Origin of the sequence: Nocardia vinacea NBRC 16497, assembly GCF_000308835.1 — a bacterium.
In the GTDB taxonomy this organism is placed as follows: Bacteria; Actinomycetota; Actinomycetes; order Mycobacteriales; family Mycobacteriaceae; genus Nocardia; species Nocardia vinacea.
In genome coordinates, this window is record NZ_BAGN01000422.1 from 1 (window position 1) to 57,671 (window position 57,671).

Annotated in this window: 49 protein-coding genes (1 of these 49 running past the window's edge); 35 read left to right on the plus strand and 14 right to left on the minus strand. The window is 65.7% G+C overall.

Annotation, left to right across the window (positions count from 1 at the left end; all coding sequences use genetic code 11):
- Positions 1–151 precede the first annotated feature (151 nt).
- From ON44_RS43090 to ON44_RS43105, 4 genes are all read right to left on the minus strand, one after another.
- Positions 152–454 (minus strand): putative quinol monooxygenase, encoded by a 303-nt coding sequence (locus ON44_RS43090; RefSeq protein WP_040700936.1) that lies wholly within the window; start codon positions 452–454, stop codon positions 152–154.
- A gap of 31 nt (positions 455–485) precedes the next feature.
- Positions 486–1,181: an SDR family oxidoreductase gene (locus ON44_RS43095; protein ID WP_040700938.1), complete on the minus strand. Its 696-nt coding sequence runs from the start codon at positions 1,179–1,181 to the stop codon at positions 486–488.
- A 44-nt stretch (positions 1,182–1,225) separates the two neighbouring features.
- A complete protein-coding gene (locus ON44_RS43100; RefSeq protein ID WP_051183317.1) occupies positions 1,226–1,726 on the minus strand; it encodes a DUF2599 domain-containing protein in 501 nt (166 codons plus the stop codon).
- Between the two features lie 131 nt (positions 1,727–1,857).
- Positions 1,858–2,124, minus strand: a complete 267-nt coding sequence (locus ON44_RS43105; protein WP_245567552.1) for a hypothetical protein — start codon at positions 2,122–2,124, stop codon at positions 1,858–1,860.
- Between the two features lie 322 nt (positions 2,125–2,446).
- On the opposite strand from ON44_RS43105, the gene ON44_RS43110 reads away from it, so the two are divergent.
- The 7 genes from ON44_RS43110 (at position 2,447) to ON44_RS43140 (ending at position 9,803) form a co-directional block, all read left to right on the plus strand.
- Entirely contained in the window at positions 2,447–3,658 is a 1,212-nt protein-coding gene (locus ON44_RS43110) for a lipase family protein (RefSeq protein ID WP_444543902.1), read from the plus strand.
- 262 nt (positions 3,659–3,920) lie between these two features.
- Complete coding sequence (locus tag ON44_RS43115; RefSeq protein WP_040700939.1) at positions 3,921–5,339, plus strand: lipase family protein; 1,419 nt, start codon at positions 3,921–3,923, stop codon at positions 5,337–5,339.
- A gap of 97 nt (positions 5,340–5,436) precedes the next feature.
- Positions 5,437–6,462 carry a fused (3R)-hydroxyacyl-ACP dehydratase subunits HadA/HadB gene (locus ON44_RS43120; protein ID WP_051183318.1) on the plus strand — a complete coding sequence of 342 codons (1,026 nt, stop codon included), beginning with the start codon at positions 5,437–5,439 and terminating at the stop codon, positions 6,460–6,462.
- Between the two features lie 113 nt (positions 6,463–6,575).
- Positions 6,576–7,517, plus strand: coding sequence for a Sco1979 family transcriptional regulator (locus tag ON44_RS43125; protein ID WP_040700941.1), 942 nt, complete (start codon positions 6,576–6,578; stop codon positions 7,515–7,517).
- 135 nt (positions 7,518–7,652) lie between these two features.
- Positions 7,653–8,495, plus strand: coding sequence for an SAM-dependent methyltransferase (locus tag ON44_RS43130; RefSeq protein WP_040701011.1), 843 nt, complete (start codon positions 7,653–7,655; stop codon positions 8,493–8,495).
- A gap of 55 nt (positions 8,496–8,550) precedes the next feature.
- Positions 8,551–9,198: a TetR/AcrR family transcriptional regulator gene (locus tag ON44_RS43135; protein WP_063721725.1), complete on the plus strand. Its 648-nt coding sequence runs from the start codon at positions 8,551–8,553 to the stop codon at positions 9,196–9,198.
- Positions 9,195–9,803, plus strand: a complete 609-nt coding sequence (locus ON44_RS43140) for an Rv1733c family protein (RefSeq protein ID WP_040700942.1) — start codon at positions 9,195–9,197, stop codon at positions 9,801–9,803. The genes ON44_RS43135 and ON44_RS43140 overlap by 4 nt, the downstream gene beginning before the upstream one ends.
- Positions 9,804–10,032: 229 nt before the next feature.
- On the opposite strand, the gene ON44_RS43145 is transcribed toward ON44_RS43140, so the two are convergent.
- A complete protein-coding gene (locus ON44_RS43145; protein WP_040700944.1) occupies positions 10,033–11,583 on the minus strand; it encodes an acyl-CoA carboxylase subunit beta in 1,551 nt (516 codons plus the stop codon).
- Positions 11,584–11,982: 399 nt separating this feature from the next.
- On the opposite strand from ON44_RS43145, the gene ON44_RS43150 reads away from it, so the two are divergent.
- From ON44_RS43150 to ON44_RS43160, 3 genes are read left to right on the plus strand one after another with little or no spacing between them, the layout of a single operon-like run.
- A complete protein-coding gene (locus ON44_RS43150) occupies positions 11,983–12,954 on the plus strand; it encodes an RsbRD N-terminal domain-containing protein (RefSeq protein ID WP_040700945.1) in 972 nt (323 codons plus the stop codon).
- Positions 12,955–12,999: 45 nt separating this feature from the next.
- Positions 13,000–13,950, plus strand: a complete 951-nt coding sequence (locus tag ON44_RS43155; RefSeq protein ID WP_040700947.1) for an acyl-ACP desaturase — start codon at positions 13,000–13,002, stop codon at positions 13,948–13,950.
- Positions 13,947–14,957, plus strand: coding sequence for an alpha/beta hydrolase (locus tag ON44_RS43160; RefSeq protein WP_040700948.1), 1,011 nt, complete (start codon positions 13,947–13,949; stop codon positions 14,955–14,957). The genes ON44_RS43155 and ON44_RS43160 overlap by 4 nt, the downstream gene beginning before the upstream one ends.
- Positions 14,958–15,012: 55 nt before the next feature.
- Here the strand turns inward: ON44_RS43160 and ON44_RS49735 are convergent, their stop codons facing one another.
- Together ON44_RS49735 and ON44_RS43170 are read right to left on the minus strand one after the other, a co-directional pair.
- Positions 15,013–15,258, minus strand: coding sequence for a hypothetical protein (locus tag ON44_RS49735; RefSeq protein ID WP_169338168.1), 246 nt, complete (start codon positions 15,256–15,258; stop codon positions 15,013–15,015).
- A complete protein-coding gene (locus ON44_RS43170) occupies positions 15,255–18,269 on the minus strand; it encodes a glycosyl hydrolase family 65 domain-containing protein (RefSeq protein ID WP_157187618.1) in 3,015 nt (1,004 codons plus the stop codon). The genes ON44_RS49735 and ON44_RS43170 overlap by 4 nt, the downstream gene beginning before the upstream one ends.
- Positions 18,270–18,456: 187 nt before the next feature.
- On the opposite strand from ON44_RS43170, the gene ON44_RS43175 reads away from it, so the two are divergent.
- Positions 18,457–19,521 carry an LLM class flavin-dependent oxidoreductase gene (locus ON44_RS43175; RefSeq protein WP_051183331.1) on the plus strand — a complete coding sequence of 355 codons (1,065 nt, stop codon included), beginning with the start codon at positions 18,457–18,459 and terminating at the stop codon, positions 19,519–19,521.
- Here ON44_RS43175 and ON44_RS43180 read toward each other — a convergent pair.
- Both ON44_RS43180 and ON44_RS43185 read right to left on the minus strand, forming a co-directional pair.
- The gene (locus ON44_RS43180) at positions 19,482–20,531 is read right to left on the minus strand and encodes a fused (3R)-hydroxyacyl-ACP dehydratase subunits HadA/HadB (protein ID WP_040700950.1); all 1,050 of its coding nucleotides are present in this window, start codon (positions 20,529–20,531) and stop codon (positions 19,482–19,484) included. The two genes, ON44_RS43175 and ON44_RS43180, sit on opposite strands and share 40 nt — an antisense overlap.
- 32 nt (positions 20,532–20,563) lie before the next feature.
- Positions 20,564–21,214, minus strand: coding sequence for a YdcF family protein (locus ON44_RS43185; RefSeq protein ID WP_040700951.1), 651 nt, complete (start codon positions 21,212–21,214; stop codon positions 20,564–20,566).
- A gap of 337 nt (positions 21,215–21,551) precedes the next feature.
- Between ON44_RS43185 and ON44_RS43190 the strand changes: the two genes are divergently transcribed.
- Both ON44_RS43190 and ON44_RS43195 read left to right on the plus strand, forming a co-directional pair.
- Positions 21,552–22,763 carry an esterase/lipase family protein gene (locus tag ON44_RS43190; protein ID WP_051183321.1) on the plus strand — a complete coding sequence of 404 codons (1,212 nt, stop codon included), beginning with the start codon at positions 21,552–21,554 and terminating at the stop codon, positions 22,761–22,763.
- Between the two features lie 356 nt (positions 22,764–23,119).
- Positions 23,120–23,920, plus strand: coding sequence for a VOC family protein (locus ON44_RS43195; RefSeq protein WP_040700954.1), 801 nt, complete (start codon positions 23,120–23,122; stop codon positions 23,918–23,920).
- Between the two features lie 19 nt (positions 23,921–23,939).
- Here the strand turns inward: ON44_RS43195 and ON44_RS43200 are convergent, their stop codons facing one another.
- On the minus strand, positions 23,940–24,893 hold the full coding sequence (locus ON44_RS43200; protein ID WP_040700956.1) for an Lrp/AsnC family transcriptional regulator: 954 nt from the start codon (positions 24,891–24,893) through the stop codon (positions 23,940–23,942).
- 216 nt (positions 24,894–25,109) lie between these two features.
- On the opposite strand from ON44_RS43200, the gene ON44_RS43205 reads away from it, so the two are divergent.
- The 6 genes from ON44_RS43205 to ON44_RS43230 all read left to right on the plus strand — a co-directional run bounded on the left by ON44_RS43205 (position 25,110) and on the right by ON44_RS43230 (position 30,338).
- Entirely contained in the window at positions 25,110–25,859 is a 750-nt protein-coding gene (locus ON44_RS43205) for a VOC family protein (RefSeq protein ID WP_218007772.1), read from the plus strand.
- Positions 25,856–27,070, plus strand: a complete 1,215-nt coding sequence (locus tag ON44_RS43210; protein ID WP_040700957.1) for a carboxylesterase/lipase family protein — start codon at positions 25,856–25,858, stop codon at positions 27,068–27,070. Before ON44_RS43205 ends, ON44_RS43210 begins: the two co-directional genes overlap by 4 nt.
- A 24-nt stretch (positions 27,071–27,094) precedes the next feature.
- Complete coding sequence (locus ON44_RS43215) at positions 27,095–28,051, plus strand: hypothetical protein (RefSeq protein ID WP_085998731.1); 957 nt, start codon at positions 27,095–27,097, stop codon at positions 28,049–28,051.
- Positions 28,048–28,500: an ABA4-like family protein gene (locus ON44_RS43220; RefSeq protein WP_040700959.1), complete on the plus strand. Its 453-nt coding sequence runs from the start codon at positions 28,048–28,050 to the stop codon at positions 28,498–28,500. The genes ON44_RS43215 and ON44_RS43220 overlap by 4 nt, the downstream gene beginning before the upstream one ends.
- Positions 28,501–29,013, plus strand: coding sequence for a DoxX family protein (locus ON44_RS43225; RefSeq protein ID WP_040700961.1), 513 nt, complete (start codon positions 28,501–28,503; stop codon positions 29,011–29,013).
- A 362-nt stretch (positions 29,014–29,375) separates the two neighbouring features.
- On the plus strand, positions 29,376–30,338 hold the full coding sequence (locus ON44_RS43230; protein WP_051183333.1) for an alpha/beta hydrolase: 963 nt from the start codon (positions 29,376–29,378) through the stop codon (positions 30,336–30,338).
- 11 nt (positions 30,339–30,349) lie between these two features.
- Here ON44_RS43230 and ON44_RS43235 read toward each other — a convergent pair whose 3' ends face one another.
- Positions 30,350–31,567 (minus strand): PucR family transcriptional regulator, encoded by a 1,218-nt coding sequence (locus tag ON44_RS43235; RefSeq protein WP_040700963.1) that lies wholly within the window; start codon positions 31,565–31,567, stop codon positions 30,350–30,352.
- 828 nt (positions 31,568–32,395) lie between these two features.
- On the opposite strand from ON44_RS43235, the gene ON44_RS43240 reads away from it, so the two are divergent.
- The 13 genes from ON44_RS43240 to ON44_RS43300 all read left to right on the plus strand — a co-directional run bounded on the left by ON44_RS43240 (position 32,396) and on the right by ON44_RS43300 (position 51,341).
- On the plus strand, positions 32,396–32,659 hold the full coding sequence (locus tag ON44_RS43240; protein WP_040700965.1) for an acyl carrier protein: 264 nt from the start codon (positions 32,396–32,398) through the stop codon (positions 32,657–32,659).
- Positions 32,660–32,662: 3 nt separating this feature from the next.
- The gene (locus ON44_RS43245; RefSeq protein ID WP_040700966.1) at positions 32,663–38,650 is read left to right on the plus strand and encodes an aminotransferase class III-fold pyridoxal phosphate-dependent enzyme; all 5,988 of its coding nucleotides are present in this window, start codon (positions 32,663–32,665) and stop codon (positions 38,648–38,650) included.
- Positions 38,647–39,486, plus strand: a complete 840-nt coding sequence (locus ON44_RS51165) for a nucleoside/nucleotide kinase family protein (protein WP_040700968.1) — start codon at positions 38,647–38,649, stop codon at positions 39,484–39,486. The genes ON44_RS43245 and ON44_RS51165 overlap by 4 nt, the downstream gene beginning before the upstream one ends.
- On the plus strand, positions 39,483–39,737 hold the full coding sequence (locus ON44_RS49275) for an acyl carrier protein (protein WP_051183322.1): 255 nt from the start codon (positions 39,483–39,485) through the stop codon (positions 39,735–39,737). Before ON44_RS51165 ends, ON44_RS49275 begins: the two co-directional genes overlap by 4 nt.
- The gene (locus ON44_RS43260) at positions 39,734–41,449 is read left to right on the plus strand and encodes a fatty acyl-AMP ligase (RefSeq protein ID WP_051183323.1); all 1,716 of its coding nucleotides are present in this window, start codon (positions 39,734–39,736) and stop codon (positions 41,447–41,449) included. The genes ON44_RS49275 and ON44_RS43260 overlap by 4 nt, the downstream gene beginning before the upstream one ends.
- Positions 41,446–42,849, plus strand: a complete 1,404-nt coding sequence (locus ON44_RS43265; RefSeq protein ID WP_040700969.1) for a cytochrome P450 — start codon at positions 41,446–41,448, stop codon at positions 42,847–42,849. The genes ON44_RS43260 and ON44_RS43265 overlap by 4 nt, the downstream gene beginning before the upstream one ends.
- Positions 42,846–45,569, plus strand: a complete 2,724-nt coding sequence (locus tag ON44_RS43270) for a PEP/pyruvate-binding domain-containing protein (protein WP_040700971.1) — start codon at positions 42,846–42,848, stop codon at positions 45,567–45,569. Before ON44_RS43265 ends, ON44_RS43270 begins: the two co-directional genes overlap by 4 nt.
- Positions 45,566–46,888, plus strand: a complete 1,323-nt coding sequence (locus ON44_RS43275; RefSeq protein WP_051183324.1) for an aminotransferase class I/II-fold pyridoxal phosphate-dependent enzyme — start codon at positions 45,566–45,568, stop codon at positions 46,886–46,888. Before ON44_RS43270 ends, ON44_RS43275 begins: the two co-directional genes overlap by 4 nt.
- A 1-nt stretch (position 46,889) precedes the next feature.
- Entirely contained in the window at positions 46,890–48,293 is a 1,404-nt protein-coding gene (locus ON44_RS43280; protein WP_040700972.1) for a nucleotidyltransferase domain-containing protein, read from the plus strand.
- The gene (locus tag ON44_RS47575; RefSeq protein ID WP_051183325.1) at positions 48,290–49,012 is read left to right on the plus strand and encodes an HAD family hydrolase; all 723 of its coding nucleotides are present in this window, start codon (positions 48,290–48,292) and stop codon (positions 49,010–49,012) included. The genes ON44_RS43280 and ON44_RS47575 overlap by 4 nt, the downstream gene beginning before the upstream one ends.
- Positions 48,997–49,929 (plus strand): diacylglycerol/lipid kinase family protein, encoded by a 933-nt coding sequence (locus ON44_RS43290; protein WP_040700974.1) that lies wholly within the window; start codon positions 48,997–48,999, stop codon positions 49,927–49,929. The genes ON44_RS47575 and ON44_RS43290 overlap by 16 nt, the downstream gene beginning before the upstream one ends.
- A complete protein-coding gene (locus tag ON44_RS43295) occupies positions 49,926–50,702 on the plus strand; it encodes an SDR family NAD(P)-dependent oxidoreductase (protein WP_051183326.1) in 777 nt (258 codons plus the stop codon). Before ON44_RS43290 ends, ON44_RS43295 begins: the two co-directional genes overlap by 4 nt.
- 165 nt (positions 50,703–50,867) lie before the next feature.
- Positions 50,868–51,341, plus strand: coding sequence for an HAD-IIIC family phosphatase (locus ON44_RS43300; protein ID WP_040700976.1), 474 nt, complete (start codon positions 50,868–50,870; stop codon positions 51,339–51,341).
- A gap of 7 nt (positions 51,342–51,348) precedes the next feature.
- Here ON44_RS43300 and ON44_RS43305 read toward each other — a convergent pair whose 3' ends face one another.
- On the minus strand, positions 51,349–52,176 hold the full coding sequence (locus ON44_RS43305; RefSeq protein ID WP_063721726.1) for an alpha/beta fold hydrolase: 828 nt from the start codon (positions 52,174–52,176) through the stop codon (positions 51,349–51,351).
- 73 nt (positions 52,177–52,249) lie between these two features.
- Between ON44_RS43305 and ON44_RS43310 the strand changes: the two genes are divergently transcribed.
- Positions 52,250–52,663, plus strand: coding sequence for a MarR family winged helix-turn-helix transcriptional regulator (locus ON44_RS43310; RefSeq protein WP_040701035.1), 414 nt, complete (start codon positions 52,250–52,252; stop codon positions 52,661–52,663).
- A gap of 60 nt (positions 52,664–52,723) precedes the next feature.
- Complete coding sequence (ilvD, locus tag ON44_RS43315) at positions 52,724–54,430, plus strand: dihydroxy-acid dehydratase (RefSeq protein WP_040701036.1); 1,707 nt, start codon at positions 52,724–52,726, stop codon at positions 54,428–54,430.
- Positions 54,431–54,596: 166 nt separating this feature from the next.
- Here the strand turns inward: ilvD and ON44_RS43320 are convergent, their stop codons facing one another.
- Positions 54,597–55,481: a sigma-70 family RNA polymerase sigma factor gene (locus ON44_RS43320; RefSeq protein ID WP_040700978.1), complete on the minus strand. Its 885-nt coding sequence runs from the start codon at positions 55,479–55,481 to the stop codon at positions 54,597–54,599.
- 103 nt (positions 55,482–55,584) lie between these two features.
- Between ON44_RS43320 and ON44_RS43325 the strand changes: the two genes are divergently transcribed.
- Positions 55,585–55,932, plus strand: coding sequence for a DoxX family protein (locus ON44_RS43325; protein WP_040700980.1), 348 nt, complete (start codon positions 55,585–55,587; stop codon positions 55,930–55,932).
- Positions 55,933–56,408: 476 nt separating this feature from the next.
- Here the strand turns inward: ON44_RS43325 and ON44_RS43330 are convergent, their stop codons facing one another.
- Positions 56,409–57,671 carry the 3' portion of a GMC family oxidoreductase gene (locus ON44_RS43330; protein ID WP_040700981.1) on the minus strand. Its footprint extends 333 nt past the window's final position, so the window shows 1,263 of its 1,596 coding nt (coding positions 334–1,596); its start codon lies beyond the right edge, outside the window — the gene reads right to left on this strand; its stop codon occupies positions 56,409–56,411.

Sequence of the window (57,671 nt, forward strand, 5' to 3'; positions counted from 1 at the left end):
TATCCCCTGTGTGCCTTGCGGGACTGAGTTTAGGTCGGTGTGCCTTTCATATGCAAGCACATCTGCACGATCGATTGTGCGTTCGCAGTTGGGTTTTCGCGCCTGCTAATCATCCGCGAACCGGTGCGGACGCGGGGCTAATTCGGCGCGATCATTTCGCATTGATCACGACATCGGTGCTGTAGTGAACTTGAGTGCCGGGCTCCACATATCGGTCGGCCGCGCAGCGCCAGGCCAGGAAATGCTCGGTGAAACGGTGTGCTTCGGCGGCCTCCTCGTCGATATAGACCTGGTAGAGGAAAAACCGGTGCGGATCAACCCGGTCGGCGCACACATCGAATCGCAGGCAACCGGGTTCCTCGCGCACCGATGCGGCGGCGCTGCGACTGACCACATCGAGGAATTCACCGCGGGATCCGGGTCGCAGCTTCAGGGAAGTGATACGGCTGAACACGGCATGTTCTCCAATCTAGCGGCGAAAAATATCAATCGGTAAGTGCGGCACCGCCTTCGGCGACCGACTGGCTACCGATATCGGAGACCGCGCGCGTTACCGAAATGTCGCCTGCGACGAGCTCCAAAGTGGTGTGCGTGGCCTGTGCCGCATGCAGAATTTCGGCGAGGACGGCGGCGACATCGGCCCGGGAGATGCTGCCGTAGGGCAGTGGTGGCGTGCTCAGCAAGACGCGGTCGGTCGCGGCGGTATCGAGCAGCCGGCCGGGGCGCAGGATCGTCCACTCGAGATCGCGGGCGCGCAGATCGTCCTCGGCCTGGGTCTTGGCGTCGATATAGGCGGCCCAGACCTCATCGGTGCCGGGGGCGGGCGGCTTACCCGCGCCCATCGTGGAGATCTGCACGAACCGCCGGACACCGGCCGCCTCGGCGGCATCGGCCAATAGCACCGAACCGCCCTTGTCCACCGTGTACTTGCGGGCCGTTCCGCTGCCCGCACCGGCGCCCGCGGCGAAAATCACCGCATCGGACCCCTTTACGACGGCGGCGAGTTCGGCCACCGTGCTGTGTTCGAGATCGAAGACGACCGGTCGTGCGCCGGTGGCCGCGACCTCGTCCGCATGGTCGGCATTGCGGATCAGGCTCTCGACCTCGTCGCCGCGCCTGGTGAGTATTTCGCCGAGCAGTAGCGCGATCTTCCCGTGTCCACCTGCGATGACGACGCGCATATGGGGTCCTTTCAGAGTAGCGATCGCTTGCAGATCGCCGATGGTCAGCGTTCGGGTCCTCCGGGATTACACGATGCCTGGACGGTGGCCTGATAGCCCACGGCCGGACGCCAGGGTTCCAGATTCCAGCTCTCCTTGTTCGGCTGCACCATGCGGGCCCAGGCCCAGTGACAGACGAACTGGTCGCGCATACCGGGCGTATCGGCGTCGGGGGAGTCCGTGAGCACCTCCTGCCACGCCCGTTCCTCGGTACCGGGGAAGGCCTCGCGCCGCCCGGCCTCGGTGGGGTAGACCAGCAGGCGAGCACCGTCGACGCCCTCGGTCCAGCTGGTGTGGTCGATCAGCGGCATACCTGCGTAGGGGTCGACGCTCGGCAGCGCGGCAAGGGGGGTGGTGGATACGGGCGCGGCCGTGGGCGTCGTGGTGGTTGTCGCTACGGCCGACGGTGTCTCGTCGGTGCCGCACGCCGCGACGGCCGGGACCAGCGCGCCGCAGCACAGCAGCGCGGCACCCCATCGTGCCCATTCGGTATTCCGCTGGGTCAACGTCGATCCTCCCGCATGGTGTCCACCATCCGAGAGTAGTCATCGTGCGGCGGCGCAACAGCCATACCGGGATGTGGCAGCCCAGTGTTTTACAGCAATGACGGTTTATGGCAGTGACGCCGCAGCCACGGTCAGTGCCACAGCGAGCGGCACGGCAGTCGGCGCAATCCCGGTCGCACCTTGCTGTCGACCGTCACGGTGAGTCCGGCGTTGACCGCTGCTGAGGTGAATTCCCACGCCTCGGTTCGGGTGGCGGCGTATTCGAGAACGAGTGCGTCCTCGGGGGTCGGACCGTCGAAGTAGACGGTGACCCTTCGCGTCGGTGGATCTTGGATATCCATCGGATACACCGAGTTTCGCTCGGTGGAATCCACTCCGGTTTTCACAGTGCCGTCCATGCCACCGTCTCCTTCCGACCCGACTCGCCGCGTCGATAGGTGTGACGGTAAGTCGCGCACCATGGTGTCGAACATGGTCCGGTCGATCGGCTGGACATGTCACAGACGCGACACCTCGCGATCAGAGACAGTCACGAAGGCGCCGGACCGCCGACCACTGTTCGCGCATCCGAGAGTTGTGATTTCTCAAAACATTTCGCCTGCCCTTTGCCTTCGCGGCCATCGCAGTCGACTATGTTCGCAACGTTGGACCAAACTCTCTCCCGGAGGCAATACGTCGATGAGACAGGCCCTGCGTAGACCGATTTACGCACTCCGCGGCATGATTCGAGCGACCGGAAAACAGTCGCTGGCCATGACGATCGGTCTGCTGATGGTGCTGACGGCGACGGCAGGCGCCGCCCACACCACACCCCTGTATCCCGCCCCTGATCCCGACCCCTTCTATGCGACCCCGCCCGATCTGGCGGATAAGAAACCCGGTGATGTGATCGCGACACGGGTGATGCCCCCGCTGGCGATCTTCCCGGATACCACCGTCACCGTCGTGCGCTTCCGTTCCACCAGCTCCGAAGGTCAGCCGATCGCGGCGACCACAACGGTGCTCACTCCGAAGGCACACGCTCCTGACGGCCCCTTGCTCTCCTATCAGCACATCATCAATGGCCTCGGCGCCGAGTGCTCGGTATCGCGGGTGCTCTACACCGGCGATCCGAACCTCATCGTCCGAGAGGCGCCGGGCTGGAATGTGCTGCTCTCGCGTGGCTGGAGCGTCGCGCTGCCGGACCACCTCGGTCCGAATTTCGCCTACGGCGCGGCCAAATTGGGCGGCATGATCACCCTCGACGGCATCCGGGCGGTGAAGCAGGTCGCCGAATTGCAGGTGCACAAGAGCCCGGTCTCGATGGTCGGGTACTCCGGCGGCGGCATGGCTACCGCATGGGCGGCCGCGCTGGCGCCCGAGTACGCGCCGGACGTGGAGATCGCCGGGGCTGCGATGGGCGGTGTGCCGATGAATCTGGTGACCATGCTGGAGACGCTCGGCCTCAACTCGCATCCGGTCTTCGGGCTCGCGCTGGCGGCCGGACTCGGCCTGGAGCGGGAGTATCCCGACCGCTTCCCGCTCAGCGACCAACTCAACGAGCGCGGCCTCCTCGCACGGACTGCGATCGCCAATAGCTGCACCAATGACATCCTGGCCGCGGGCGCGGGGCGCGGGGCACTGGACTTCGCGAAGTCGACCTCGATGATCAACGATGCCACCGCACGCGCGGTGGTCGAGGAGAACAGCCTCGAACTCTACGACGGCGTGCCGAAAACGCCGATCTTCGAATGGCATTCGCCGATCGACGGACTCATTCCCGTCGATGCGGTGGTGAATACCGATAAGCGCTGGTGCGCGGCCGGGGCGCGGGTGCAGTCCGAGCAGATCCCGGTACCCGACCATCTCACTGCCGCGGTCCTGGGCATTCCGGCGGCGCTGAATTGGTTGGACGCGCGATTCCGAGGGGAGGTAGCGCCGAGCAACTGTTGAGAATGAGCACGAACAAACTGGTGCGATCCGGCGGATGCCGGAGCACGACCGAGCCGGATCCGTGTTGCTGGACAAGCGGATTCGGCTCGGATTGTTGCGATTCGGCGACGTGACACACACAACTCGGGCACGGCGGGGTATCCGCGCGAGTTCCCTCGGTTAGCCTGACTTTCTGGCCTCGGCACTCAGGGGCATTTCGGGGGTCGAAGGCACCAACCCGGGCGCCAGGGAAACCCGACGTCGCACCCTGGGGCGTGTGCCAATGAAGTGCCTGCGTGTCATCGTTTTCGTGCTGTTGCTGGTGTGTCCGGTCGCGATAGGGGAGGCGTCGGCCGAACCGCCGCCCGCACCGGCGCCGCCCGCTATTCCCGGCCTGCCCGCATTGCCGATCCCGACCGATACCGGTTCGATATTGCCGGATCTGCAGCAGTTGATCGATCGCGTCATCCCGCCGCCACCGATCGCTGTCGGGCCGCACCTGTCCGGTCCGATGCAGGAGGCCACCACCCTGTCCCCAGCGCTGGCCGCCCTGCGCCAGGCCTCGGCGCCGAGCGCCATCGGCGATCCGATCTTCGACGCGTGGCCGGCGAATCTGGACGATTACGCGCCCGGCGAGCTCGTGGAGGTGCGCGATGTCAGCGCGACGGCCGCGCCGCTGGTGTTGGTGCCGACGCGGCAGGCGCTGCTACTGAAATACCGCACCACCGATTCGCGCGGCGCGGCCTCGTATGCCACTGCGACATTGATCATTCCGGCCACCGCATGGCCAGGTCCGGGCGGCCGACCGGTCGTGGTGAACAACCTCCCGATCGATGCGCTGGGTCGGGACTGCACCCCTGGCTACACCTTCTCGCACGGTTGGTCACGCAATACCAGCATCACCGACTTCCTTCCGCCCACAACGCAATTGGCGGCATTGCGCGGATACGCGGTGCTGATTCCGGATCACGAGGGACCGTGGATGGCCTACGCGGAGCCCTACGTCGCCGGACATGCGGTGCTCGATGCCATCCGCGCGGTGCGCGGATGGCGCCCAGATGAATTCGGCGACAGCCGATTCGGTATGACCGGCTACTCCGGTGGCGCCATCGCCACCAAGGGGGCGGTGAAGCTGATCGACAGCTACGCCCCGGAATTGGCCGGATCGATCGTCGGTGCCGCGCTCGGCGGTGTGCCCGCCGACTACGAAATCCTCGGGCGCAGCATGAACGGCAACCTCGCCTCGGGGGTCTTCCTGGCCGCGACCTTCGGCGTCGGCCGGGAGCGCCCGGAGATCCTGGCCAGTATGAACAACCTGGCGCAGTGGGCGGCGACGTCACCGCTGAAAGACTTGTGCGGCAGTGTATTCGGTGCGGTCGGGTTGCTGATGCTGCCCATCGATATCGCCGCCAAGATCCCGGATCCGCTGCATTCCGAGGTCGCCACCGAGATATACGACGTGACGCGCATGACGGGCATGAAGTCCGCGACACCGCTCTACATCTACAACGGTGAGCAGGAATTCTGGATTCCGGCCGAGGGTGCGCGCAACCTCTACCAGGAGCAGTGCGGCCTCGGTGTCTCGGCGGTGTATCGCAGCGTCCTCGGTGAACACATCATCGCAGGCGGGCTCGGCTATCCGGACGCGATGATCTGGCTGGATCAGCGCCTGCAGGGGGTGCCGGCGCCCGATGAATGTTGAGAGATCTATGGCGATCAGCTATTAGTGTTGCAACTGGCACTCGGGTCGCGATTTATGACACGTGACGGTTTTGAGTGGATCTGAACAAGCTAGAGCGATGGTGGGGCGCCACTATCGGATGTCCGACCATTACGAGGTCGGTCGGGAGAAGGTCCGCGAATTCGCCCGTGCGGTTCGCGGCGTCCATCCTGCGCACTATTACGAAGAGGCGGCGTGGGAGCTCGGCTACGACGGGCTCGTCGCACCACCCACCTTCTCCTCGATCATCTGGCTGCTGCTCCAGCGCAAGATGTTCGATTCGGTGCTGACCGGCTACGACATCAGCCAGGTGCTGCATACCGAGCAGAGTATCCGGGCGCACCGGCCGCTCGTCGCCGGTGATCAACTGCGCTGCGACACCTTTGTCGAATCGTTCCGGCAGTTCGGCGACATGGACTTCATGGTCATCCGGAGTCTGCTCACCAACCAGTACAAGGAATTGCTGCAGACCGCGCACACCACCGTGGTCGCCCACACCGGCGCCGACGTCGCCACCGAACTGGTCACTGCGGTCGACGGCGTCATCATGAGCGGTGAGGCGCTGAGCCAACGTCAGGGCGCGACCCGGCGGCCGGAGCACGCGTTGGATGGCGGCATCGTCGAATGCTTCGACGAGGTGTTGCCCGAGGGCGGTGTGGACGAGCCTCCGGTGCGGGTGCCGTGCGGCATCGAGTTCGACGAGCTGCAGGTCGGTACCGAACTGCCCACCCGCGTCGTCCCGCTCTCACGCGGTGATCTGGTGAATTACGCTGGGGTATCCGGTGATTCGAATCCGATCCACTTCAGCGAGCATGTTGCGATCGCCGCGGGACTGCCCGGTGTGGTCTCGCACGGCCTGCTGACCATGGGTCTCGGCGCGAGCTATCTCACCGACTGGCTCGGCGATCCGGCCGCGATCACCGAATACGGTGTGCGGTTCGCCGGATTCGCCCCGGTCTCGGCCACCCGGCAGTGCGAGATCGAATTCCACGGCCGGGTCAAGTCGCTGGATCCGGATCGCCGCGCGGCGACCGTCGCGCTCACCGCGGTCTCCGACGGTCGCAAGCTGTTCGGTCGGGCCAGCGCGGAGGTGCTGCTGCGCTGAACCGAAGCTGGGCCGCAGATATTGGGGAATGTACTTGCAGATGTACGAATACTTGTGGAAATAGGGCATTTTGGTTCTAGAGAGTTGCGGCTATTTCATGGCAGACTCATCGAATGCGTGCTTCGGAAGTGCGACATTCATTTTCCGGCAAGAACCCTGCCGCCGACGGTGGACCGACCGTGCTGCGGATGATGCTCGGCAGCCGGATGCGACGGTTGCGCGAGACCTGTGACATCTCCCGCGAAGATGCGGGCGAGGCGATCCGCGGTTCGCATTCCAAGATCAGCCGGCTCGAATTGGGGCGCACCGGTTTCCGGGAACGCGATCTACTCGATCTGCTTACGCTCTACGGGGTCACCGACCCGGAGGAGCGCGAGGAGTTCAAGGAGCTCGCTCGCCAAGCCAACGCCTCGGGCTGGTGGCATCGCGACAGTGATTGGCTACCGAAGTGGTTCGACACCTATCTCGGACTCGAGCAGGCCGCCAAGCTGATCCGCGGCTACGAGCCGAGGGCGATACCCGAGCTGCTGCAGACCGCCGACTATGCACGGGTATTGCTGGCCCTGGCGCATCCGGCCGAATCGGCGGAGGCGATCGCGCGGCGGGTCGCGCTGCGGTTGCGCCGTCAAGAGATCTTGCGCCGCCCGCATCCACCGCAGCTGTGGCTGATCGTCGAGGAGGCGGCGTTGCGTCGGCCGATCGGCGGGTCGAGGGTGTGGCGGGCTCAGCTCGAGTATTTGCGGCGCATCACCGAGGAGCCGCACATCACCGTGCAGGTGCTGCCGGATCATGTCGGCGGTCCGGCGTTGGCCGATGGTGCGTTCACCATGCTGCGCTTCGCCGAAGCCGATCTCCCCGACATCGTTTATCTGCAGCAACTCACCAGTGCGCTGTATCTGGACAAGACCGCCGACCTCGACGCGTATCGCGCGGTGGCCAATCAACTATCGGTGCACGCCGCGCCACCGGAGTACACCCCGGGATTGCTGCGCGCCCTGTACGAACGGCATCCGGAGACGCTCGATCACCCGGCCGCGCTGGGCGATTCGCGGTGATGCGCCGAAAACAATAAGCGGGACAATCGAACTCGGCGCGGTGCGGTGCCACGTCGGGTTCGTCAAGTGCGTACGGTGTGATGCCGGATCTCATACGATAGGAACCGCACAGGTCCCGTGGACGAAGGTATTGACATGACCGACGATGCTGCGCCCCCGACTCGGCTCGACCGGGAGATCGATCAGAGCAAACCGAGTATCGCCAGGGTCTATGACTATCTGCTCGGCGGTAAGGACAACTACCTCGTCGACCAGGAGATCGGTGATCACTTCAAGGTGAACCTGCCTGGTTCGGTGGCGATCGCCTTCACCAGCAGGCAGGCGCTGATCCGCGGGGTGCGCGATATGGCCCGTGCGGGCATGTGGCAGTTCATCGACTTCGGCAGCGGCTTGCCGACGGCCGACAATGTGCATCAGGTCGCGAAGCGGCACGCCGCCGACGCTCGGGTGGTCTACGTCGACAATGATCCGATCGTGCTCGCACACGGTCGCGCGCTGCTGGCCACCGATAAGAACACCACGGTGATCCAGGCCGACGCTCGCGATCCCAAATCGATCCGCGACCATCCGGATGTTGTGCGGCTGATCGATTTCGACCAGCCCGTCGGCGTCATCTTCAGTTCGATCCTGCACCACTTCAACGACGACGAGGATCCGGCTGCTGTGGTGCGCTTCTGGAACGACCAGATTCCTGCCGGCAGTCACGTATTGATCACGCACTTCCGATCCGGGCACAATCCGGAGACCAATGCGGCCGAACAGAAGCTGCAGGCCACCTTCGGCCGCGGCCGCTGGCGCGATACCGAGGAGATTCGCGTCCTCTTCGGCGACCTCGAAGTCCTCGAACCCGATATCGTCCCGTCGGCGCAGTGGCGACCGGACGTGGCGGCCGATGACGCAGCGTCGGTCGGCAGCTCCGGGCGCGAGCTCACCGTCTGGGAGCAGCTCATCGTCACCGGGCTGGCACGAAAGCCCTGATACGAATCACACCGAACTAATGTCCCGGTGGGACAATAGGGCGTAGACTGCCGATATGGGTATCGACGACGAGGTCGACCTCGACGGACGTCGGCTGCGTACACTCCGCAGTCGCGCGGCAATGTCGCGCGCCGCATTCGACCTGCTCAACGAGCGTGGGTTGGGTTCGGTGGCCGTCGAGGACATCGCGGAACGCGCCGGGGTCACCCGGCGGACCTTCAGTCGTCATTTCTCCTCCATCGAGGATGCCGTACTCGGTGAAATCGATCAGGACGTGCACCTGTTCAACGAGGCGCTGTGCCGTCGCCCCCTGAGCGAGCCGCCGCTGGTCGCCTACCGCAATGCCTTGCACGACTGGCTGGCCACCGAACACACCGGTGCGAAGGCAGCGCGCCTGGCCCGGCGCTGGGCGCTGTTCCAACTCTTCGAGGCGGAACCGACGCTGGCCGCGGGCTATCAGCGCATCCGACTCGAGGGGCAGCGCGAATCCGTGCGGATCATCGCCGCCAGACTCGATGTCGATCCCGCGGTGGACCACCGTCCGGAGGCAGCCGTCGCGGCCGGGACCGGACTGCTCATCGCTGCACTACAGGTCTGGGGCGCGGGTTCGGACACCGATGGACTCCCCGATCTCATCGACACATTCTTCGACACCCTTAACGGGCTGACAGCTGAATTCCAGAGCGAGGTGTCATCGTCATGACCGCAGCAACCGGGTCGCCGAGCGTTGTCCGCCGCACCTGCCGCCGGGTCGGCCTGGATCGAAATCCGATGCGCCGCCGCGAGGACCGCCTGCAACTGGTGGTCGCCGCGGTGCTCACGCTGTTGTTCCTGATCATCGCCCCGCTGCTGTCGATGGCGGTCGGCGGCCGGATCTACCAGACCGAAGACCGCATCGCGCGGGCCGAAGCGGCGCAGTTACACGAGGTCGACGCGACCGTGCTCGAGGTCGGCAAAGCGCCGCTCTACGCGCCCATCACCCCGGCTCGGGTGCAATGGCGCGACGCCGACGGTGTCACGCATACCAGCGACTACCAGGCCACCGGAGTGATGAAAGTCGGTGCCACGGTGAAGATTTGGCTCGACGGCTCGGGCAAGGTCACCGAGCCGCCGTCGGACACCCGGGCACTGAGCAAGGCATTGCTGATCACCACCGGCATGGTCTTCGGGATCGCGGTCTGCTTCGGCTGCGGATACGCACTGCTGCGCCGCGCGCTCGATCGGCGCAGGGCCCGGTTGTGGGAGACCGAATGGGCCACGGTGGAACGCATTTGGGGCAACCACGGGACGCGTCCGGATCAAGCCTAGTTCGTGCCGAGGTGCGGCGCGCCCACTCGGAGTGGGTAGGGACACTCAGGGTGGGCACGCCGCGTGCCCAGCTGACGTGCGGCGAACACGGGTCGGGCACCGATGACGTTAGGGCACAGCGGTATCGGGTCGCGCGGCGAGCGAGCGATCATCGGATATCGCACGACCGACACCCATTTGCGCTGTGACACAACACAAACCGGGACACAGCACAAACGGGCCGGCGACTCTAGACCGGGAAGAGGCTGTGCTTGCGCGGGTTGTGCTTCTGCACCGCGCCCTTCTCCCGCAGCAGGCGCAGCGCCCTGCGGATCTCCAGACGGGTCTGCGACGGTTCGACGACGGCATCGATGTAGCCGCGTTCGGCCGCGGTCCACGGAGTGGCCACGGTGGCGTTGTAGAAGTCGATCATCTGCTGGCGCACGGTGGCGCGCTGGTCGGGCGGGGTCGCCTCCAGCTGCCTGCGGCCGATGATGCCGACCATGCTCTCGGCGCCCATGACCGCGATCTGTGCCGTCGGCCAAGCCAGCGCCAGGTCCGCGCCCAGCGGTTTGCAGCCCATCACCGCATAGCCGCCGCCGTAGGCCTTGCGTGTCACGATCGAGACGATCGGCACCGTGGCCTCGATGACCGCGCGGAAGAACCGGCCGCCGCGCTTGATGACGCCGTTGCGCTCCTCTTCGAGACCGGGCAGCACACCCGGGGTGTCGACGACGAAGATCAGCGGCAGGCCGAAGGCGTCGCACAGCCGTATGAAATATGCCGCCTTATCCGAGCACAGTCCGTCCAGCGCGCCGCCGAGCACCTGCGGCTGATTGGCGATCACGCCCACACTGCGACCGTCGACCCTGGCGAATCCGGTGATCAGGTTCTGGGCGGTACCAGCGCTGATCTCGTGGAAATCGCCGTCGTCGAAGATGCGCAGCAGCACCTCGTGCATGTCGTAACCGGACCGGTCGGAATCCGGAATGATCGAGTTCAGCTCGAGGTCGTGTGCCGTGGTTTCGGGCTCCAGTCCCGGATTCACCACCGGAGCCTGTTCGAGGCAGCTCGACGGCAGGTAGCTCAGATAGTTGCGGACCCAGTCGAAGGCGGCCTGCTCGTCCGCCGCGACATGGTGCACCGTGCCATTGGCCTGCAGGGCGGCGGCGCCACCGAGATCGTCGGCGCTGACCACCTCGCCCGTCACGCCCTTGATCACCTCCGGACCGGTGACGAACATGTACGACTTCTCGGTCGCGACCAGCACATCCATATTGACCGGGCCGTAGACCGAACCGGCCGCGCATTTGCCGAGCATGACCGCGACCATCGGCACGAAGCCGGACAGATCCTCCTGGCGTCGGCACATCAGTGCGTACCAGGCCAGCGAGGTCACCGCCTCCTGGATGCGGGCGCCGCCGGAATCGTTGATCGACACCACCGGGCAGGCGTTCTCCTGCGCGAATTCCATTGCGGCGGCGACCTTTCGGCCGAACATCTCGCCGACCGATCCGCCGTGCACGGTCTGGTCGTGGGCGATGACGACGACCGGCCGGCCGTCGATGTAGCCGCGGCCGGTCACCACACCGTCGCCGTACATGCCGTCGGTGCTGCCCGGCTGTCGCACCAGCGCGCCCATTTCCACGAAGGAGCCCTGGTCCAGCAGCATGCGCACGCGCTCGCGCGCACTCGGTATGCCCTTGTTCTTGCGTTTCGCGATGCCGGTCTCGCCGGCGGGTTCCTCGGCGAGCTCCAGGATGTCCCGGAGTTCCTCGAGTTTTTCTCGCGTGCCGCTCATATGGGGTGCCATCCTTCGAACTAGTCGCCTTGTACTGTCCGGATTCACCGAACGGTACAAGGCGCTCGATGCTATCGGGTGTAGGACCCGCAGCACAGGGACTCAACTTTAGCCATGGGGCGGCTCACCGGTCCGCTGGGTGTGCCGTCCCCGGTGCCGTCGGTGGATCGTCGCCGGGCGTTACAGCCGTCGCACCGGATGGCGCACCCGCGTCAGTGTCCCGGGGAGCACCCGGTCTCGCCGACTATATCCGGTCATCCGAATGACCGGAAATATTGGACCGAGAATCGCTCCGCTGCTTGTGATTTCGCCCAAGCTGGTCGGCACGGTGTGATGACTTTCCTAATTACCGGACCGGATATGCGATTTTGGTCCGAACGCCACTAGCCTTTCACAGTCATGGTGGGCAAACAGGCTGGTTCGGGCAGCAAGAGCCTGGAATCGAAACTGGTCGAACATTTGACTTTTCAGGCCCGGCGCACGCAGCGCGGAGATCTCGGTACTATCACGCGCACCTGTTTGGCGGAAGCTGCGCAAGTGCTGGAACCGCGGTTGGATCCGGCTGCCGAGCAGCCCGGGGTGATCACCGGATCGGCCGCGCGGTGGGCCCGCGAGGGCGTGGCGCTGGAAACTGTGCTGGACGCCTATCACGACGGTGTGCGCGCCGGGCTGGAATTCCTCGCCGAACAGGCAGCGGACGAGGATGCCGATCAGGTGGCGGCCGCGGCCGGGTTGATCGTGCGCGTGCTGGAAATGGTGACGACGGCGACGTCCACGGCCTATCTGGACGAACATCGCCAGGTCGCCCGGGAACAGCAGACTGCCGCGCAGACTCTGGTATCGGCGCTGCTCAGCGGACACGGCGTCGCACGGCTGGCCGGGCGCGCCGGTATCAGCGTCGCCGCGTCTTATCAGGTCGTCGCCCTCGCGATTCCCGCACATCCGGACGAGCGAAGACCCGGTCTGGGCGCGCCGTCCGCGGCCCGCCGGAAGTTGCGCCGGGTCCAGGCGGCGCTGGCGATGCCGCTCGGTTCCCGGGCACTGTCGCTGCTGTCCGATGAGGGCGGCACGGTCCTGGTGCCGATCGACGAGGTATCCGCCATGGCACCGCTCGCGCTCACTCCGGAGGTGCTCGACCTGGTCAGCGAGGCTGCCGAGGTACCGCTGACCGCGGTGGTGGCCTCCGGTGAGACCGCTCGGATTCCCGAACTGGCCGGCTCGGCACAGGAACGGCTCGCCCGACTCCTCGCCGACGGCCGGGCGCCGGGGCTCTATCGGATCGCCGATCTGCCGGCTTGTGACGGTTTCCAGTCAGGTCGTCGAGCTGTCGTCACCTCGCCCAACGATCGACGAATCACCCGTTCGGCCTGAACAACCCCGCTTATCGTCGATTCAGGGGAGAACAAAGGAGCACGTGTGACGACCGCGTTGACCGATCTCGACATTTTGCGCGAACTGGAGCCCGTCGCCGAACGTCATCTCGACGAGCATCTGCGCAAGGCCAAGGCGTGGCACCCGCACGATTATGTGCCGTGGGACGACGGCCGGAATTTCGCCGCGATGGGCGGCATCGATTGGGATCCGGAACAATCTCGGCTGTCGGAGGTCGCGTGCACCGCCATGGTGACCAACCTGCTCACCGAGGACAATCTGCCGTCCTATCACCGGGAGATCTCGGAGTCGTTCTCACTGGACGGTGTCTGGGGCACCTGGGTCGGGCGCTGGACCGCGGAGGAAAACCGCCACGCGATCGTCATGCGCGATTATCTGGTGGTCACTCGCGCGGTGGATCCGGTCGTACTGGAACAGGCCAGAATGGCGCATATGACGACGGGGGTCGCGAAGCCGGAGAAGGGGCCGCAGTTCCTGCGTTCGGTCGCATATGTAACATTGCAGGAACTGGCGACCAGAATAAGTCACAGAAATACCGGCGCCGCCTGTAATGAGCCCATCGCCGAGCGTATGCTGCAACGGATTGCCGCCGACGAGAACCTGCATATGATCTTCTACCGCAACCTCAGTGCCGCCGCCCTCGACCTCGCACCCGACGAGGCCATGCGTGCGGTCACCGATATCGTCACGCGGTTCCAGATGCCCGGACTCACCCAGCCCAACTTCCGGCGAAATGCGGTGGTACTGGCCAAGAACGGCATCTACGACTTGCGCCAGCATCTGGATGTCGTGTTGCGGCCGGTGCTGCGCGCCTGGAATGTCTTCGAGCGCACCGATCTGTCCGACGACGGCGAACGCGCCCGCGACCAGCTCGGCGCATACCTCGATGAATTGGCCGTCAAGGCAACACGTTTCGAGGAGCAGCGCGACCGGGCCGCAGCCAGACAGGCGGAGCGAGCCGCCGTCGTACCATGAGTCGTCGAGCACCGATCACCGCGGCGGCGATGGCCCTCATCGCCGCGCTGGCGGCCGTGCCCGCACTCGCGGATCCGCCCGCCGTCGATCCGGCCATGACGCGGACCGGAACGATCAGCATCGAGACGGTCGGGCCGCGGCACGAACGTTTCGCCATCGCCTCGGCCGCCATGCGTCGGGTCATTACGGTGGATGTGTTGCGCGGCAGCGGTTCCGGACCGCATCCGTTGCTGTATCTGCTCGATGGCGTCGACGGCGAGGCGGTCTCGGGGTGGCTGACCAAGGGGCGTGCGGCGGAGTTCTTCGCGGATAAACCGGTCGATGTGGTGTTGACCAGCGGCGGCACCGGGAGCATGTACAGCGACTGGTTGCGACGCGACGCCACCCTCGGGGTCAACCGGTGGGAAACCTTTCTCACCGCCGAGCTGCCGCCGATTATCGAGTCGTATCTGAAAACCGATGGGCGGCGGGCGATCGCGGGTGTTTCCATGGGTGCGCAGGCGGCCATGATGCTGGCCCAGCGGAATCCGGGGCGTTACCGTGCGGTCGCGGGAATGAGTGGATGTTATTCCACCGCAGACGATCTCGGTCGGGCCGTCACCACGATCACGGTAGCCTCGCGCGGTGGCAATGTCGAAAACCTCTGGGGCCCACCCGGATCGCCGGAGTGGAGTGCGCACGACAGCCTGCTCGGTGCCGCGCAGCTGCGCGGGACCTCGATCTACCTGGCCGCGGCGACCGGCCTGCCGACCGATGCCGACCTCGTCGCGGTATCGCGTGCGTCCGACCTCGGCGAAGCGTTGAAGACGGCGGGCGGGGGTCTGGCCCTCGAAGCCGGTGCGCGCTCGTGTACCGAACGCTTCGCGGCACGACTGGCCGAGCTGAATATCCCGGCCACCGTCGACTACGCCCCGACGGGTATGCACACCTGGCCCGACTTCGAGGCCCAACTGCCGAGGGCCTGGCGCGTGCTCGCCCCGGCGCTCGGCCTTCCAGACCCGCACTGATTCACGCGGCACTCCTGAGCTGGGCGACCGATGATCCGACCGGCGCTGAGGGGGACTAACCGGGAAGCGTTGTCGTGGTGGCACAGGCGCTGTCGCGCAGGAGCTTCGGTGCGGTGTCGAGTGGAATGTCGTACCAGAGATCGAGTTCCAGCCGGTTCCCAGCACCGATGGTCACCTCGGTCGGTTGACGTTTGATCGCCATGGCATCGTTGCTGACCGGATGTGCGGTGCCCGCGTTGTCGTCGAGTTGATAGTCGGTGGTGCGGGTCGTATGGAATGTGGTGTCGGCATTGGCAATCACCACTCGAACGCGAACGAGCTGCCCCTTGGGCAGCCATTCGGCATGCGTGCCGAAGATATAGCTGTGCCCGGGCTCGACAACGAGCGCGGTGATCTCCAACTTGGTGCAATCCGCCGGTGTCCGGACGTACTCGGTGGTTGTGACGCTCGGTGCGCTAGGCGTCGGCGTCGGGTCGGCGCAGGCCGCGAGCGGGAGAAACAAGAGCGAAAGCAACCGACGCACCCGTTCCATGCTAGGATCCGACCCGCCGTGACGTGCCCGTATTGGGTACCGGAACCGATGGGAGTGACCAGCTGTGCCCAGGGGCGCGGATCAGGTTCGGGGGCCGGTGATTTCGAGTTCTCGGAGGGTGGGGTGGGGGGTTGGGGTGGTGAGTTCCATGCGGATGTAGCGGGTTGAGAGGGGTGTGGGGAGGGTGCCGGTGGTTGGGTCCGGGGTGATCGGGGTCCAGGTGTGGTTGTCGGGGGAGGCGGTGAATGTGGTTGGGGTGGGGCGGTCCAGTGCGGGAGGATTCGGGCGATGTGGGTTTCCTGGCCCAGGTCGACGGTGAGGGTGGCGGTGGGGGTGTTGGGGGACCAGCTGGTGGCGGGGGTGCCGTCTACGGCGGCTTCGGCGTATTTGCCGGGTTCGTCGGAGCTGGTGGTGACCGGTTTGCAACGGGCCAGGTTGTCGGTGGGGGTCCGGTCGGGACGACGGGTCGGGACGGTCAGTTCGCTGTCGAGGCGGTGGGTTTCGGTGTCGGTTCGGACCTGTAGCGGTTGGCCGTCGGTCAAGGTGAGTTCGGTTTCGTCGGGACCGATGGTGGCATCGAAAGTTCGTCCCTGCCAGTGGATTCCACGGATCGTGAGGCCGTCGGGGAGTTCGGGCGGAAGGGTTGGGGCGATCCGGATGTCGTCGATGTCGAAGCGCAGGCCGAGTAGGCCGTTGGTGAAGGTCTGGAGGAAGCCGCCCGCCGCGGTGACGAAGGTGAAGGCGGGCGCACCGGCGAGCGGGTCCTTGGCTCCGACCTTGGCGCCGCGGGCCTCGGTGAACTGGCCGAAGGGGCTGCGGATGAACGGGCGCGCGGCGCGTTCGAGGAAGGTGTCGGTGGCACAGCCGGGTACGCCGATTGTCGCCGCGTCGATGGCGTGCACCGAATCGGTCATCGCGGGACCGTCGGGATCGGTTCGCTCCGAATAGTATTCGAGCACATTGGCCGCCACATCCGGCGGCATCGGCCAGTCCAGGGGATAGATCAGTAGCACGGTGTCCGCCTGTTTGATGGGAGTTCCTGTGTAGCCGTCGAATTGGACGAAGATCCGTTGGTTGCGATCGAACGGCATGCGCAGCCCATCGGCGATCGCGGTCCACTCGGGCCGGCGCGGTTCGCCCAGAATCTCCGCCGCGCGGGTGGCATTGCGCAGGGCGAGGGCGGCGACAGCATTGGTGTAGACCGCGTCGTTCACGCCGTTGCTGTACTCGTCGGGACCCGCGACATTGCGAATCGAGTAGCTGCCGTCGTCGTTGCGCGTCACCCGCGAGGCCCAGAATTCGGCGAGCGCGCGCAACACGGGCCAGCCGCGTTCGCGCAGATAGCCGGTATCGCCGGTCGCCACGTAGTACTGCCAGGCCGCCAAGGACGCATCGCCTTGCAGATGGATCTGGGTCAAGCAGTGCGGCGGATCCCAGCTGTGGCATTCGTCGAGATCGCCACGGCTCGCACTGGTCCACGGATAGAAAGCGCCGCGGTAGCCGAGCCGCTGGGCATTCGCCTGGGCGGCGGACAATGTCCGAAAGCGGTAGTCCACCACGGATTTCGCCAATTCCGGTGCGAACTGCAGCAATCCGGGGAACATCCAGATATCCGCATCCCAGAACACCGCGCCGCCGTAGTTGTCGCTGCTGAGCCCGACGGGCGAAATGCTGTTGTCCTGTTGGGAGTTCGTGCTCGAATACAGCGAATACAGCGCACCGCGCGTCCAGGTCTGCACATCGGGTTGACCGGGCACCTCGATATCACCGCGCCACCGCGCCCGCCAGGCCGCGGCTGTTTCGGCGAGCAGGTTCGCCCACCCCGTCCACACGGCCCGCTGTGCCGACTCGAACGCGGTCGCCGCCGGATCAGGAGAGGTGCGGGTAGTGTCGACCCCGACGAACTTCGTCAACTGATACGTGCCGCCGTCGCGCACCGGAAACCGAACATCCTGGCGCGCACTGAGATCGCGGCCCGGTGGCATCGGCTGAATCGCGTTCGAAGCGATACCAGCCCCCGGCCGCAGCACGGAGACGATATCGCCGCCGACATCGGTGCCGTCGGTACGGAATCCGACCCGAATGGTGTCGTCGTCGCGAGCGCCCACCTCGGACTGGCTGACCCGTCGCGCACCGGCGCCGTCGACGAGATCGGAGACCACCATCTCGCCCGACCAGTGCGGCATCACCGTGACGTGCACCGCGCCGACATGCTGATCCACCTGGTCGGTGAGCACGTCGTAGACCAGATCGGTGGCCTTGCCATCGGGTGCGCTCCAGGTCAGCCGGGTCCGCACCAGTCCGCAGCGCAGGTGCAGCGTTTGCCTGAAGTTCGAGATCTGAGCAGCGGGTGTGGCCGGCGAATAGGTGTGCTCGCCGACACCGACCAGCAATCCGGACCAGTTCGGAATGGCCGCGGCGACCTCGCGGTTGTCGGCCACACCCGGAGTGTGCGCATAGAGGCCGGCGACGAAAGCACCATCGTATGCGGGCGTGTAGAGCGGCCAGCCGGTCGCCTCATCGGTCGCGGTATATCCCATGCCGCGCGGTGGCACACGCAATCCCAGATAGCCGTTCCCGACGAACGGATGTGCATCGATCGGTACGTCCACCTGATCGTTCGACAGCGCCCAGCCGGGCGCCGAGGCCGATGGATCATCCGGACATGCACCACTCGCAACTCGATCGGTGTGACGCACCGCGACCAGCACCGCTGTTGCCGCCAACATGATGACCGCCGCTAGCGCGATACCCAACAGAATGGTGGTGCGACGGCTCACACGTCGGAGTAACTGGCCGATCCGGGACATTCGCGCCTCCACGTCGAGCTCGACGTTCGTGCCGAGCCGCGATACGCGTCGACGACCGCAGGACCGGCTACCGGGTTACGCAGGTGTGATTTCCATTGTTCCATCCACAACGATCCGCGCGGTGGAATGCGGCGGGGCCCGGGGTGTTGACACAGATATGACTTCAGGACTCGACGAGGTGCGGTTTTCGATTCTGGACCGTTCGCGCGTCCGACGCGGACAGAGCCATCCGGAGGCACTGCGAGAGACCGTGGAGTTCGCGCGCCTGGCCGAGGATTGGGGATATCACCGGTTCTGGGTGTCGGAGCACCACAGCGTGCCCGGCGTGGCGGGCTCGGCTCCAACCGTGCTGGCCGCGGCGGCCGCCGCGGCGACTTCGCGGATCCGAATCGGGACCGGCGGGGTGATGCTGCCGAACCATCAACCATTGGTCGTTGCCGAGCAATTCGGTGTCCTGGAATCGCTGTACCCGGGGCGGATCGATATGGGGCTCGGGCGCTCGGTGGGTTTCACCGATGGCGTGCGACGGGCGCTCGGACACGGCAAGAGCGATGCCGACGATTTCGATCAGCAGCTCACCGATGTTCTCGAATACTTCACGCGCGGCAAGTCGGGTGTGCACGCTTGGCCTGCGGAGGGCTTGCGGGTACCCGCATTCCTGCTGGCGACCGGCTCCGGTGCGGAGCGGGCTGCGCGTTTCGGCTTGCCGCTGGTCATCACCTCGATCGGCGGACCGGACCGCATGGTCGAGGCGATCGACCGCTATCGCGTGCAATTCCGTCCGACGCCATGGGGATCCGAACCGTATGTCGTCGTATCCGGTGCGGTGGTGATCGCCGATTCGACCGAGGAAGCGCATCGGCTGTTGCTGCCCGAGGCGTGGTCGAGCGCGTACTCCCGTACGCGCGGTGAGTTTCCAGTGCTGATTCCGCCCGCGGAGATCGAATCCATGACGATGACCGACCGGGAACGCCGGATCTTCGACGAGGCGCTGCGCAACCATATCCACGGCACCGAGGACGAGGTCGCGGAGGCATTGGAAGCCTTGGTCGCACGCACCGGTGCGGACGAAATCCTCGTCCACACAAGCACTTACGACCGCCCCGCGCGGCTGGACTCACATCGCAGACTCGCGCAGCTGCGCTTGTCCACCCCACCGGCTGCCGTCCCCGAGCCGGAACGTCAATCCCGCTTCGGGAATAGGACTTCCGCGGCGGCGTAGCCGAAAAGCCTACGGCCGTGCGACCTTGCGTCCAGCGCGACCGTGGCCATGCGGCGATGCGGATCGAGTGAGGTTATCCGACCGCGGAATTCGATGGCGCTGGCCTGTAGCGGCGAAATATGCAGATAGTGCGTGTAATGCGCGAACTGGGCGCGGAATCGGGTGGCAGCCGCCGGATCACCGAGCCAGCCACCGAGGTATCCGGCGGCCAGGCCGAGTTTGAGCATGCCGGGGGCGACGACGGTCGGCAGACCGGTCGCGTCGGCGGCCTGCTCACTGAACAGCACCGGATTGGTATCACCGGTTACCCCGGCATAGTTGACCAGATCACCGCGCGACAGATGTACGACCCGGGCCGGCAACTCCGTACCGACCGAAAGTGATTCGAAATCGACCGTGGTGCGCGGTGTGCGGGGCGAGATCGGTGCCACGATACCGTCGCCCTCGCCCGGGACAATGACGCCGGTCGTACCCGGTGCATCGGGGGAGTGCATGGCGATCCGGCCGACCCGCTCCGATCCCGGGCCCTCGGGCCCGGTGCGTACCAACAGCGCCGTCGACCCGGTCTGCACCACCGCGCCGTGCTGATCGGTCAATACGCTCTTGACCGCGAGCACGTCGTAATCGGCGAAATTCCGAAATGATTCGAAATAGACATCACAGGTGATCCGGTCGCCGGCGACCAGCGGCCTGCCGATATCGAGCACCTGGTCCGCGTGCAGAATCCGGTGCGAATCGTAGCCGGTGATGAGGGTATCGAGTATTTCGCGGTGGACCCGGAGCAGGATTATCGAGGCGAATGTGGGCGGGGCGATCAAACCGTCGAAGCCGAGTTGCGCGGCCGCCGCCTCATTCCAATGTGCGGGGTGGAAATCCTGTATCGCGCGGGCGAATTCACGGATCTTTTCCCGGCCGACCTCGTAGGTGGTGGCCGATCGATATCGATGGTCGAGCAATGCGCGGGCCCGGTCGGCCGGGTCGGCAGCGGCATCGACGGCGCTGTTGTTCATATTCGCTCCTGTGTTGCGGGATGTGGTGCTGCTCAGGATCTGGGCCCGAACTCCCAAACGAGCGGCGGTACCTTTTCGGGAGTGACCGTGGCGACGACGGCTACTCCCGCATCGCCGAAAAGGGCTGCGGCCCGGTCGATATGGTCGGCGGAGGTCACCACGACGGCGTCGCGCATGCCGATATCGCGCATGATTCGAGCCGAACGTTCGGCATTCTGGGCGGTCGACACCGCCTCGGCCTCGATATGGACGCGCTCGGCCGGAATGCCGTGTCCGATAAGCCAATCCGCCATTGCCTGCGCTTCGGTGACTCCGCTGCGCGGATTGCCGCCGGTCACGATGATCGGGGACAGGGGAGCCAGCAGGGCCTGCACATACCCGGCGTGCAGTCGACTGATCAACTCCGGTCGCATTTCGCCGTCGGGGAGCAGTCCGTACCCGAGCACCACGATCGCGGTCTGCGGTCCGCGGAAGCCGAGCGGCTGTGCCGACGGTGCGGGTTCGGTTGGCGGCCAACCGAACAGCGTCCCCTGTGGCTGCTCGGCCGAGCAGCCCACATCCGCGACCGCGGACGGGCTGTGCAGCAATGCCGCCGCCACCGTCGCGGCGCCGAGCAGGGTCCCCGCGGTCATCCGGGCGATGCCGCGGCCGAAGCGGACGGTGGATTCGATCGGATCGAACATGGCAGCTCCACTCATTAGCCGTCGGGTGGCCGACGACGGCGGGAAAACGTGGAACCATGGTCGTCCCAAATGTTCCGAATTTATCGTGATCCGTTGGTGATCTGGATAACTCACCGAATTGGATCGCGCGAATTGTGGCAGGCACTGCGGCGCCGGAAAACCGTGATTGTGCCGCAACCCCAACGGAGACAAAGCCGTTTGGTGAGGTATCCAGTTACCTTGCCGTCCCATGGGTTTCACCGACACCCGGCTTTAGCGTTGGCGCAGTTTCAGTGCCGTCGACCGACATACCTCGGCGCTGCGACTCGAACGCTGTCGTTCTCCAGGAAGGCATGTCATGAAACGAAGTAGATGCGGTCGGTCGGTCAGCGCCGCGGTGATGATGGGCGTCTCGGTGCTCGCCATGAGTATGACCGGGGTCGCAGCCAATGCGAATCCCGATCCGGCGCCCACGGAGCAGACACTGGCCGACTACATCGCCGCGGGCCGGAAGGCGGCGCCGGTCGCTGCCGATTCCGGCAGTGCGGGCAGTTCGGGTTCGGCCTGCACCTCGGGTAGCGGTGCGGGATCGGGCAATGGCTCCGGTGATTGCTACGGCGGCTCGGGCAGCAGCTCCGGATCATCGGGCGGATATGCCAGTGACACAGTGGGTTACGGCCCGCCGAGCACAGCGTGGCTGGCCGCGTTCGGCTACGGTCTGCTGAATCCCGATGTCGCGCCGCCCGGCACCAACGACTGGAACTGCAAGCCGACCGCCGAACATCCGCGCCCGGTAGTCGCACTGCACGGTACGTGGATGAACGCCTACAACGGATTCGCCTATATGGGCCAGCCGCTTAAGGATGCGGGCTTCTGCGTCTTCACCTTCAACTACGGTCGCTCGAACCTGCTGGAAGGCGGCGGTCTCGGCTCGGTGCTGCCCGGTGTGATGGGCACCGGCTACATCCAGGATTCGGCCAAACAGGTCGCGGCCTTCGTCGATCGAGTACTCGCCGCGACCGGCGCGTCCGAGGTCGATATCGTCGCCCACTCGCAGGGCGGTTCGTTGGCCAACTGGTACACGAAGTTCGAGGGTGGTGCGGCCAAGGTGAAGAATCTGGTCACCTTCGGCGCCACCCACCACGGCACCAGCCTCGACGGGATAGGCGCATTGGGCCGGGCCATCAATAACTTCGGTATCGACATTCTCGGCTTCATCGAGATCTTCGTCGGTCATGCGGGCATCCAGCAGACCATCGGCTCGGATTTCGTGAACCAGCTCAACGCCAACGGCGACACCATCCCCGGCGTCGACTACACCGTGGTCGGAACTCGGTACGACGAGGTCACCAACCCCTACGACCTGACCTTCTTGAAGGCGGGTCCGGGCGTGACCGTTCACAACATCACCCTGCAGGACGGTTGCGAACAGGACCTCTCCGACCACCTGACGATCATGTACTCGCCGCGCGCCCTGTCGATCGCGCTCAATGCGCTCGACCCGGCCGGCCATCCGAATCTGGAATGCGCCTTCAACCCGTGGTTGATCGGCGGTGGCGGCAAGTTGTGACATCCGAGTAGGCGTGCGCCGCAGCCGAACAGGACGAACCCTGACTCCCCGAGCCTGTTCGGCGGGCGCGCCCACCGCCACGCGACCCCGTACCGGTGAAACGGATTCCTACCCCGCCTTCTGTTTTCCGGTCGGTGTAGGCGCGTGGCGGCGTGCCCACCGAGCCGATTCCGCACGATCGGCCCGGTGGGCATTCGGATGTCCGGACCCGGTGGCGGTAAACGTTCGGCAAACTTCAGGACACCCGCCGGAGATGCTGGTTCACTACTAGACGGCAGTGTGATCGGCATCACCTCGGGTGGGATCGGTAGGTCCGCCCGCGACCGCAGGCAACCGACGAGTGAACGGAGATACCGATGCCTGTTCGAAGCACACCTTGGCCCGAGGGCACCCCGTGTTGGGTCGACTGTCAGGTCGACGACGCGGTGAAGGCGAGCGAGTTCTACGCCGATCTGTTCGGCTGGACCATCGAAGGCGGCGGGGACGAGGCCGGCGGATATCTGATGGGGATGAAGGGCGGGCAGGCTGTCGCGGGGATCGGCCCCAAGCCGCAGGCCGGGATGCCCTCGGTATGGACGACCTATCTCGCCGCCGATAACGCCGACGCGATTGCCGAGAAGGTGGGCGCGGCGGGCGGCCAAGTGGTCATGCCGCCCTTCGACGTGCTCGACGCCGGGCGCATGTTCATCGGGGTCGATACCGTCGGCGCGGCATTCGGCATCTGGCAGGCCCGTGCGCACAACGGCGCCGCGGTCCACAACGAGCACGGCGCCTACTGCTGGAACGAACTGCACACCCGGCAGCTCGACACCGCGAAGAAGTTCTACACCGATGTCTTCGGTTTCACCTACACCGACGTCGGCGACGGCAAGAACATGATCTACGCGATGTTCACCCCGCGCGGCGGCGAACAGCCCGCCGGCGGCATGAACGACGACACCGTGATGCCCGGCGACCCTATGCCGAGCTACTGGCTGACCTGGTTCCAGTTCGACGATGTCGACGCCGGGTTGGCGCGGGCTGCCGAGCTCGGCGCGCAGGTACTGATGCCCGCCTCCGACTCGCCTGCCGGCCGGATGGCAATGGTCTCGGCGCCACAGGGCGAGGTGTTCGGAATCATCGACACCAACGTGACGGTAGGCGAGATGCCGCAGTAAACGACCGTTCGTCGAACGACTAACGAAATATTTGGGCGTCGCGCTTGGTGTAGGAGGCGATCGGTGTGGTCTCCATGCGTTCGATGCCGTCCAGTGTGGTGATCCGCTCGGTGAGGTAGGTGTACAGCTCTGCGGAGTTGCGGAATACCGCGATCTCTATCAGATTGTGCTCGCCGGTGGTGGCGCCGATGAATGCTGCCTCGAAGTCGGAAGCCAAGGCTGTCGCCACAGTCTGGAGCTGATGCGGTACTACGCTCATCCAGATCACGCAGGAGACGGTGAAACCGAATGCGGCGGGGTCGATTTCGACGCTGAACCGCAGGATCCCGGCGCGTCGAAGCTCGTCCAGTCGACGCCGGATCGCTGTTTCGGACCAGCCGATGCGGCGGGCGAGATCGGGGTAGGCGGTACGGCCGTCGAGCGAAAGGGCGGCGAGCAGCCGGTGGTCGAGCTCGGTCAGCGATAAAGACTGTGTCGCGGCGGTATCCGGTGGTTGCAGTGCCTCGATTTGCGCGGTGGTCAGCGCGCAGGTGCGGCCGCGCCAGCGGCGGTTCATGAAGTGGTGCAGGAGCCGGTGCGCGGAGATATCGAGGACATCGCCGTGTCGGGCGAGTCCGGCCAGCGGTGCCGGGCCGTCGTCGGGAATGCGGAAGATGCACACGATTTCGGTACCGCTGTCCACCACGGTCACCCAGGCGGTGTCCGGTCGCTGGGCGAGGGCGCGAGCCAGCGTGGTGGCGGCGCTGGCTCGCACCGTGATTCGGACGATCCACTCGGCGGTCGCGATCGGCCCCGGGGCGGCGACGCCGGTGACTCGGACGAGTCCGTTGGTGCGCAGGCGGCCGTACCGACGGGCCACGGTGCGCGAGGAAACCCCCAGTACCTGGGCGATTGTGCTGTATGCGGCGCGGCCGTCGATCTGTAGTGCGTGCAGCAGTTGCAGGTCGAGATCGTCGAGGGTGTCCGAATCCACCCGATCAGGGTAGATAGATGTCCGAAAACGGCGTCGACCGCCCGATAAGCGGTCTTCGACGCTGTGTTTCAGCAGGCTCGTTCACATGAACGACGACATGGGCCGGCGGTACATCGGAGCCATCCACCACACGGGTCTCAAGGGCAGTGATTTCGATGCGATGACGAATAGATTCCGGTCCTTCGGATTCACCTTGACGCCGCGGTCGCGACACTGATGGGCCAGCAGCCGGGTGAACCGGCGATTCTGGGGTGCACCGCCAACGAATGCGCGGTGTTCGGCGGCTCGTACATCGAATTGTTCGGCATCGTCGATGCCGCCGCGCCGGACCCCTGGCACGCGAAGCCGCTGCCGGATGGATTCCGGATTCTCAATCTGGAGACCGACGACGCCGCTGTGCTCAGCGCGCGGCTCATCGAAGCCGGGCTCCCCGCTTCCGGTGTGCTCGAGCTGGAACGTGACGTGGACACCGAGGACGGCGTGCGGACCATGCGCGCCCGCACGGTGCACATCGACCCGCGCAGCACGTCCGAGGGTCTGCTCGGCATCTCCCAGCACCTGACCCGCGAATATGTGCACCAGCCACGGTATCTCGACCATCCGAACGGGGCGCGCGGGATCGCGGCGGTGACGATCGTGGCCGCCGACACCGAGTTCGACGAGATCGTCGACCGCTACCGCCGCATCATCGCGGTCGATCCGACCACCGAGGGTTCGTTGACGGTGTTGGCGCGCAAAGAGGTTCGACTGGAGTTCGTTCGGGCGTCGGACGCCGGCCAGGTGCTGCCCGGCGAGCCGGTGCCTGCGTCGTCGTACTTCGCGGCGATGACCATTCGGGTCGATGATGTCGACCACGCGCGCCGGATTGTGGAAAGCGGTGGCACGCCGACCCGCACGATCGCGGCGGGGTTCTTTGTGTCCGCGCGCGACGCATACGGCGCCGGACTGACATTCGTCGCGCAATGATCGTCGAGACTGCCACGGGCAAGGTCAGGGGGAGTGTCGTCGGTGCGGTAACCGCATTCCGCGGTATCCCTTTCGCGACTGCCGAGCGGTTCGGCGCGCCGCGCGCTCCGGCGCCATGGCCGGGCATCCGCGACAGCGTCGAGATCGGCCCGGCCGCACCGCAGTTGGCGTCACGGCTGGAGCGCGTCATGGGTCGGTTCACGGTTGCCCAGGCGGAGGACTGCCTGTCACTGAACGTTTGGGCACCGGCCGGGGCCGGTCATCCGGTGCTGGTTTTCCTGCACGGCGGCGGATTCACCAGCGGCTCGGGCGGATTGGCCTGGTACGACGGTGCGGAATTGGCCGAGCACGGCGACATCGTGGTCGTGACGATCAACTATCGGCTCGGTGTTCTCGGATATCTCTGCCTGCCCGGGGTGAGCGAAGGCAATCTCGGATTGCTCGACCAACTGGCCGCACTGGAGTGGGTGCGGGACAACATCGCCGCGTTCGGCGGGGATCCGGCGCAGGTCACCGTTGCCGGGCAATCCGGCGGGGCGCTGTCGATTCTCGCGATACTGGCCGCAACCGCCGGACCTTTCCGGCGTGCGATCCTGCAGAGCACACCTGCGGGTATGCCGCCCGCGTCACCCGAGGACGCGGTGGCTGCTGGGCGAATGCTGTTGAGCGAGTTGGGTCTTGCGCCGGACGAGCAGCGTCGATTGTTCGACGTTCCGGTGGCCGAGCTGCTCTCGGCGCAGTATGCGGTCGCGGCGCGGGTCGGTGGTGCGGCTCCGCCGTATCAGCTGGTCGCCGATGGTGTTCTCGTCAGCGACGACTTGGTGCGGTCGGTCTCTGCGGCGGACATCGAGGTCCTGCTGGGAACGACAAAGGACGAGGCGGCGGCGATGGTCGCCGACGCGGCCGACGCCGTGACCCACCAACTGTTCCGTGCTCCCACCTTGCGTTTGGCAGAAATCCTTGCCGCGCAAGGAAATAGCGCATGGCTCTACCGATTCGACTGGCATCCCGCGGCCAGCCCCTTCGGCGCCTGTCACTGCTTGGAACTGCCGTTCCTGCTCGGTAGTGCGGCAGCGTGGGCGCACGCACCGATGCTCATGGGCGAGCGGCCGCAGTCCCTGGTCGAGGACATGCGCGAGCGCTGGATCGGCTTCATCCGCCACGGCGACCCCGGCTGGTCCCGCGCCACCGAACACCACATGAACGCCTGACGAGTTCCTGCCGAAGGACACGATATGACCGCCCTGCAATGGCATCGCCCACTGATGCTGCTCGCCATCGCGATGGCACTGCTTGTTCTCTTCTCGATCGGGGGCCTGATCGTCGACGATCGCGTCCTCACCGGACTGCCGATCTGGGCCAAGGCGGTGAAATTCGCGCTCTCGGTGTTGATCTACGCGGTCACCTGGGCCTGGCTCATCGCCCAGCTCACCCGCTGGCGGCGGATCGCCTGGTGGGCGGGCACGGTGGCGGCCGTCGGCCTCGGTGTGGAACTGGCCGTCATCGTGACCCAAATCGTGCGCGGCACCACCAGCCACTTCAACTTCACGACTCCGCTCAATGCGGCGCTGTGGGACACCATGGGGCTGTCCATAGTCGTGGTCTGGGCCGCGACGCTGGTCGTATCGCTGGTTCTGTTCCGCAACCCGACGCCGGATCCGGCACGCAACGCCGCGATCCGCTACGGCGCCGCACTGTCGCTGATCGGCGCGGCGCTGGGGATGCTCATGGTGGTGCCGACCCCGGCCCAGCGCGAGACCGGCAGCGCCATCCAAGGCGCGCACACCGTCGGCCTGCCCGACGGTGGACCGGGCCTGCCGGTTCTCGGCTGGAGCACAACCGGTGGTGACCTACGTATCCCGCATTTTGTCGGTATGCATGCGGTCCAACTGCTTCCACTGGTGGTCGTCGCCCTGGAATTCGGTGCCCGCCGAATCCCTGCCTTGCGATCGGCCCGATCGAGAGCAGCGCTCGTGACCGTCGCGGCAGCAGCCTTCGGCGGCCTGCTCGCGGTGCTGACGTGGCAGGCGCTGCGCGGACAATCCGTGGTGCATCCGGACGCGCCGACACTGCTGGCACTCGCCGTAATCGCCACTGCTGCAACCGGATCGGCCACGATGATCATTCGGCGCCGACCGCGATCGACGCATCCGTCACCCGATCCGCTGGCCGCGATCGGAGCGACTCGATGACCCGTGCGCTATTCGACCTCACCTTCTGGCCGGCCGTGCCCTTCTGGGCAGTGATGATCCTGGCGCCGCGGTGGCGCCGAACGCCAACCATCGTGGCGTCACCGCTGATCTGCGCGCCGCCGCTGCTGATCTACGCGATGCTGGTGCTACCGGAGTTCGGGCCGTTCCTGTCCGCTCTTGCCAACCCGAATCTGCCTGGGCTGCAAGCAATTCTCGGCGGCAGCACGGGCGCGGCCGCGGCGTGGGCGCACTTCGTCGGATTCGATCTTTTTCTGGGCCGCTGGATCTACTTCGACAGCCGCGAACGCGGCATCCATCCCGTGCCGATCAGCGCACTGCTGCTGTTCACGATCTTGTTCGCGCCGCTCGGTGTACTCGGCTACCTGATCATCCGATTCCACCCGGCATACCGACCGATACCAAACCGACCCACCCATGCGGAGACATAAATGGAAACCCTGATCTTTCTCCTGATCGTGCTGCTCGGGCTGCGCCTGGCAGGGGTACTGGGAGCCACTCGATTCACCGACTGGCCGACGTGCGCGGCGTATGCGCTCGCGGCGATGCTGGTGCTCACCGGCACAACGCATTTCCTTCCCGACAGCCTCGCGAGCGGACCCGCTCCCACCCACAGCGATCTGCTGCCGATGGTGCCGCCATTCGTGCCATTTCCGAGTTTCATGGTGTACCTGACCGGTGTGCTGGAACTGCTCGCCGCGCTCGGTCTCGTCCTCACCAGAACCCGTCGACCCGCCGGTCTCGGTTTGGCCGCTCTGTTCGTCACCCTGCTGCCCGCCAACATCTACGCCGCCGTATCCGACATCCCGTTCAACGGTGCGCCGGCATCCCCGCTGTGGATTCGGATACCTGAACAGGTGCTCTACATCGCGGTGGCGCTGTGGGTGGCAAGGCTGTACGGGCCGAGCCGTGTCGAACGCGTCGACGTGGCAGCGGAGCGCTGACCGGTGTTGTCACACTGAACGTTGGGCCTTTGTCCTGGCCAGGGCACCGGCGGACGCCGAGAACTGTGGCGTGTATCGCGGGTTGTGTCGTATCCCTAGGGGTGTCGGACGCATTCGTGAGGTGTCCAGATCCGGCCGATGTTTGCGGAACATCGTTCTTCTCCGGTTTTAGCGTTGGCGCAGTTTCTGTGCCGTTGACGAGCACAAACGGTGCGAGTCGATGAACGCCAGGATTCTGGAGGATGTGAACAATGAAGCGAAGTCCCACCGGACGGACGGCTGCGTCGGTTGCTGATTCGCGCCGATCGAGGGGTGAAATACGTTGCTACCCTTGGCAGCACGCGCTGGTGGCGCTGGCGGCGATGTTCAACGTCGGTGTGGTTGCGGTGCCTTCGGCCGCGAATGCTGATGCGCCGTCGTCGATCACCGGATCGTGGGCCGAGGATGATCGCACGGTGCAGTTGCGGGTGTATTCCGCTGCTATGCAGCAGGACGTCATGGTGAAGGTGCTGCGTCCGGCTGATCGGGCGACGCCACGGCCCACGTTGTATCTGCTCAATGGTGGTGGGGGTGGGCAGGACAGTGCGACTTGGCAGAAGAACACCGATGTGTTGAGGTTCCTTGCCGATAAAGACGTGAATGTGGTTCAGCCGGTGGGTGGCAAGTGGAGCTACTACACCGACTGGCGTGCGCCGGATCCGAAACTCGGTCTGTACAAATGGAAGACGTTCCTCACCGAGGAGTTGCCGCCGCTGATCGATGCCGAACTCGGTACCACCGGCGTCAACGCCATCGCGGGGCTGTCCACCTCGGGCACATCGGTTTTGCAGTTGCCGATCGCGAAACCCGGTCTGTACCAGGCGGTTGCGGCCTACAGCGGTTGCGCCCAGATCAGCGATCCGATCGGGCAGCAGTTCGTGAAGCTTGCGGTGGAGGGATGGGGCGGGGGCGATACGGTGAATATGTATGGACCGCCGAATGATCCGATGTGGGCGGCCAACGACCCGTACCTGCATGCCGAGCAGTTGCGCGGCATCCACCTGTTCATCTCGACGGGGACGGGTGTTCCTGGCATGTATGACCGCTACAATGGCAGTCATATGCAGCCCGGGCCGCGCGGGTTCTTCAACCAGCTGGTGATCGGCGGTGTCATCGAATCCGCGGTGAACTGGTGCACCCAGAACCTGCGCACCGAACTGGATCAGCTGGGCATCCCCGCCACCTACGACTTCCAGCCCACCGGGACGCACTCGTGGGGCTATTGGCAAGAGGCGCTGAAGACTTCGTGGCCTGTGCTGGCCGAGGGGCTCGGCCTTCCCTCCTGATTGCGTCGGTGTCAGGTGCGGTACGTGCGCGCGACCAAGGCGGAGCGCAGATACCAGAGCCCCGACGGCTGTGACGGATCGAAGCCGGTGAGTTGTCCGATGCGCTTGAGTCGGTAGTCGACGGTATTGGTGTGCACGTGCAGCACCCGGGCGGTGCGCTGGCGGTTGAGGTTATTGCCGATGTGGCGCTGCAGGGTCTCCAGCAGTTCGGGGTGCTCGTCCAGCGAATCCAGCAGCGAACCGAGGTATTCGCGGCCCGGGCCCGGCCGGGTGAGCTGGTATTCGAGGGCGAGTTCGTCGAAGCGGTACAGCCCGGCCACCGCCTGCAGCCGCTGCACCATGTCGAGGAGTTCGTGCGCCTGGTCGGCGGCGTTCGGAATCTGTTCCGGCGTGGCCACCACCATGGTCGCCGTAATGCCGACCTGCGCGGCGTGCGAGAGCCTGGCCACTACGGCGTCGAACTCGTCGTTGTCGAATTGGGCCGAGGGGATCAGCACGGTGCCGCCGTCCACACTCAACAGCGACAGCGCGCTCGCACCGCATTGCGTGGCGAGTTCGGCCTGCAGCCGACGCAACTTGCGCCGGGCTACCACTTGGGCGTCGAGCATCGGGTTGTGCTCGTCGCGATGGGGTGGAATGGCAACGGCGAGAACGTCGTACGACTCCGCGATGGCGATGCCGCATTCGCGGGCCATGGTCGAGGTGCTGTGCCCGCCGAGCAGCGCGGAAGTGAGGGTATGCACGGCGGTGTGGTGCTCGCTTACGACGGCGCGCAGCTCGCGGATGTAGGCCACCGAGATCGCCGAGGTGAGCTTGTCGAGCAGTTCGACGACCATCTTGGCGCCGTCGACGAGATTGTCGTAGTCCTTGATCGTCGCACTGGAAACCACCAGTTCGAGGCCCATCTGGAAGCCCTCGTGGATGGAATGCAGGATGGTGTCGATCGGCACGCCCTCGCGGGCCCAGCCCGCGGCGTGGTCCTCGAGCCGCTGCACCTTCTCCGGGATGTCCTTGCCGTCGAGCATGCTGACCGCGATCTCGAGGCAGACGCGGGTGCTGGCGGTGAAGTCGCCGGTGATGGCTTCCCCCGGCATCGTCGCGCACGGGATGACGTTGTCCACGAAGTGGCCGACCATCTGCCGGGACAGCGCGCGGACGTCCTTGAGCGGGGACGACATCGGCTTGCCGGAAAGGGTCAGGGTCGGCCTGGTCGAGTGGTCGACGGACATTGGCGACTCCTTTTTGGCCACGGGTGTAGCTGTGTGGAGCATTTACAGTAACCGCGCGAGGTGACGTGTGGACCGGTTCGCTTGGTTCTGTGAGAGTGCGCTATCCGGGTGGTCGGGCGCTTGTGACCGGTCACAGTGCTTCAGAGGGGCTACCGGCGGGTAATGAGAGCCGTCACATCCGCCGCTGGGACCAGAAGTTAGCCGAGAGTTCGGACACTGCGCGTGTCCGGCCGCATGACGTAAAAACGCCGTTACGCGACTTTGCATTCGACTCGGAATGTGTTACCGGTCAGTGCAAAACAAAAGTACCGATAGGTCGGTTCGGAAACTCTGCTGTCTGCTCAGTGAACCGGGTATGAACAGCGCATTTATTGATAAATGATCCCGCGCCGCGACCGATGGTCGAATTGGCGAATTGCCTGCGACCGCGAATCGCGGAATGAATTGTCTCAGACGCCGCCTCGTCAGGCCCTCTTTTCGGTGGGTGTAGCCGAGTTTCGAACATGCCGATCAGCTACATTAGCGAATTAGTTGCTGAAAGCTCGGACCGGCTCTGAGTCAGTGCTATTCACATTGCCAGTCGTAAATCAGCGGTGTACAGATGTGTGCATGCACCACTGTGATTGCCAACAGTCGTGCGCATGGACGAGATATTGGACGTGACAGTCTTGATTGCCATATCGGAGGGCAAGTGATCGCAGTCCCGGCTGACGCTGGATTCGGCTCTGAACAGCAAAGATTCATTGTTTACGCGACAGGGTCGATGTTCTGTACCCGCGTCGCGCGCACTGCGGGCGCGGCAGGTTCGAGCGCGTGGGAGGACGTGCGATGACCGGGTTGAATGATGTCGGCACACGGGTGCGCGAACTCTTTTCACGAGGATTGCAGGTCCCGTCGATCGATGTGAATACGCCGTTGCTGGATTATGGCCTGGACTCGGTCAGGTCGGCAGAACTCGTCATCGAACTCGAGCGCACCTTCGGTATCGAGATCTCGGATTCGGAGGCTGCGACACTGCACACCGCGCGCGACGTAATCGACTGTGTGGTCGCCAAGTCTGCGGCCGACCGGCACTCTGGTATCGGAGCATAGATCGTGCCGGCAAATGTTCTGTTTTCGGAACAAATAAATTCTTCCGCCATTGTTTCCGAAGACGAATTATTCGATGATTTCGCCCGGCACAACCGCCCCGGACTGGCTCGGCTGCTACGTGCGTGCCACCTGGATGTCGTGTATGTGAGTGCCGAAAGTGACCATCTGATCCGGCCGGATGGCACTCGGGTATTGGATCTTGTCGGCGGTTTCGGTGCGGCGCTGTTCGGGCACAACCATCCGGCGCTGGTGCGGGTGGCGACGGCCCGGCTGAATCAGCAGACGCCGTTCGTCTCCCAGGGCAGTGTCCGGCCCGGGGCCGCGCGGCTTGCCCGAAGGCTTTCGGAGGCGGTGGCCGCGGGGAGCGGTCGCGAATACGTGGTGACGTTCGGGTCCACCGGTGCCGATGCGGTGGAGGCGGCGATCCGGCATGCGGCGGTGGCGCACGCCCGCGACCTCGGCGATCTCGAGACCGAACTGCGGCGCACCCTGCGCCGGGTTCGGCGCGACGGTCTGCACGATGTTCGTCCGATTACCGTTGGCGACAACGGATCCGACGACGATGGCCAATCGGTCGCGGAGATTCTCACCGACTCGCTGCGCGAGGTCGACGAATTGCGGCGGCGCGGACCGGTTTTCGTCTCGCTGACCGGTGCCTTCCACGGCAAGACCGCCGGTGCGTTCGCCCTGACCGAGCACGCCGATACGCCCGCGGACCTGGTGGTGCCCGGTCCGGAGCGGCGCAGGCTCGACACATGGGAACCGGACGCGGTGGCGAATGCGTTCGCCGATGAACTGCGGCCGGTATGCCGGATCACCTTCGACGGCACGGGTCGGCCGGTGCGGTCATGGACCAGGATTTCGCCGATCGCCGCGGTATTCGCCGAGCCGATCCAGGGTGAGGGCGGCATCCGCGAGGTTCCGGCCGCGACCCTGCGGGCGTTGCGGGAGTTGGCCGATCGGCACACGGCGGCCCTGGTATTCGACGAGATCCAGTCGGGCATGGGGCGCACCGGAACCTTCCTCGCCGCATCGCCGTCGCAGGTGAGCGCGGACTACTACCTGCTCTCGAAATCGCTGGGCGGCGGGCTGGTGAAGATCTCGGCACTGCTGGTCGACCGGCAACGCTCGATCGCCGACTTCGGCCGGTACCACACATCGACCTTCGCCGATGACGATCTGTCCTGCGCGGTTGCCGACGCCGCACTGGACCTGCTGCGGGACAACCAGATCCGCATCTGCGATACCGGCGCGCGGCTGCGCTCCCGGCTCGACGCGGTGGCACTGAGCTGGCCCAAGGAGATCGTCGCCGTGCGCGGGCGCGGGTTGCTGCAGGGCATCGAACTGTCACCACTGGAACCGACATCCGCGTTGCTGCGCGAGATCTGCGATCCGGAGCTGTTCGGATACGTGGTGGCGGGGTATCTGCTGCATGTCCACCGGATACGTATGCTGCCAACGCTTTCCGCACCGACGACACTGCGCATCCAACCCTCTGCCTTCCTCGCCGACACGGAGCTCGATCGACTGACGGCAGCGCTCGACGATCTCGCCGCACTGCTGCACCGCGGCGACTACGTCCGGCTGCTCGCACACTTGGCCGCACCGGTCACCACGAATTGGCCGGTGCCGGAACGCCGATCACCATCGCGGCGGCGCACCCACGACGTCGCCCGCGATTGGAACGCCCCGACCAGGGTGGTGTTCCTGGCCAATCTGCCCGATGCCGCGGATCTGCGCAGATTCGCACCGGAATTGGCCGAATGGTCCGACGGCCGATTCGCCGCACTGGTCGAACGGCTGCGCGGGGTGGCCGAACCCTTCGAACTGACCAGACAGCTCGTCACGTCGCCGACCGGCGCCGTGGTCGAGGTATGCCTGATCGCGGTGCCGATTTCGGCCGAGCAGATCATCGAATGCCAGCGGGCCGGACATCGCGCCTGGTTGCGTGATCTTGTGCTGGAGGCGGTCGATCAGGCAATTGCCCTGGGCGCCAGCATAATCGGACTCGGCGGGTACACGTCCATCGTCACCGACGCCTCGCGCGATGTCGTGGAGGACACCGTCAAGGTGACCTCGGGCAATTCGCTCACCGCGGCCTGCGCCTACGAGGTGGCTCGTGCCGAACTCGCCCGCCTCGAACCGGGCATGCGCCGGATCGGCATCCTCGGCGCGCTCGGCAACATCGGCGCGGTGATGGCGGAACTGCTTGCGCCGCTCGCGGATTCGGTGACCCTCGTCGGACGCGCCGGATCGGCGTCCCGGCTCGAGCGGGTGGCCGCGGGCCTGCCCGGCGCGGTGACGGTCAGTGAGGACCTGACCGCGCTGCGTACCTGTCGCATCGTCCTCACCGCCACGAATTCGGCCGTGCCAGTGGTCACCGCCGATGTACTGGCCGACGACCATCCGGTGCTCGTGGTCGATCTCGCGGTCCCCGGCGATGTGGATCTTGCGGTGCCCCAGCAACCGAATATCACCCTGGTCTCCGGCGGGCGCATGGCGCTGCCGCTCGGCCAGACACCCCCGTTTCCCGAAACCGGGCTGCCCGCCGGGGTCGTCTACGCGTGTATGGCCGAAACCGTTCTACTCGGTTTCGAACCGCGCACCGCGAGTCCGTCCTACGGCGGCCTGACCGCGGCAGGCGTACGCGCCGCCCGCGACCTGGCCGCCCGTCACGATGTGCGCCCGGTTCTGCTTCCGACAGGAGCTCCAACCGTGTCCGAAACTCCCACCGCAGCCACCCCCGTCCCGATGTTCCTCGGTGCGGCCGATTTCGCACCGGACCGCGCCGGCGGCAAGGCGGGCACCCTGCACGAATTGATCGTGGCCGGATTCGAGGTGCCGCCCGGATTCGTCGTCACGGCCGATCTCGACCTGGCCGAGGTATCCGATGATGATCTGACCGGCTGGGTACGAGCGCTGGGCGGCTTCCCGGTCGCCGCGCGTTCGAGCGGCGTACTCGAAGACCTCGACGACGCGAGCTTTGCCGGTCAGTACGAGTCGTACCTCGATATCACCGATGTCGCGGCCTTGCGCGTTCATATCGAGCAGTGCCGAGAATCGGTGCACAACGAGCGAGTTCGCACCTACCTGGCCCGGCGCGGCTATCACGAGGCCGGCGCGTCGGTCGCCGTTCTGGTGCAGCGCATGGTCGACGCGCGTTGTGCCGGTGTCGGTTTCAGCATCGACGCGCTCACCGGCATCGAGGACCACGCGGTCGTCGAAGCCTGCCGGGGACTGGGCGAACGACTCGTCTCCGGACATGTCACACCGACCAGATACACGCTGCGACTGTTCGACGGCACGGTGGTCGAGCGGGATGCGGGCGATGAGGATGTCGAGCTGAATCGCACCGCCACAGCCGAACTCGCCGCCCTCATGCTCGCGGTGCAGGCGCACCGGCACCGCCCGCAGGACATCGAATGGGCCATCGACGGCGACGGAAAGCTGTGGCTGCTACAGGCGCGGGCCATTACCGCGATCAGCTGGCGCACCGATATCGACCAGTTCTCCGACGCGGATCTGCGCGACGGCGGCGTCTCGGCACGGGTCTGCACGCCGATGATGTTCTCGTTGTACGACAACGCCTTCCAGTACTCGATGCAGCAGTTCTTCGAACGGTTGAAGCTCGCCGAACCAGGCGCGGAACCGGACTGGATGGCCATGTACTACGGCCGCGCCTACTGGAATGTCAGCGCGGTGAAGAAGTGCTTCTTCCGCATTCCCGGCTTCGACGAGCAGCATTTCGACGACGACCTCGGTGTGCTCAACGACTACGGGCCCGACGGTCCGCACCGCACTCCGACGAATGCGAAGACCATTGCCAGGGCGCTGCCCGCGGCGCTGGCCGTGCAGAAGAGCTACCGGGATCAACTGGCGGCGGTCGATGCGTTCGCGGCGGAATGGCCGCCGAAATACGCGGTGTGGCGAGAGCGAGTACGCGAACTGCCGCACACCGACGAGGCCACCTTCGTCGCGGATCTGGCGGACTGCCTGCTCACCTTCCACGCCGCCACCGAGCGCACCTACTTCACCACCATCTACAACAACTCCAGCGTCCAGACCGACTTCAAGCAACTGCTCGATAAGGTGGATGCGGCGACCGACGGGACCACCTCGGCCATCGACTTGATGGGCGGGCTCGCCGATATCAGCCATATGCAGATGCAGCGCGGCATCGTCGAATTGCACAGGGTGGCAGGCGATCACGGCCTGGACAGTCCCGAATGGACGAAGGCGCTCGATGCCTTCCTCGACGAGCAGGGCTTCCACGCCGACGCGGAACTGGATCTCACCAGCCCGCGCTGGTCGGAGGCGCCCGAGCGGGTGCGCTCGATGATCGCGGTCATGCTCGAACACGGCACCCCGCCCGCGGATCCCGATGTGACGCTGGTGGATCAGCGTAAACGCTACGAGAACGAGCTCGCCGCGGTGCGCGCCCGGGTGCGGGCCAAGCCGCTGGCGCGGGTGAAACACGCCAAGGCATTGGATAAGCAGATCGAGCGGATGCGCCGGTATCTCGTCGCGCGCGAACGCATGCGGGAGTTTTCCTCGCAGTGCTATGCCATTGTGCGCGCGTATGTCGTGGAGGCCGGGGTGCGCTTAGCTGCGGCCGGCACGCTCGAGCAGGCCGATGATGTGTTCCAGCTGTCGATCCACGAGCTGTGTGATCTCGCGGCCGGGCGGGCGGATATCTCGACGCTCGCACCGCAGATCGCTTATCGCCGTGCGGTTTACGCAGGCTATCGGGATCTGGTGCCACCGCATGAGCTGGGTGGTGGTGTCACGGTGGGCGCGGTCCGCGAGATCGGCGACGGCGATCTGACCGGGCTGGGTTGCAGTCCGGGCATCGCGGAGGGCGCCGCGCGGGTGATCACTTCGCTGGCCGATATCGACCAGCTGCGCGAGGGCGACATCCTCGTCACCCGGTTCACCGATCCGGGGTGGACGCCTGCCCTCGGGCTGGTTGCGGCGGTGGTGACCGAGGTGGGCGGGATGCTCTCGCATGCGGCGGTTATCGGGCGCGAGTACGGAATACCGGCGGTGCTGAATGTCGCGGGTGCGACGACGGCGGTGCGCTCCGGTCAGCGGATTCGGGTCGACGGCGGGGCGGGAGTCATCAGCGTGCTGGAGACTGCGTCCGAGCTGATTGCGCCGCCGTCCGGTCAAGACGACCACGCGCAACGACTCGATGTCGGCGCCGTCGCGGAGCCGAGGCGCCCGCGGCCGGTCTCCGACGAGCCGCCGATCCCGGAATCGGAAGAGCCCACCGCGCCTGCGGTGCCGTTACGGCCAACTGAGCCCAAGCAAAAACCCCAGCCTCCGGAGCACCCACGCCCGGCGGCCGCCAGAACGGATGAACCACTGACCGCACGCAAACGCCTGATCTGCATCGCCGGTGCCGACGGATCGGGTAAGACCACCCAGGTGGCCCGCATCGCCGCGGAATTCGAGGCGCAGGGCCAAAGCGTTGCCGCCGTGACCATTTGGGACGCATTCCTGGATCCGAAGGTCTCCTCGAAGCTGCCGTGGCGCAGTCCGGCCGAGATCTACGGCTACCTGAAACTGCTGTCCCCGCTGAGTCGCGCGCATTTCCTGTTCCATGCCATGCAGCTGTCCTTCGACCTCGCCGCCGAACGCGGCCCGGACATCCTGCTGGCAAATGCCTACTGGTACAAGTACTTCGCCACCGAGGTCGCACACGGCGGCGATCCGGCGGTGCTGCGCAAGCTGGCGTCGGGATTCCCGGAACCGGACCGCACCTTCTACCTCGCGGTGAGTCCGCAGGATGCGTTGGGGCGCAAGCAGTTGCGCAGCGACTACGAGAGCGGCTACGGCGACGAGGAGACCTTCCTGGCCTTCCAGCGGCGCAGTCACGATGCGCTGGAAGCGTTGTCGGAGGAGTTCGGCTGGATCCGCCTGGACGGCACAGACACACCCGCCGACATCACGAAGGCTGTGCTCGCCCAGTTGCGGGAGGACGACCGGTGACCCGTCGCGTCGCGATTGTCGGCATCGACGGTGCCGGCAAGTCCTCGGTCATGGCACGGTTGCGCGAATTGGCTCCGGGCGCAGGCGCTTTCGCCTCGATGACCTGTCCGGACTTCCACAACACCCGGAATGTGCCGCTGACGGACCTATCCGAGCAGCTCAAGGCCTTCAGCGTCGGATGCGATGAAATCGGCAGCCTGGAAATGAAGGCCACCGCGATGTATCTGCAGATGACGCTGTTCGGTCCGGTGGAGCGGCACTTCCTGACCACCTGGTCACCGGATGTGCTGGTATTCGAACGGCATCCGCTGATCGAATTGCTGGTCTACGGGCCGCTGTATGTCGCGCTGGCCCGCCCCGAATGGAACGGTCACGATCGCGCCGAGGAGATCACGGCCGCGCTGGAGCGCCACCGGCCGGGCACGTTCGAGGACATCCTCGCCTGGCAGCGGTCGGAATCCACGCGTCTGGGCAGTTCCCCGGATATCTGGGAGCTGCTGTCGGAGATCGCGGATCTGGTGCGCCGGGACGTGACCGAATCCGTCCCCGGCTTCGCCGACCGCTTTCGTACCACACTGCCCGACGCGGTGCTCTGGCTGGACGCACCGCCGGAACAGGCAGCGGCACGGTGTGCGGAACGTTCGGGGAACGGGCCGAAGGAGGCCCATGAAACAGCAGAGCGGCTCGGAGCCCTGCGTGACGGATATCTACAGGTGCGCGACACCCTCGCGGTGGCCTTCCCCGAAGTGGGATTCCACCGCATCGACACCGGCGACGGCGTCGATCTCGAGGAGTCGGTCCGCGCCTGCGTGACGGAAGGGAAGTTACTCGGGTGAGTACACAGGCAGATACCCCGGCCACCGAGATCGAGGCGCGGGTGCGCGCCATTGTCGGTGAGGTGCTGTGGGTTTCGGCGGACGAGATCGACGCGTCCGCGCAATTGATCGACTACGGACTGGATTCGCCGACCGCGATCGAGCTGACCATTCAGCTGGAGCAGGCATTCGGCATCGTCATACCGGAAGATGCTGCGGCACAGTTGAATACGGTCGGCGAGATCGTGCGATACGTGCGGGGTGAGCAGTGACGGAATTGGTTCCCCAGCATCCGACGATCGTGCACGCGCTGATGGCCAACGCCGAGCTTGGTGCATCGGCACCGTCCACGATTTTCGTTCCGGAGCGCGGCGACGCCGACGGTGAAATCGCCTGGCGACACGAAGATCTCGCGGCCGCCGCGGGACGCACCGCGGCCGCACTGTCCGCCGAGGGGGTCGAGCCGGGAGATCGGGTGATGCTGTGCCTGCCCACCTCGCCGGAGTTCGTCACGGCGTTCTTCGGTGCGCTGGTGCTCGGCGCGGTGCCGACCGCGGTGGCGACGCCGGGCGGGTTCGGGTCGGCGGATATCTTCCGCGACAAGTTCACTCGGCTGCTCGGCTATCTGGAACCCGCAGCGGTTGTCGCGACGCGGTCGGTGCTCGCAGGGGGAGCACTGCCGGACACCGTCGCCGCCATTGATGGCGATGTGCTGCACGCCTGGGCTTGTTCGCCGGACGCGCCGACGCTGGCGCCCAGACTTCCCGAACCGGGAGATCTGGCGTTCATCCAGGCGACCTCCGGCTCGACGGGAACACCGAAAGGTGTGCAGATCACCCACGCGAATCTGGCTGCCAACTGCGAACAGATCGCACAGGCCGCCGCGATGGGAGCGGGCGACACCTGGGTCGGCTGGCTGCCGCTACACCACGATATGGGGCTGATCGGCGGATTCCTGACGCCGGTATTCCGTGGCATCGATGCGGTGCTCATGCCGCCGAGCCGATTCCTGCGCAGTCCGGGGGATTGGCTGCGTGCGGTCAGCCGGTATCGCGGAACATTCACGGCGGCACCGAATTTCGCATACGGATATGCGGCCGCCCGGGTTACCGACGCCGAACTCGACGGCGTCGATCTGTCGAGCTGGCGGTTCCTGTTCTGCGGCGCGGAGCCGATCCATCCGCCGACCGTGCAGAGTTTCGTCGACCGGTTCGCGGCCTGGGGACTGCCGAAGGATGCATTGGTGCCCTGCTATGGCATGGCCGAGGCATCCCTCGCGGTCACCGTGAACCGCCCGCACGCGCCGGTCGCCTACGACTCGGTGTCGCGCCGCGCGCTCACCGGAAACGGTGTGGCCCTGGACATTCCGGAAGACGACCGCGATGTGATGCATATCGTCGACTGCGGCGCACCGCTGCCCGGTACCGAGGTACGCATCCTCGACGAGGACGGCGCGGTGTGCGGTTCGGACGTGGTCGGCCGCATTCAATTCCGCGGCCCATCGATGACCATCGGTTACTTCCGGCTGCCCGAAGAGACCGCGGCCGCCACTCGGGACGGTTGGTGGGACACCGGTGATATCGGCTACTTGCGCGACGGCAGGCTGCGCATCACCGGCAGGCATAAGGACCTGATCATCATCCGCGGCGCGAACTACCTGCCCACCGATTTCGAGCTCGCCGCACAGGAAGTCGCGGGTGTGCGCCTCGGTGGTGTCGCGGCCGTCGGTCATGCCGATACCCGAGGGCTCTCGGAGGAACTGCATCTCATTGTCGAATCGGGTGCGGAGGCGACCGAGCACGATGCGTTGCGCCGAGCGGTGCGAGTCGCGGTGAGTAAGCGCACCGGTGTGCTGCCCGCCGGGGTTCGGGTGGTGCCGCCGCGCAGCATTCCGAAGACCACGAGCGGAAAGGTGCAGCGAGCCGAGGCCAGGCGGCTTTTCCTGGCCGAGGACGATCTGGTCGGTGCCGGAGGCGCGGCATGAGTGTGCAGCCGAAGTTCCGCGGCCGTAAGCTCGGCGGTCCGGCGCTGCGACATCCACTGGGTGCGTATCCGGATTACCGCGCCGACCCGCTCGCGCTGTTCTACGAGCAGGCCGTCGCGCACGGCGGCAGCGTCCGGCTGCGGCTGGTGCATCAGCAGATGCATCTGCTCGTCGAGCCGCAGCACATCAATCAGGTGCTGGTCACCAATGCGGCCAAGTACGAGAAGGGGATCAGCTATCAGAGTCTGAACTACTTGCTCGGCCCTGGACTCCTGACCAGCGGCGGCGAACTCTGGAAACGTCAGCGCGCCTTGATCAAACCCGCATTCTCCCGCCGTCACGTCGACACCGAGATTCCGCTCATGGTCGAGTGCGGACGGCGGATGCTCGATCGCCTCGATGCGTACGCCGCGACGGGCGCGGCCTTCGACCTGGTCCCCGAGGTGATGGGTTTCGCGGCCGATGTGGTGTGCCGCGCGGTCATGGGCTCCGAGATCGACGGTGTACTGCCCCAGATCGCAGATGATGTGCGCGAGGGTGTTTCGTGGGTGATGCGGCATATGACCGCACCCATCCAAGTCCCGCCGAACGTGCCGACCCCGGCCAATCGCCGCTTCCACGGTGCTCGCGAACGACTACATCGCGTGGTGGACAGCGTCATCCAGCGTCACCGAGAAGCCGATGCCGAAGCGTCGTCCCTGCTGGCTCGATTGCTCGCGGCGCGCGATGATGCCGGGCACGCCATGGATGACGCGCAACTGCGTCACGAAGTGCTCACCTTCCTGCTCGCCGGACACGAAACCACCGGCGGCGCGATGGCATGGACCATCTACGAGCTGGCCCACAACCCGGCGGTGCTCACGCGGGTACGCGACGAGATCGATATCGCCCTCGCGCTGACCGACGGTGTCGACCGGGCACTGCCCGCACTGGAGCTGACCGGGCGCGCGATCGACGAGGCCATGCGTCTGCATCCACCCGCGTGGGCATTCAGCCGCACCGCCGTCGAACCGGACAGCTTCGACCGCTTCGATCTGCAACCGGGCGCGATCGTGGTGATCAGCCCGTTCGTGAACCACCGCTTCCCCGAATTCTGGGATTCACCACTGACCTTCGATCCGGACCGGTTCACCAAGGAACAGACCAAGGCGCGCCCGCCGTACCGCTACTTCCCGTTCGGCTGGGGCGCACATCTGTGCGTCGGCCAGCATATGGCGCTGATGGAGGTGCGGGTGGGCATCGCAATGCTGTTGGCCCGCTACGACATCGAACTCGTCAACGGGATGCGGGTGCGGGAGAACCCGGAGATCTCCAATACCCCCGATCCGGTACTCGTGCGGCTCACCCGGCGTGCGTCCGCGGTGCCGTCGGCCACGACCATGCAGGAGGCCGCGCAATGACCGGAACAACCGTCAGCGATACCGCACTGGCCGCCGATGCGACGATGGCGCCGCAAGTGGGCGCCAAGGCCGCGAATCTCGGCAGGCTCGTAGCGGCCGGCTACCGGGTGCCACCGTTCGTGGTGCTGAGTGCCGCCGCGTGTGCGCGCATCCTCGAACCGATCCGTGGATCCATCGCCGACGCGCTGGATTCGCTCGATCACACCGATCCGGCATCGTTGCGTGCGGTGTCGGAGGAGATCCGCACGATCATCCTTGCTCAGCCGATCCCAGCGGATATCAACACCGAGCTGGGCGCGGACGTGCGCGAAATCCTTGATCGCACACCACAATCCGGTGCTCGGCTGGCTGTGCGTTCCTCCGTGAGCGGTGAGGATTCGGCGACGGACTCCTTCGCGGGCCAACTCGATACCCTGCTGAATGTCGCTCCGGCGGACGTGTCGGCGGCGGTGCTGGACGTGCTCGCCTCGGCCTACTCGGAACGGTCGCTGTTCTACCGAGCGCATCGCGGACTGGACAATACCGAGATCGACTGCGCCGTCCTGGTGCAGGTGCTGATCCACAGCGCGGTCGCCGGTGTCGCCTTCAGCTGCAACCCGCAGACCGGCGACCCGGGCGAGGCCGTCGTCTCGGCGGCTTTCGGCCTCGGTGAAGGTGTGGTCGCCGGAACTGTGGAGTGCGATACCTATTTCGTCGACACCGCCGTGCGCACGATCGTCTCCCGTTCGGTGGCTGAGAAGCAGAGCCGGGTCGTGGTGGCGGCCGATGGTTCCGGCACGGTCATCGAACAGATCACCGCGTTGACCGATCAGGCACTCACCGACACGCAGGTAGTCGAACTCGTCGGTACCGCAATGGGATTGGCCGAGGCCTTCGGCGTGCCACAGGATGTCGAATGGGCCTATGACGCCGAAGGCGTGCTGTACCTGCTCCAGGCCCGCCCGATCACCGCGACCGGCGCCCGCGAAACCATTTTCGACAATGTGAATGTCGCCGAGTCCTATCCCGGTTTGTCCAGCCCGCTGACCTTCTCGATCCTGCGGAACGCCTATGAGCAGGTGTTCCGTGCCTGCCACAAGGATTTCGGCGCAACCGACGCCATCGTCGACCGCAATGCCGCGAGCCTGTACCCCTACTTGGTCGGTACCGCGCATGGCCGCATCTACTACAACATCAGCAACTGGTACCGGCTGTTCCTGCAGATACCCGGCATGGAGTTCGCCATCGAAGGCTGGGAGGCGGCCCTCAATATCGAGAACCGCTACCAGCGGCCCGCCGCGCCGGCCCGCGGGCCGGCACGGGCGAAGGTGTATCTGCTGCGCTTGCGTATCGCCGCCATCATCACCGTTGGCTGGCTGCGGCTGCCGCGGCGGCTGCGCGCGTTCTTCACCGAACTGCAGGCCTTCACCGCCGATCTCGACCATCGGCTCGACCCGGAAACACCGGAGCGGGAACGGGATCCGGAAGCACTACTGGAGTGGATGGAGCGTTGCCTGCACGAACTCGTACCCGCCTACGCGGTGCAGATCTTCAATGACTTTCTGGCCCAGCAGATGTTCCACGTCGTGGGTCTGCTGCTGGAACGCGAAGGCCTCACCGAGCCGGCCGCCATCACACTGCGCAATGAGTTGTTCTGCGGCGAAGAAGGTGTCGACAGTGTCGACCCGGTCCGTTCGGCGCTCGCACTGACCGCAACGGTCCGGGCGGATGCCGCGCTGCGTGAGCTGTTCGAGGGGCCGCTGGAACCGCACGAAGTGTGGAAAGCCCTGGCACAGCCGGAATTCGCCGATTTCCGCGGTGCATGCCTGCGGCATATCGCCCTGTTCGGCGACCGTACCGTCGACGAGCTGAAGCTGGAAACCGATCCGCTCGGCGAACATCCGGAGCGACTGGTTCCTATGCTGCGCAACTACCTGCGTGGCGGTCAGAACATCGATGAAATGGCGGCGCGCGAGAAGCAGATCCGGCGCGACGCGGAGCGCACCGCGGCCAGGCTGTTCCGTGGAAAGCTCCCGCAACGGTTGGCATTCCGGTTCGCACTCGGCCGGGCGCGCGAGCATGTGAAACAGCGCGAGAATATGCGGCTGGGTCGCAGCCGCTCCTTCGGGTTGGTGAAACGGGTATTCCGGGAATACGGCAGGCAGATGCACGCGGCCGGACTGCTCGAGGATCCGCGCGATATCTTCTGGCTCACCTACGAGGAGATCGCGGCCCTCACCCGAGGGACCGCTGTCGATACCGATGCGGCGCGCACGGTCGCCACACGCAAGAGCGATCACGAGCGGTGGCGCATCGAGCAACTGCCGTCACGGATCGTCACGGCAGGAATCGCGGCCGTCGGCATCAACGATCCGGCCTTCGACCATCCGGCTCCCACCGGCGATTCCGGCAGCGTGCTGCACGGAATCGGTTGCGCGCCGGGCCGAGTCGAAGCTCCGGCACTGGTGTTGACCACTCCGGAACCGGATGTGGTCGTCGACGGTCAGATCCTCGTCGCAGCCAGCACCGATCCCGGTTGGGTCTTCCTCATGGTGGCCGCCGGGGGATTGGTCAGCGAGAAGGGCAGCCCGCTTTCCCATACCGCCATTATCGGCCGTGAACTCGGCATTCCCACCGTCGTCGGCGTTCCGGGCGTCACCCGGCTGGTCGCCAGCGGGGATGTGCTGATTCTCGACGGCAAGGCCGGGACCGCAACCATCGTTCAGGAACACAGCTCATGACATCCACCGCAGCCGCACCGCACGAGACCGCGCACGGCGAGAACTTCAGCCTCGAGCACTACCTCGATCCCGCCGCGCACACTTTCGAACAGCGCTTCGAGGAATTCCGGCCCTATGTCGCGAACGCGCGCGGCACCGGATTCGTCCTCCGTGAGATCACCGGGCCGGCGGGTCCGGTCGTACAGGTCCGCGATCCCGATGGGACCGCGGTCCGCGACCTGATCATGTTGGGGTCGAACAACTACCTCGGCCTCGGCAACGAACCGGAGATCGTCGAGGCCGCGGTCCGGGCCGTTCGCGAATTCGGTGTCGGCCATGGCGGACCGCCACTGCTCAACGGCACCACCTCGGTGCACCGGCGGCTGGAAGAACGCCTCGCCGAGACCAAGGGCTGCGAATCCGCGCTGGTGTTCTCCTCCGGCTACGCCGCCAATGTGGGCTGGGTGACCGGCCTGCTGCGCAAGGGCGACATCCTGCTCTACGACGAGCAGAGCCATGCCAGCCTCTATGACGGCATCCAACTGGGGCGGGTCCGCTCGATGGCCTTCGAGCACAACGACCTTCGGCATCTGCGGCACCGGCTCATGCAGATCCGCTGGCGCAATCCGGGCGCGAATATCGTGGTCGCCGTCGAGGGCGTGTATTCGATGGACGGCGATATCGCACCGCTGCCGGAGATTCGGGCGCTGTGCGATTCGTTCGGAGCCTGGCTGGCCATCGACGACGCGCACGGCACCGGTGTACTCGGCACGTACGGGCACGGCACCGCCGAACATTTCGGCATGGGGGCCGGATCGGTCGAGCTGTACATGGGCACCTTCTCGAAGGTGTTCGCCACCACCGGCGGTTTCGTGGCCGGGTCGAAGGATCTGGTGGACACGCTGCGGTTCTTCGCGCGTTCGTACATGTTCTCGGCATCGCTGGCCCCCGCGGTCGTCGCCTCGGTACTCGCCGCCATCGATTTCATCGATGCGCATCCGGAGCGGATCCGACAATTGCACGACAATGTCGACTACTTCGTGCGGGAACTGCGTCGAATGGGTTTTGCGGTCGATCCGCAGACCGCGATCATCCCGATCCTGGTGCCGCAGCACCTCGCCGTCGCCGAGGTCGTTGCGGCGCTGCACGCGCAGGGTGTGTTCGTCAACGGCGTCGAATTCCCGGCCGTCCCACGTGAACAGCAGCGACTGCGGGTCAGCATGATGGCCACGCTCAGTCGCGATCAGCTGGATTTCGCGCTGGAGAAGATCTCGGCCGTGGCCCGCCGCTTCGCCTTCCATCCCGAACAAATCGGCACGATCGAAGAAGGAATCCGCTGATATGACCGGAACCGAAATCGCCGCGGGCGGCACGGCTTCCGAACGCCTGCTCGTGCACGCGGCACTCGCCGACCCGAGTCAGGACGAACGAGCCGCGTTGGCGAAGCTCGCTCACGAGATCACCGACTGGGCAGAGGTTTTCGAACTCGCCGAGCTCAATGCGACCATCCCACTGGTGCAGCGCCGCTTGGAATCCGAGGAACTCTACGACCTCGTTCCCGAACTGGTGCGAGCACATTTCGCCGGCGTGACCGATCGCATTGCCGCCGTGAACGATCGGCGCCTGGCCGGTGCCAGGGAACTGTTGCGCCGCTTCGACGAACGCGGCGTGCGCTGCGTCGTACTCAAGGGCATGCTGTTCTCGGCGGAGATCTACCACGATCCGCGCTACAAGCGCATGAACGACCTGGACATCCTCGTCGAACTCGATCAGGTGGATACCGTCATCGAGATCTACCGGGAGATGGGGCTTTTCGCCACTTCCGAACTGCTGGGCAAGGCCCCGAAGGTCCGCGCCGAACGCTCACACCACCTGCCGTCGTTCGTCTCCCGCGACGGATCCCTTGTCGTCGGCACACACTGGGGCCTGATCACCCCGCTGGCTCCGTACACGGTCGACTACACCGCGATCTGGAAACGCGTGCGGCGCATCGACTTCTACGGTGTGCCCGCCTGGGCTATGTCGCACGAGGACAACCTGCACCACCTCGGCATCCACCTGCCCTACTACAAGACCGGTGTACGCGAACTCGCCGACATCTGGAACCTGGCCCGCTACGCCGATGACCTCGACTACGACCTGCTGGCCGGTGAAATCGCCAAGGCGGGCAGCGAAAGCCTGATGTACCACGCCCTTTCGCTGGCCGATCGGCTCGTGCCCGAGCCGGAGTTCGCGGCATTGATCAGCTGGATCGCGCCGAAGGTCAACCGCTTCACCCGCTACGACACCGCGCGCAAAACCGTCGATATCCATGTCCTGCTGCGCAGCCGCTCCACCCACACCTCACGCATCGAAAAGGCCTATACCGAATTCAATATGACCGCTCTCGCGAGCGAGAAGCGCGACCGCTTCGGCCGTCTGTGGTCGGATCTGCTGCTGGTGCCCGGTGACGAAGCGCGCAAGATGAGTTCGCTGCGCAAGCCAGCGCCGCTGGCCGATCTCGGCGCGCGAATCTCCGCCCCCTACCGGCTGACTCGCGTTTTCCAGCGCGACCTCGGCCGCTGGCTGTTTCCGGCGGCTCTGGCCAAGACCGTCTTCGATCTCGGTGCCGCGTACGGTTCGGAGCTGGCGAGCCGGGCCGGAATCGGTACGACGGCGACCGAACGCCCCGGCATCGACGAATACGCGGCCCAACTGGGGCTGACCCGCGCCGATCTCCAAGCGGTACTGGACAGCCAGGAATGAATCGCACAGTGCTGTGGGATCTTGACGGCACCTTGGTGCGGTTGCATCGGCGCCGGTTCAAGGCCCTGATGCCGCTGGCGGCCGCGCAGGCATTTCGCGAGTTGACCCCACCGCATCGTTTTCTGCGTGCCCTGCCCGGCGTGCTGAAGCAGGTCCGGGCCAACGACAGCGAGCACACCAACACCGACCTGATGGTCCGACTGCTCGCCGAGCGGTTGCGGGTCGCACCTGACGCGGTGGCGAGTCAACTGAAGAGTCTGGCGGAGACGGGGTTTCCGCGCCTGCGTGGTTGCTTTCCACCGGAGCCGATGGCACTGGATACGGTGACCCGGCTCCAGGAATCGGGCGCGGTACAGGTCGTCGCGACCAACCCGCTGTGGCCGGACAGCACCGTCACCACCCGGCTCGGCTGGGGCGGCTACGACCTGTCCGTGTTCACCTTCCGCACCAGCGGCGAGAACATGCGCCGCTCGAAACCACGCAACGAGTTCTACCGAGAACTGCTCGACCGGCTCGGCGCGGAACCGGGGGAGTGCGTGATGATCGGCAACGACGCCGCCAACGACGCACCGGCGGCACTTCTCGGGATCCCCGTGTTCCTGGTCAATGTGCCGAAATCGGCTGTTCCACAAGAATATTCGGGCCTCGTAAGTACGGGGAATTGGTCTCGGCTACGCGAGTGGCTGGGTATCGAGGAGAAATCATGCTCGTCGTCCTGAATCCACAGTCCAATGCCGGGACCGCGCTGCAGCGGTGGCGTCCGGTAGAAGGCGTGCTACGCGAACGGAATACCGATCTCACCGTCGAAATGCCCAGTGACGCAGAACAAGCCATGAAACTGGTCCAGGCGAGCCTCGAGTCGGATCCACCTGAGGTGATCGTGGCGGCGGGCGGCGACGGCATGGTCAACCTGGTCCTCAACGCGATCATCGACCCGGCGACCGACCGACCGCGGCACGGGGCGGAATCGGTCGCACTCGGCGCGATCGGTCTCGGCAGTTCCAACGACTTCCACAAACCGGTGCGAACCAGTATCGCCGATATCCCGGTCCGGCTCGGCACACCCGAGCTCGTCGATGTCGGCAAGGCCACCATGCTGCTCCCGGACGGCACCCGAACAGTCCGATACTTCCTGCTCAATGCGAGCATGGGACTCGTTGCGGCAGGCAACCATTCGTTCAACAATGCGCGCGGGCCGATCGGCTGGCTCAAATCCCGAAATGTCGAGGCGGCCATTATCGCCACCGCGCTGAGCAACATCGCCACCCATCAGCCACTCGCCATCCAACTGCGCGGATCCGACTGGGAGCACACCGCACCGGTCACGAATGTCGGTGTGCTCAAGAGCGTGCACTTCGCCGGTGGCATGTACTACGACACACCGGTCACCCGCGCGGACGGCATGTTCGACGTGAATATTTGGGAAGCCGCCGGACGGGCCCGGATTCTGGGGCTCATCGCAGGTCTCTACCGCGGCAAGTTCAGGGGTTCGGCGCTGGCCACCTGCCGTCGCGACACCGCGGTGGAACTGCGGCCCGTCGCACCCGCACCGCTCGAATTGGATGGCGAGATCACGATTGTGGAATCAGCCCGGTTAGAGGTGCTGCCGCGCGTGCTGCAGGTGTGTGCGCTGTGACCGTTGTCCTGGTGACCGGTGCCGCCAACGGTATGGGCGCGGCGACCGTCGAATACCTTGCGCGTGTCGGCTATACGGTCGCGGGCAGTGACAAGATCGCGCGGGATGGCGTGCGTGCGGTCGATGTCCGCGATACCGACGCGGTGCGGAGTTGGGTGAAATCCGTGCACGCACGGCACGGCCGCATCGATGCGGTGGTCACCTTCGCCGCCTACGGCATTGTCGGTTCGGTGGAGGAGACCGATCCGGACGAGGCGGCCGCACTCATCGATACCAATGTCATCGGCACCCACCGCGTGCTGCGCGAAGTGCTGCCGATCATGCGCGCGCAGGCGCACGGCCGGGTAATCGTGGTGAGCTCCGGTGCCGGCGCGATCGCCGAACCCTATGGCGGCTGGTATTCGGCCACCAAGGCGGCCATCGAACGCCTCGGTGAGGCGATGCGGATGGAGACCGCGGGCTTGGGCATCCACGTCTCGGTCCTCGCGCCGGGGTGGACGGTCACCCCGATCATCGATTCGGCTGCGCGCGTTGCCGATCCGATCGAGGCATACACGCCGGATCGGACTGCGGTGCTAGGGCGCGTCACCGGATATCTGGAGCACGGACAGTCCGCGCAGATGGTAGCCAGGAAGGTGCGGACAATCTTGGAAGCGTCCGAACCGCGCCAAACCTACCTGTGCGGCAGCGACGTTCGGCTCTCGTTCTGGACCCGGCGCTTCACGCCCGCTCGGGCCTACGAACGGCTCGTTCGCCGCTACTACGGCCTTTGACAGGAGCATGCACGGGCAGTGCCGGTAGTATCACCTCGGCCGCACGGGCTCCCAAGAAAGCGGGGGCTTGTCCGGTACGTGCCGTTCGCTGGATGGTTTTCGCAGTAGCCCATCTGCCGACGACACGGCAGAAAGGCAGCGATGACCAACCGATAGGGGCAGGCGATGGCACCGGCTCTGAGATGTCTTGTCTGGGAATTGGACAACACCCTCTGGGATGGTGTCGTCTGCGACGCGACCAGCGGCGCACCACGCCCCGCCGCCCTGCGCACGTTGGTCAAGCTCAGCGAGCGCGGCATCTGGCACGCCGTAGCCAGCCGCAGCGACCGTGACCTCACCCTCAAGAAGCTCTACCGGCACGGGCTCTACGACATGTTCTCTGCCATCGAGATCGGCTGGGGGCGTAAATCGGCTTCGCTATTGCGGATCGCGCACACCCTCGGCTTGGAACTGGACACCATCGGTTTCATCGATGCCGAACCAGTGGAGCGAGCCGAAGTCACCCGCGCACTCCCACGCGTGCGCTGCTACGCCGCCCGCAACGCCGATGTCCTGCCCGCCCTCCCCGACTTCCGCCCAGTCCTCCGCACAGGCCCCTCACCCACCCCACCCATGGGCTTCGCAAGCGTCCGAGGCTAAATCAAGATCAGGTGGAAACTATGGCGGCATCGCCCGAGTAGCCCTCTCCACCAGTGCCACCTGATCTTGGTCGGCGGTCGGGCGGTGCTGGGAGGAATGCCGCGATTCGGGCGAAGGTGGTTTCCGGTTGCTCCAGGTGGGGCAAATGGCCTGCTGCGGGGATGATTTCGAAGCGGGCATTGCCGAAGGCGGCGGCATAGGCGGCGCCGTAGGTCGGGGTGACGATGCGGTCGCTTTCGCCCCAGAGCAGCAGTGTCGGTGTGGTGATCGCGGCCAGTTGCGGCAGCAATTGCGGATTGTGCATGTACGGGTCGCCCGCGTAGTGCCGTAGTGCGACCATATTTGCCTGGCGCACGGCCGAATGCGCGGCAGGTAGATCGGCGGGGTCCTGGTAGAAGCGTGCCGGGTGGTGGTAGGAGTGCTCGGCCACTCCCCGGGCGTCGAGGGCGAAGAAGTCGGTGATCGGTTCGTCGTCGAGCCACACGCCGGTCGCGTCGATCAGCACCAGCCCGCCGATCCGGTGTTCGCGATCGCGGACGGCCATTTCGGCGGCGATCCAGCCGCCGATGGAGGAGCCGATGACAAAGACGTCACGCAGTTCGCGCTCGCGGAGCAGGTCCAGGTATGCGCTCGCGAGGTCACCGATGCTGTCGAAACGCAATGGTGTGCCGTTCCAACCCGAATGGGTCGGCATAAGAACATGAAATGTGCGCGACAGGTGCTCGGCGATACCAGCCACCGAGGCTGGTCCCGCGCCCCCGTGTAGGACGAGAATTGTCGGGCCGCTGCCTGATTCGGCGATCGTGAGCGGTTGTGGTCGGGTGTCTTCGGTCATCGGGAAGTTCCTCGATCCATTGACTAAACATGTTGATATAAACAAGCTTAGTCATACTGCTAGCATGATGTCCATGCCCGATGACCTGCAAGCCCTGGGACGTGCCGTGAAACAGGCGCAGTACCGCCACCATCGCGCGCTGGACAGTCGACTCGCGGCCATCGGCAGCACCCTCGCGCAATGGGACGCTCTGCGCGCTATCGACCGCAATCCCGGTGCCACCGCACGCGCACTGGCCGAGGAGACATTCCAGAGCGAGCAGGCCTTCGGCACTCTGGCCAACCGGCTGGTCGTGCGCAATCTGATCGACCGCACGCCCGGCCGCGGCCGAGCCATCGAACACCGGCTGACCGCAGCCGGTGAGCAGGTACTGCGCGCCGGAAACCAGGTCGCGAACGAGGTGCTGGCCGACTCCTTCGCCGGATTGTCGACCGGCGAACGTGCCACCCTGTTGAATCTGCTCCGGCGAATCGGTGCGCATCGATAATCGACGCGGTGATCGGCGTGGTCGGCGGCGCTCGGCGAGCCGGGCGGGAATGATATGGCCATGGTCAATGATCAGAACGGTCCCGATATCAAGCCACGTAGTCGCGATGTCACCGATGGTCTGGAGAAGACGGCCGCGCGTGGCATGCTGCGGGCGGTCGGTATGGACGACGGCGACTGGGGGAAGTCGCAGATCGGGGTGGCCTCCTCGTGGAACGAGATCACGCCGTGCAATCTGTCGTTGGACCGGCTTGCCAAGGCGTGCAAGGAGGGGGTGTTCGCGGGCGGTGGGTATCCGATGGAATTCGGGACCATTTCGGTCTCCGACGGCATCTCCATGGGACATGAGGGCATGCATTTCTCCCTGGTATCGCGGGAGGTGATCGCAGACAGCGTGGAAACCGTGATGCAGGCCGAGCGGCTCGACGGTTCGGTGCTGCTGGCCGGATGCGATAAATCCTTGCCCGGCATGCTGATGGCGGCGGCGCGGCTGAACCTGGCGAGTGTGTTCCTGTACGCGGGCTCGATCCTGCCCGGTATCGCGAAACTCAGCGATGGCAGTGAGCGCGAAGTGACGATCATCGACGCGTTCGAGGCGGTCGGCGCCTGCTCGCGCGGTTTGATGAGTCGTGCGGATGTGGACGCCATCGAACGAGCCATCTGTCCTGGTGAGGGCGCCTGCGGTGGCATGTACACGGCCAACACCATGGCGAGCGCGGCCGAGGCATTGGGTATGTCGCTGCCCGGCAGTGCGGCACCGCCCGCGACCGATCGGCGCCGCGACGGCTACGCGCGGCGCAGCGGTGAGGCGGTGGTGGAATTGCTGCGGCGGGGAATCACGACGGCCGACATCCTCACCAAGGAGGCATTCGAGAACGCGATTGCGGTGGTGATGGCGTTCGGCGGCTCCACCAATGCCGTACTGCATCTGCTCGCGATCGCTCACGACGCGAAAGTTGATCTGGCACTCGAGGATTTCGCGCGCATCGGCCGCCGGGTGCCGCACCTCGCCGATGTGAAGCCCTTCGGGCGGCATGTGATGACGGATGTCGACCGGATCGGCGGCGTGCCGGTGATGATGAAGGCACTGCTCGATGCCGGACTGCTACACGGCGACTGCCTGACCGTCACCGGTCGCACGGTCGCGGAGAACCTCGCCACCATCGCCCCGCCGGATCCCGACGGAAAAGTGGTGCGGGCCATGACATCTCCGATCCACCCGACCGGTGGCATCACGATCCTCGCCGGATCGCTCGCGCCCGGCGGCGCGGTGGTCAAGTCGGCAGGTTTCGATTCCGACGTATTCACCGGTACGGCACGGGTTTTCGACCGCGAGCGGTCGGCGATGGACGCGCTCGAGGACGGCACGATCACTGCGGGCGATGTGGTGGTCATCCGCTACGAGGGGCCCAAGGGCGGTCCCGGTATGCGCGAGATGCTCGCGATCACCGCGGCCATCAAGGGTGCGGGCCTCGGCAAGGACGTGCTGCTGCTCACCGACGGACGCTTCTCCGGCGGCACCACCGGTCTCTGCGTCGGCCATGTCGCTCCCGAGGCGGTCGACGCTGGGCCGATCGCCTTCGTCCACGACGGCGACCAGATCCGCCTCGACGTCGCCGCGGGCACCCTCGACCTTCTGGTCGCCCCCGAAGAACTCGACCGCCGCCGCGAAGGCTGGAAACCTTTGCCGCAGCGCTACACCCGTGGCGTGCTCGCCAAATATTCGAAACTGGTGGGCTCAGCGTCCTTCGGGGCTGTTTGCGACTGACGGGGGAGCCTTCGGCTGCCGATGCCTTCGGGCCACGATTGATGCCTGCACCGGAAGACGCGGTCGTCGGCGGATCACGTGGCCCGCTCGCACCGGCTCGCCGCGACCACCGCATGAACTGCCCAGGCGGAGTTATCTCATGCGTGGTGACCTGAATTCCTCTCGTTCAGGGAAATTCGGGGAGTACGGCCAGGTCGAGTTGCCGCAGGCGGGCCGGATCGGCGATCACCTCGTAGCCCGCGATTCGGTGGTCCGCGACGGTAACCGCAAGCGCGAGTAGCAGTTTGCCGCGCGGCGCGACAATGATGCCGACCGCGCCGTCGACCAGCGCGAGCGCAGCGACCCGGGAGCGGCGGCGCAGGATGACGGTCTCGCGGGCCACCGCCTGCGCACCCCGCGCGACCGGCGCCATACCCGAGGGCAGCGCGGCCGGATCGGCCGTACGCACCACATCGGGCGCGAGAACCGCGAGCAGTGCGTCGAGATCACCGCTGCGGGCGGCGGCGAGGAAGGCATCCACGACATGGCGCTGCTGCGCGAGTTCGGCGGTGGAAGCGGTCGCGTCGCCGTGCGCCCGCGCGCGGGCCCGGCTGGCGAGCTTCTTGGTGGCGGCGCTGGTGCGCCCGACGATCGGCGCGATCTGATCGAAGGGAATGGCGAACATATCGTGCAGCACGAACGCCACCCGCTCATCGGGACCGAGCGTATCCAGCACCACCAATAGCGCGCGCCCGACCGAATCGATCAGCACCGCTTCACTTTCCGGATCGCAGTCATCGGCGGCGTCGCCGAGTTCGGCGATCCGATCGATCGGATCCTCGCGCCGGGCGGTCCGCGAGCGCAGCATATCGAGACAGATCCGGGAGACCACCGTGGTCAACCACCCCGCCAGATTCTCGACATCGCTCGTGTCGGCGCGGTCCAGCCGCAGCCAGGCCTCCTGCACGGCGTCATCGGCTTCAGTGGCCGACCCGAGCATCCGGTAGGCGACCGCGTGCAGGTGATCGCGGTGCGTCTCGAATCGTCGCGCCAACAATTCCTGTGCGTGCATCGGTCACCTTTCGCGGTCGGCATCCGTCACGTGAATAGGGCGATCGGGTGCCCCACCCACGATCGCAGACCCGCAGAACCCAGATACCCGGAGGGTAGTCCCTATGTTTGTCGCATATGCCGTCGTCACCATCCTCGCCGCCGCAGCCACATTCGGCGCCACCGCCTTCGATATCGTCAAGGCGGGGCAGGTGCGCGAGACCATGCGCGGCTACGGCCTCCCACAATGGACCCTCAACCCACTGGCCGTCCTGAAAGCCCTCGGCGGCCTCGGCCTCTTGATCGGCCTGGCCATCCCGCCACTAGGCCGCACCGCCGCCCTCTGCCTGGTCCTGTACTTCCTCGGTGCAGAAATCACCATCATCCGAGCCAAGCGGTACACCGACATCGCGTACCCGCTGCCATACCTGATCCTGTCCGCAGCCTCCCTCGCCCTGTTCGCCTACGCCTGACTCGGCAATGCGCCCTGTGCCTACGATCGAGCGTGTTGTTCCGCCAAGCGCGGTGCCTCGCAGGGCGCCGTCGCTTTGGACGGCGGCCGAGCCCTCCTCGACCCGGGCACACTCATCGGGTCACAAGTGCACACCCTCTTGTGACGCCGGCACACCTGTTGTTTTGGCGGCGCACCCAGTGCACGCCAGGTGTGCAGGTGACACAACGTGTGCAACGGGCATCGGTGCGCGAGTCCGCCACGACGAGTCGACCAGGCCGACGCTGCGACATCCGGTGCGGCACAGCACGTTATGCGCACATGCATGCAATGCGATATTGCACTGCATGCCATTTCGAGCACGATTTTGCGGTACGGATCCCGGGGCCGCTGATTCCCTTGCCCGCCAGGCACATTCCGCGGCCGCGGAGTTCCTGCCGACCCGACCGGCAGCATGCCAGATCGCGGCCCAATCGAGCCTTCGCCTACCGCAGCACGCTAACCGCGGATGAACTGCGCCGCCTGCTCACCGATGAACACACTCGGCGCATGCGTATGCCCGCGAATCAGCAACGGCATCACCGACGCGTCCGCGACGCGGAGTCCTTGCACCCCGCGCACTTCCAGTCGCGGCGTCACCACACTGCCCGCATCGGTACCCATCCGGCAGGTGCCGACCGGGTGATACAGGGTGTGCGAGTAGCCGTTCAGTGTCAATTCCATCGCGGCTTCGAGCTCGGCCGGAGCCTGCGGCGGATAGATCAGCGGCCCGAGTACCGCCTTCAGGGCCGGAGCCGCGGCCAGTTCGGCGCACACACGCAAACCAGACATGATCGCGGCCCGGTCCGCGCCACCACTATCGGAGAGATAGCGCGGGTCGATGACCGGTTTGGCGGTGGGATCACCGGAACTCAGCGAGATCCGGCCGCGACTGTGCGGCCGCAACAGCACCGTCGCCAGCACGACCCCGTGCTCGGTCGGATCCACGAGACCTTCGTAGAAGAACGGCGCTGGCGCGAAAATCAGCTCCAGATCGGGCAATTCGAGATCGGACCGGCTGCGGATGAACCCGTAGGCCTCACCGACATTGGAGGTGAGCATGCCGCGGTGCCGGATCAGATAATCGAGCAGCTGACGTGGCTTCTCCGCCGTGAACAAGGAATCGGATTCGACACCGTAGCCGAGCGCCGCAACCAGGTGGTCCTGCAGATTGGCGCCCACCTCGGGCGCATGGTGCACAAGCGGAATGTGATGGCGCGCTAGCTCGTCCTCATCGCCGATACCCGAGAGCATGAGCAGCTGCGGGCTATTGATCGCACCACCGCAGAGCACCACCTCGCGCCTGGCGGACACCGTCTGTGTGACGCCGTCCTTGCGGTACTCCACACCGGTCGCGCGCGGCCTTCCGGTCGGTGAGGTCTCGAAGATGATCCGCGTCGCGAGCGCCTCGGCATACACGGTGAGATTCGCACGGCGCATCGCAGGCTTCAGATACCCATCGGCGGTACTCCACCGCCTGCCGCCGCGCTGGGAGACCATGGTCTCGCTGAACCCCTCCGGCTGTGGCCGGTTCGGTGGCTCCACCGAGAATCCGGATTCTTCGACCGCGGCCAAATACGCCGCGGTCAAAGTGCGCGGACTGCGCTGGCGCGAAATATGCAGCGGCCCGGTCGCGCCCTCATCCGGATACTGGGCGTCCTCGACGGTCTCGATCTTGCGGAACTGCTCGACCGCCGCCGGGAATCCCCACTCGTCCCCGGC

Coding starts and splice junctions, on each gene's coding strand:
- ON44_RS43095 (WP_040700938.1), bottom strand. CDS start 1,181: ATGCGCGTCGTCATCGCAGGTGGACACGGGAAGATCGCGCTACTGCTC.
- ON44_RS43105 (WP_245567552.1), bottom strand. CDS start 2,124: ATGGACGGCACTGTGAAAACCGGAGTGGATTCCACCGAGCGAAACTCG.
- ON44_RS43110 (WP_444543902.1), top strand. CDS start 2,447: ATGATTCGAGCGACCGGAAAACAGTCGCTGGCCATGACGATCGGTCTG.
- ON44_RS43115 (WP_040700939.1), top strand. CDS start 3,921: ATGAAGTGCCTGCGTGTCATCGTTTTCGTGCTGTTGCTGGTGTGTCCG.
- ON44_RS43120 (WP_051183318.1), top strand. CDS start 5,437: ATGGTGGGGCGCCACTATCGGATGTCCGACCATTACGAGGTCGGTCGG.
- ON44_RS43125 (WP_040700941.1), top strand. CDS start 6,576: ATGCGTGCTTCGGAAGTGCGACATTCATTTTCCGGCAAGAACCCTGCC.
- ON44_RS43130 (WP_040701011.1), top strand. CDS start 7,653: ATGACCGACGATGCTGCGCCCCCGACTCGGCTCGACCGGGAGATCGAT.
- ON44_RS43135 (WP_063721725.1), top strand. CDS start 8,551: ATGGGTATCGACGACGAGGTCGACCTCGACGGACGTCGGCTGCGTACA.
- ON44_RS43140 (WP_040700942.1), top strand. CDS start 9,195: ATGACCGCAGCAACCGGGTCGCCGAGCGTTGTCCGCCGCACCTGCCGC.
- ON44_RS43145 (WP_040700944.1), bottom strand. CDS start 11,583: ATGAGCGGCACGCGAGAAAAACTCGAGGAACTCCGGGACATCCTGGAG.
- ON44_RS43150 (WP_040700945.1), top strand. CDS start 11,983: ATGGTGGGCAAACAGGCTGGTTCGGGCAGCAAGAGCCTGGAATCGAAA.
- ON44_RS43160 (WP_040700948.1), top strand. CDS start 13,947: ATGAGTCGTCGAGCACCGATCACCGCGGCGGCGATGGCCCTCATCGCC.
- ON44_RS43175 (WP_051183331.1), top strand. CDS start 18,457: ATGACTTCAGGACTCGACGAGGTGCGGTTTTCGATTCTGGACCGTTCG.
- ON44_RS43180 (WP_040700950.1), bottom strand. CDS start 20,531: ATGAACAACAGCGCCGTCGATGCCGCTGCCGACCCGGCCGACCGGGCC.
- ON44_RS43185 (WP_040700951.1), bottom strand. CDS start 21,214: ATGTTCGATCCGATCGAATCCACCGTCCGCTTCGGCCGCGGCATCGCC.
- ON44_RS43190 (WP_051183321.1), top strand. CDS start 21,552: ATGAAACGAAGTAGATGCGGTCGGTCGGTCAGCGCCGCGGTGATGATG.
- ON44_RS43195 (WP_040700954.1), top strand. CDS start 23,120: ATGCCTGTTCGAAGCACACCTTGGCCCGAGGGCACCCCGTGTTGGGTC.
- ON44_RS43205 (WP_218007772.1), top strand. CDS start 25,110: ATGGGCCAGCAGCCGGGTGAACCGGCGATTCTGGGGTGCACCGCCAAC.
- ON44_RS43210 (WP_040700957.1), top strand. CDS start 25,856: ATGATCGTCGAGACTGCCACGGGCAAGGTCAGGGGGAGTGTCGTCGGT.
- ON44_RS43215 (WP_085998731.1), top strand. CDS start 27,095: ATGACCGCCCTGCAATGGCATCGCCCACTGATGCTGCTCGCCATCGCG.
- ON44_RS43220 (WP_040700959.1), top strand. CDS start 28,048: ATGACCCGTGCGCTATTCGACCTCACCTTCTGGCCGGCCGTGCCCTTC.
- ON44_RS43225 (WP_040700961.1), top strand. CDS start 28,501: ATGGAAACCCTGATCTTTCTCCTGATCGTGCTGCTCGGGCTGCGCCTG.
- ON44_RS43230 (WP_051183333.1), top strand. CDS start 29,376: ATGTTCAACGTCGGTGTGGTTGCGGTGCCTTCGGCCGCGAATGCTGAT.
- ON44_RS43235 (WP_040700963.1), bottom strand. CDS start 31,567: ATGTCCGTCGACCACTCGACCAGGCCGACCCTGACCCTTTCCGGCAAG.
- ON44_RS43240 (WP_040700965.1), top strand. CDS start 32,396: ATGACCGGGTTGAATGATGTCGGCACACGGGTGCGCGAACTCTTTTCA.
- ON44_RS43265 (WP_040700969.1), top strand. CDS start 41,446: ATGAGTGTGCAGCCGAAGTTCCGCGGCCGTAAGCTCGGCGGTCCGGCG.
- ON44_RS43270 (WP_040700971.1), top strand. CDS start 42,846: ATGACCGGAACAACCGTCAGCGATACCGCACTGGCCGCCGATGCGACG.
- ON44_RS43275 (WP_051183324.1), top strand. CDS start 45,566: ATGACATCCACCGCAGCCGCACCGCACGAGACCGCGCACGGCGAGAAC.
- ON44_RS43280 (WP_040700972.1), top strand. CDS start 46,890: ATGACCGGAACCGAAATCGCCGCGGGCGGCACGGCTTCCGAACGCCTG.
- ON44_RS47575 (WP_051183325.1), top strand. CDS start 48,290: ATGAATCGCACAGTGCTGTGGGATCTTGACGGCACCTTGGTGCGGTTG.
- ON44_RS43290 (WP_040700974.1), top strand. CDS start 48,997: ATGCTCGTCGTCCTGAATCCACAGTCCAATGCCGGGACCGCGCTGCAG.
- ON44_RS43300 (WP_040700976.1), top strand. CDS start 50,868: ATGGCACCGGCTCTGAGATGTCTTGTCTGGGAATTGGACAACACCCTC.
- ON44_RS43305 (WP_063721726.1), bottom strand. CDS start 52,176: ATGACCGAAGACACCCGACCACAACCGCTCACGATCGCCGAATCAGGC.
- ON44_RS43310 (WP_040701035.1), top strand. CDS start 52,250: ATGCCCGATGACCTGCAAGCCCTGGGACGTGCCGTGAAACAGGCGCAG.
- ilvD (WP_040701036.1), top strand. CDS start 52,724: ATGGTCAATGATCAGAACGGTCCCGATATCAAGCCACGTAGTCGCGAT.
- ON44_RS43320 (WP_040700978.1), bottom strand. CDS start 55,481: ATGCACGCACAGGAATTGTTGGCGCGACGATTCGAGACGCACCGCGAT.
- ON44_RS43325 (WP_040700980.1), top strand. CDS start 55,585: ATGTTTGTCGCATATGCCGTCGTCACCATCCTCGCCGCCGCAGCCACA.